Source organism: Metabacillus litoralis (assembly GCF_003667825.1).
Taxonomy (GTDB): Bacteria; Bacillota; Bacilli; order Bacillales; family Bacillaceae; genus Metabacillus; species Metabacillus litoralis_B.
Genome location: NZ_CP033043.1, coordinates 2259047 through 2316717, shown reverse-complemented (window position 1 = coordinate 2316717; position 57671 = coordinate 2259047). Strand labels below are relative to the sequence as shown.

Genomic DNA, 57671 nt, shown 5'->3' with positions numbered 1-57671 from the left:
GTACCTGGCTTTCACGTGGAGATTGAGAACAAACAATTTATTGAATTGGTAAATAAAAACAAAATAGCAGTTATTGGACAGAGTGGGAACCTAACTCCTGCAGACAAAAGCTTATATGCATTACGAGATGTAACGGCAACAGTAAATAGTATTCCACTTATCGCAAGCTCCATCATGAGTAAAAAAATTGCAGCAGGTGCAGATGCAATTGTGTTGGACGTAAAAACAGGTGCGGGTGCTTTTATGAAGGATTTAGACGAATCTAAAGAGCTAGCCAAAGCTATGGTTGATATCGGTAACCTTGTTGGCCGTAAAACAATGGCTGTTATTTCAGATATGAGTCAACCACTAGGATATGCAATTGGAAATGCACTAGAAGTCAAAGAAGCGATTGATACATTAAGTGGCAAAGGACCGAAAGATTTAGAAGAACTTTGCTTAACATTAGGAAGTTATATGGTTTATTTAGCTGAAAAGGCCAACTCTCTTGAAGAAGCTCGAAAGATGTTAGTTGAAGTCATGGAAAACGGTAAAGCTTTAACAACATTAAAAACATTTTTAGAGGCCCAAGGTGGAGATAGCTCAGTTGTAGATCAACCTGAAAAGTTGCCACAAGCAGCATATCAATTTGAACTAGAAGCAAAAGCTGATGGCTATGTTTCTGAAATTATTGCTGACTCAGTTGGTACAGCTGCAATGCTATTAGGTGCAGGAAGAGCAACAAAAGAATCAGAAATTGATCTTGCAGTTGGTCTTGTCCTAAATAAAAAAATTGGTGACAGTGTGAAACAAGGAGAGTCACTAGTTACGATTCATAGTAATGCAGAAAACGTAGAAGATGTAAGAAAGACCCTTTATGAAAGCATCTCTGTTAGTAATGAAGAGGTAAAAGCACCAGAATTGATCTATGCTACAGTTGAATAGATGTTGATTTAAAAACCACAGCTATGATTGCTGTGGTTTTTATGTATTGATTTAGTTATTACTTGTTGGGGGAGCGTGAAATGAGATTACTAAGAGGAAACGACGCGACAGCAGGCGAAAGTGACTTGACTCAAAGGGAAAACGACGTGAAAAATCGGAAGAATGACGTGACCAAGCCGGAAAATGACCTGACTAAGAGGAAACGACGTGACAGCAGGCGAAAGTGACTTGATCCAAAGGAAAAACGACGTGAAAAATCGGAAGAATGACGTGACCAAGTAGGAAAATGACCTGACTAAGAGGAAACGACGTGACAGCAGGTGAAAATGACTTGATCCAAAGGAAAAACGACGTGAAAAATCGGAAGAATGACGTGACCAAGCCGGAAAATGACCTGACTAAGAGGAAACGACGTGACAGCAGGCGAAAATGACTTGACCCAAAGGAAAAACGACGTGAAAAATCGGAAGAATGACGTGACCAAGCCGGAAAATGACCTGACTAAGAGGGAACGACGTGAGAGCAGGCGAAAATGACTTGACCCAAAGGAAAAACGACGTGAAAAATCGGAAGAATGACGTGACCAAGTAGGAAAATGACCTGACTAAGAGGAAACGGCGTGACAGCAGGCGAAAGTGACTTGACTCAAAGGGAAATCGACGTGATAAATCGGAAGAATGACGTGACCGAGTAGGAAAATGACCTGACTAAGAGGAAACGACGTGACAGCAGGTGAAAATGACTTGATCCAAAGGAAAAACGACGTGATAAATCGGAAGAATGACGTGACCAAGCATAAAAATGACCAAACCATGTAAAAAGAACTTGAGTTAGAATAAGAAAACCACACCAACTATAAAAGTCAAAGCCCCTTCAATCTTCATTTAAAAAATTTTTCCATAAACCGAAAATATCATTACCAATGGTGATACATTTTCAAAAAATTAATGTACTTGCTAAAAATTCGATTTTAACAATTTTAGAGGTATTACGACTATTGTCATTGAATTACTTTATAAAAGATAAGGGAGTGATTAAAAGTGGTCATGGTTAAAGAAAAACAAATAACGATTAGAATTCAAACGCTAGAAGCATTATTAAGGAGAATCCCGAGTGACCATCCAAAAAGAGTTTTAATTGAAAATGAGTATTCTAAAAGGATGGCTGGATACAAAGGAGAAAAATCATTAGATTACTACTTAAGCTTTCTAGGGGAGGATTACTATATTTTCCATGATATTAGATTAAAAGGTGAAACTTACTACTTTCAAATAGATGTGCTAATCATAACTCCTCGTTTCATTCTTATTATCGAATCTAAAAACATTTTAGGTACACTTACTTTTGATCAAAAGCATAACCAGCTAATAAGAGAGGTGAATGGGAAAGTAGATGGGTTTCAAGATCCTATCAGTCAGGTGAAACATCAAGAATATCAGCTAAAGAATTGGTTGAACTTGAAGAAACTCCCTGATTTTGCAATAGAGACATGTGTTGTAATAACTAATGCGAATACGATTATAAAAGTAACAGGTGAAGAAAAAAGGAACACACCGTCAATTATTAAAAGTTCAAATATAGTATTTGAAATCGAGAGGTTAAATGAGATACACAATCATAGAAAAAAACAAAATAAGAGACAACTGAGTCAGCTATCAAATATCATCTTAAACCTACATACACAACCAGTTTTAAATATTCTTAACGAATTTAATATTAACGTAAATGATATTTTATCAGGGGTGTTTTGTGAAGGCTGTAACACTTTATCTATGATAAGAGCAGGCGGGAAGTGGAAATGTACAATGTGTACAAAGACTTCTAAAACTGCCCACCTTCAAACAATAAATGATTATTACCTACTTATATGTACTTACATGACAAACAAGCAATTTAGAAACTTCGCCAATCTTTCATCAAGTACTACCTCCTACAAACTTCTATCATCATTAACCTTCGAAACATCTGGTACTACATGTGACAGAAAGTATCATATCACTCTATACCAACCTAAATAAAAAAACCTACCAATCCTAGTATAATTTCCCTCCTACTGGAAAAAATGGAATGTATAAAGAATGGAGGGCTTATGAAATGAAACGGATAATTTCGTGTTTAACACTTATAACAATGCTTCTTTCTGTAACACCAATGGCACTTGCCAATGAATCTACGACTGCTGAACTAGCAGATAAAGCAAAATCAGCTGTTTTAATCGAACGAGATACAGGAACGATCCTTTACGATAAAAACAGTGATGAAAAACTGCCCCCTGCAAGTATGACAAAGATTATGACCATGCTTCTTATTATGGAGTCACTGGATAAGGAGCAAATTACCTGGGATGAAAAAGTTCGCACAAGTGAATATGCTGCTTCAATGGGGGGCTCTCAAATTTTCCTAGAGCCAGGAGAGGAAATGACTGTTGAACAAATGTTAAAAGGAATTGCTATTGGATCTGGTAATGATGCATCGGTCGCGATGGCGGAAAAAATTGCGGGTTCAGTAGATGAATTTGTCAATATGATGAACAAAAAAGTTGAAGAGTTGGGACTAAAAAATACACACTTCAAAAATCCAACAGGCTTACCAGAAGCTGATCATTATAGTTCTGCTCATGATATGGCCTTAATGGCAAAGGAACTATTAAAATACGAAGAGATTACAAATTTCACAGGTAAGTATGAGGATTATTTACGTGAAGGTACTGATAAAAAGTTTTGGCTTGTTAATACCAATCGACTTGTTAAGTTTTATCCGGGAGTCGATGGAGTAAAAACTGGGTTTACGAATGAAGCGAAATATTGCTTAACAGCAACAGCTAAAAAAGATAATATGCGTGTCATTGCGGTGGTATTTGGTGCAGATACACCTAAAGATCGAAATGCACAAGTGACGAAGATGTTAGATTATGCATTTAGTCAGTATCAAACACATCCTTTGTTTGAAAAAGATCATGTACTGACAAAAACGAAAGTTAGTAAAGGTAGCGAAAAAGAAGTGAATGTGATGACATCAGAACCAATTTCAGTTCTAACGAAAAAGGGTGAAAAGGTAGATGATGTAGAGCAGGAAATAGTGATGAAAAAAGACATTAAAGCTCCGGTAAAAAAAGGCGATGAGCTTGGGGCTCTTCAACTAGTGAAAGATGGTAAAGTTATTGCTGAAAGTGAACTAGTAGCGGAGAAAGATATTGATGAGGCCGGCTGGTGGACGTTATTTAAGCGAGTAATGGGTAATTTTACAAAGTCTAGCTAATGTTGACGAAATATAACTAGTTTTGTCATCAGGCAGGAAATTAAAAGTTCAATCAAGAATTGACTCTTATCCAGAAATTAAGGAGGGGTAAAACCTTGAGTCTAGCGATTGAACTTGATGTAAAAGAAGCAGTACTTTGTATACGACTCTCAGGTGAGCTTGATCATCATGCAGCAGAAGAATTACGTACGAAGGTGACGGAAACTCTTGCAGCAAATCCGATCCAGCATATTGTATTAAATTTAGAGAATTTATCATTTATGGATAGCTCAGGTTTGGGCGTAATTCTTGGTAGATACAAACAAATTAAGGCTTCAGGTGGAGAGATGGTTGTTTGTGCAATTTCACCTGCAGTCAAACGATTATTTGATATGTCTGGTTTATTTAAGATTATTCGATTAGAAGAAGACGAGCATAAAGCGTTACAAACGTTGGGGGTGGCATCATGAGAAATGAAATGAACCTTCAATTTTCAGCGCTTAGTCAGAATGAATCATTTGCAAGGGTAACGGTTGCGTCTTTTATTGCTCAACTGGATCCAACAATGGATGAGTTAACTGAGATTAAGACAGTTGTCTCAGAGGCTGTTACTAACGCCATCATTCATGGATATGATAATGATCCAAGTGGGATTGTTTACATTTCTGTTACGTTAGAAGATGGAATTGTTCAATTAACAATCCGTGATGAAGGAATAGGTATTGCTGATATTGAAGAGGCAAGACAACCTCTTTATACAACGAAGCCTGAACTTGAAAGATCAGGAATGGGCTTTACCATTATGGAAAACTTTATGGATGAAATTACAGTCGAGTCATCAGAAACAAGAGGAACTACTGTTAGATTGACAAAACACTTATCGAAAAGTAAAGCTTTATGCAATTAAAGGGAGACTTGCTATGGATGTGGAGGTCAAGAACGATCAATCAAATACACAGTTAAAAGACCATGAAGTGAAGGAATTAATTCGTCGTAGTCAAGAAGGAGATCAAGAGGCACGTGATTTAATTATTCAAAAAAACATGCGTCTAGTTTGGTCTGTAGTTCAACGATTTTTGAATCGTGGGTATGAACCTGATGACTTGTTCCAAATTGGAAGTATTGGGTTATTAAAATCTGTTGATAAATTTGATTTATCATATGATGTAAGATTTTCTACCTATGCTGTGCCAATGATTATTGGGGAAATTCAACGATTTATCCGCGATGATGGAACGGTTAAAGTAAGCCGTTCATTGAAGGAATTAGGAAATAAAATACGACGAGCACGAGATGAATTGTCAAAAACGTTGGGGAAGGTACCGACAGTTGCAGAAATTGCAAACCACTTGGATATATCACCTGAGGACGTTGTGCTAGCTCAGGAAGCGGTAAGGGCACCTTCTTCGATACATGAAACAGTTTACGAAAATGATGGAGATCCTATTACCTTGTTAGATCAGATTGCAGATAATACAGAAACAAAATGGTTTGATAAATTGGTTTTAAAGGATGCAATACGAGACTTAGATGAACGTGAGAGGCTTATCGTCTTTTTACGTTATTATAAGGATCAAACCCAATCTGAGGTGGCTGATCGACTAGGAATTTCTCAAGTTCAAGTATCAAGGTTAGAAAAGAAAATATTGCAGCAAATGAAAGATAAAATGAATCAAGTTTAAAAAAGAGGAAGACATTGATTAAACAATGTTTTCCTCTTTTTTATTTGGAATTTTCTGAAACCAACAATGGTAATTGTTGGACTTATAGACAGATCTGCATGATTAAAATAAGGCAATGCATACTACATATAACAATCAATAAATTTAAGTGGATGAACTAAAAACAATCATTAGGAAGTGACTCTTGATGGAAAAGACGGTATACATTAGACTTCGTCACCGCATTCAAGTACATCCTAACGATGTCATTACAATTGATAAAATTGCACTAGTTGTCGGCGATAAGGAGTTGACCGAAAAACTAAATAAAATTGTTATTCACAAAATTCAACTAAGTGATAAAAATATGGTGGTCATTGATGTTATGCATGTTTTAAGAGAAATACATAAATATGACCGCCAAATAGACGTACAGGCAATTGGAGCTACTCAAACGATAGTGGAAATTATGTACCAAAAAAAGAAGCTTTCTCCACTTTTATTTTGTCTAGTCTGGCTCCTGCTTTTTATCGGAGCAGGTCTTGCAATTATGAACTTTCATGAAGATGTAAGCATGCGAGCTGTTCATCAACGGATTTATAAAATTGTCACAGGAAAAGAAAATGCACATCCATTAATTTTACAAATTCCTTATTCGCTTGGTTTAGGTTTAGGAATGGTCTTGTTTTTTAATCATTTGTTTAAGAAAAGAATTAATGAAGAACCAAGCCCCTTAGAAGTAGAGATCTTTAATTATCAACTGGACCTGGATCAATATGTTGCCATGAATGAAAATAAAGAGAATATAAACGGAAATAATGATGATTCTAAATAGTATTATTCTTATCATTATTGGTTTATCTGGCGGGCTTGTTGTTGGTTCGGGGTATGTTGCATTCTTAGCAGTACTTGGAATCATCCCAAGATTAACACAGCTTACAAAGACATACCAGTACATTCATGTCTATGAAGGGGCAATTATTTTAGGAACTGTTATAACGGGATGGATTAGTTTAAGGGATACTACCCTATTTCAATCTGAGCTATGGTTAATTCCAATTGGACTTTTATGCGGGGTATTTATTGGAATGTTAGCAGCAGCTTTAACAGAGGTTTTGAATGTTTTTCCTATATTAGCAAAAAGAATTGGCTTAGGAGAAAAGATTGTCATTTTATTAATGGCAATTGTATTTGGAAAAATTGCTGGATCACTTTTTCATTGGGTCTATTTTGTAAATCATTAAGGAGGGTAATAACATGGCGAAGATGAAAGAAGATTATAAAAATCAAATAAAAAATTATCAGCCTAAACCACCATATCTTCTAAATTGCTTGAAAGCATTCCTAGTTGGTGGGTTTATTTGCCTATGTGGACAAGCCATTCAAAACTTCTATATGAATGTATTTGACTTTTCTCAAAAGGATGCTGGAAACCCAACAGCGGGTACACTAATTTTAATATCTGCTTTGTTGACGGGATTCGGTATATATGACAAGCTGGGACAATTTGCTGGAGCGGGCTCGGCCGTTCCTATAACAGGTTTCGCAAATTCCATGACAAGTGCTGCAATTGAGCATAGAAGTGAAGGAATTGTTCTAGGGGTAGCAACTAACATGTTTAAACTTGCAGGAAGCGTGATCGTTTTCGGTGTTGTAGCAGCTTACATTGTTGGAATCATTCGCTATTTTTACGGTTTATCTTTCTAAGGTGAGGTGGATATTTTGAAACTAACTGGAAAACAAACATGGCAATTTGAAAATCCATTATTTGTTCACTCAAGTGGAACTGCTGTTGGTCCAAAGGAAGCGGACGGACCTCTAGGAAAAGGTTTCGATATCAAACATAAAGAGCTTCATTGTGGTGAAGATAATTGGGAATTAGCAGAAAGAAGATTAATGGAGCAAGCAATTGAACAATGTCTTAAAAAAGGAAATAAAACGACAGATGATGTTGATTTATTTTTAGCTGGGGATTTACTCAATCAAAATGTAACTTCAAATTATGTTGCAAGACATTTAAGTCTTCCATTTTTATGTATGTTCGGAGCATGTTCAACGTCAATGGAGACCGTTGCGTTAGGTTCTGCTTTAGTTGATGGAGGTTTTGCAAGTAATGTTATTGCTGCAACGAGTAGTCATAATGCAACCGCTGAAAGACAGTTTCGTTATCCAACTGAGTATGGGGGACAAAAACCAGATACAGCTACCTTTACAGTAACAGGATCCGGGGCTGTTTTAATAAGTAAAGAAGTTAGTAATATAAAAATTACTGCTGCAACGATAGGTAAGGTTGCTGACCTTGGCATTAAAGATCCTTTTGATATGGGCTCGGCAATGGCACCGGCAGCTGCAGAAACAATTGCTCAGCATTTAAAGGATTTAAACCGTACTCCTGATGATTATGATTTATTTCTTACAGGCGATTTATCTGGTGTAGGTAGTCCTATTGTTAAAGAGCTTCTAAAAGAAGAAGGATATGATGTTCATAATAAACATAATGATTGCGGATTAATGGTATACCGACCTGATCAGAAAGTATTTGCTGGTGGAAGTGGGTGTGGTTGCTCAGCTGTAGTCACATACAGTCACATTTTTGAAGAGCTTAAAAAAGGAAATTTAAATCGTGTATTTGTTGTAGCAACTGGTGCATTATTAAGCCCAACGATGATTCAACAAAAAGAATCAATTCCAACAATAGCACACGGAGTCGTATTTGAAAGAGCCGATAAAGGAGTGAGCAACTAATGGAGTATCTATGGGCATTTGTTGTAGGTGGTGCCATTTGTGTAGTTGGACAACTTCTATTAGATTTTGTAAAGCTTACTCCAGCTCATGTAATGAGTACATTTGTTGTAACGGGTGCAATTCTAGATGGCTTTGGGGTTTATGACAAGTTCATAGAATTTGCCGGGGCAGGGGCAACTGTACCGATTACCAGCTTTGGGCATTCACTCCTTCATGGAGCTATGGAACAAGCAAAAGAACATGGTTTTATTGGAATCGGAATCGGAATTTTTGAGTTAACATCTGCAGGTATATCAGCGGCAATTCTATTCGCATTTATTATGGCACTTATCTTTAAACCGAAAGGATAGGTAAACATTGACAAATAAACGAAGGGTCATTCTTGTTACAGATGGAGATGAGTATGCTGCACGAACAATTGAATATGTAGCATCTGAAATAGGTGGTAGAACAATTTCACAAACACAGGGAAATCCATCGACCTTAAGTGGGGCACAAATTGTTCAGCTTATTCTCCAGGCCAAAAATGACCCTGTATTTGTCATGTTTGACGACTGTGGTTTATTAGGAGAAGGAGCTGGAGAGGTAGCTTTAAAATATGTTGCGGAGCATCCTAACATAGAAGTGCTTGGTATTATTGCTGTTGCATCTAAAACACACCAGACGGAATGGACACGGGTTGACGTAAGTATTGATCGATTCGGTGAATTAACAGAGTACGGTGTTGACAAAAGTGGACTAAAAGATCTTGAACTTGGAAGAATAAGCGGGGACACCGTGTACTGTTTAGATCAGTTAAATGTTCCTATTATTGTTGGGATTGGCGACATAGGAAAAATGGCGCGGAAGGATAGTGTGAAAAACGGGTGCCCAATCACTTTAAAGGCAGTGGAATTAATATTAGAAAGGAGCGGATATCGTGGCAACGGACACTAAGGAAAAAAAATATCCGATATCTGGAAACCTTGCTGAGAATGAAAAGTTCTTTATTGAACATGCCGGTTTAAATACGACATTTGATATTGGAATTCGTAAGCTCCAAATACTAGATTTTCAAGTAAATATGTATTTTTTAAATGGTCTATGTGATACAAAATACATTACAGAGATTTTAAAAAAGATAACATCAATAAGTGATGATGAAGTAGATCATATAAAGTTTAAGGAAATCTTAGAAAATCGAATTGTAAACCAATCCGTTTCTAAAGTTAAATCATTAGATGATGCAGTTGACCAACTTTTAGCCGGCCTTATTTTATTTTTTATCGAAGGCATTGACTATGCACTTGCTGCAGATGTAAGAAGCTATCCTGGTAGACAACCACAGGAGCCTGATACTGAAAAAATTGTCCGTGGTGCAAGAGATGGATTTGTAGAAAACATCATTGTAAACACAGGGTTAATTAGAAGAAGGATAAGAGATGAACGCCTTCGCTATGAAATTATGCAGATTGGAGAACGTTCAAAGACAGATGTTTGTGTTGCATATGTAAAGGACGTTGCCAATCCTGAATTAGTCAAGACAATTAAACAGGAACTAGAAGCAATTGAAATTGACGGTATTACGATGGCGGACAAAACAGTGGAAGAATTTTTGGTACACCAAGGATTTAATCCTTATCCCCTAGTAAGATATACGGAAAGAGCGGATGTTGCCGCAAATCATTTGCTGGAAGGACATGTATTGATTCTTGTTGATACCTCACCAAGTGTCATTATTACTCCTACCACAATGTTTCACCATGTACAGCATGCGGAGGAGTATCGTCAAGCACCAGCTGTTGGTACTTTTCTGAGATGGGTTCGATTTTTAGGGATTGTCGCGTCCATTTTCTTACTGCCACTATGGTTTTTATTTGTTCAGGAACCTTCTTTATTACCAAAGGAAATTGCCTTTATAGGTCCTAATGAACAAAAAAATATACCAATTGTTGTACAAATTTTCCTTGCTGATTTTGGTATAGAATTTCTAAGAATGGCAGCTATACACACACCAACATCTCTCTCTACTGCTATGGGTTTAATTGCAGCTGCGTTAATTGGACAAATTGCGATAGATGTAGGTTTATTCGTTCCTGAGGTTATTCTGTATGTTGCTATAGCAGCAATTGGCGCCTTTGCAACACCAAGTTATGAGCTTAGTTTAGCAAATAAGATAGCGAGGTTAATACTATTAATTGCTGTTGCAGCCTTTAAGTTAGAGGGGTTTGTAATTGGAAGTACATTATTTGTACTTCTTCTAGCAAGTATCCGTTCATTAAACACACCTTACTTATGGCCATTTCTACCATTTAATGCAAAAGCACTGTGGCAAATCATTATTAGGACATCTGTACCAGGTGCGAAGCTACGACCAAGCATTGTACACCCTCAAAATGTAAAAAAACAGCCAAAATAGGGTAAAGTGACATTGAAAGAACCCCTCTTTTATGATATTGTATGTTTAATTTCATGCAGGAAATTTTATAACAGACAGTTAATGACCAGCTGGTGTTAACTGTCTTTTTTCCTTGTAATTACCTAACAAAGGCCTATTATATATTTACTAATTAATAGTCTATAAGATAAAAAAGAGCCTAGCTGTAGAAAGAGGGGATACAATTTGTTCTTACATGGAACTAGTAAGATAAATGATAAAGGACATTTAGAAATAGGCGGAGTAGATACGATTCAGTTAGCAAATGAATACGGTACACCTTTGTATGTGTATGATGTTGCATTAATTAGAGAACGTGCTAGAAGTTTTAAAGAATCTTTTGAAAAAATGGGTGTAAAGGCTCAAGTTGCATATGCGAGTAAAGCTTTTTCATCAGTTGCTATGTTTCAGTTAATTGAAGAAGAAGGTTTGTCACTAGATGTTGTGTCGGGTGGAGAGTTATATACTGCAGTTGCATCAGGTTTTCCTGCCTCTAGAATTCATCTTCATGGAAACAATAAAAGTCGTGCAGAACTCAAAATGGCACTGGATCATGAAGTTGGCTGTATTGTAGTTGATAATTTCTATGAAATTGAGTTAATTGAAGAAATATCGAAGGATAAAGCAGGTAGTAAAGTGCCTGTATTATTACGTGTTACACCAGGTGTAGAGGCGCATACACACGACTATATTACAACTGGTCAAGAAGATTCGAAGTTTGGTTTTGGTTTATTAAATGGTCAAGTAGAGCAAGCGATTGATTCTGTACTAAAATCTAATTCTATTCATTTATTAGGAATTCATTGTCATATCGGATCCCAAATCTTTGATACAGCTGGCTTTGTTTTGGCAGCAGAACGTGTTTTTGAAAAAATCAAAGAATGGAAAGAAAGATTTTCGTTTATCCCTGAAGTAGTAAATCTAGGTGGTGGATTTGGTATTCGTTATACAGAAGAAGATGAGCCATTACCAGCAACATACTATGTAGAAAAGATTGTAGACGCTGTGAAAACCCAAGTAAGTGAGATGGGCATTAGTATGCCAGAAATTTGGATTGAGCCAGGCCGTTCACTTGTAGGAGATGCAGGTACAACACTATATACAATCGGATCTCAAAAAACAGTTCCTAACATTAGACAATATGTGGCTATTGATGGTGGTATGAGTGATAACATCCGACCAGCATTATATCAAGCAAAATATGAGGCCGTATTAGCAAATCGTGTGACAGAAAAACATGATAAGCCTGTGTCGATTGCAGGAAAATGCTGTGAAAGTGGAGATATGTTAATTTGGGATTTACCTTTACCTGAGGTGAAAGCAGATGATATTTTAGCTGTATTCTGTACGGGCGCTTATGGATACTCAATGGCAAACAATTACAATAGAATTCCTCGTCCTGCCGTTGTTTTTGTAGAAAATGGTGAATCTCAACTAGTTGTTAAAAGAGAAAGCTTTGCGGATATTATTGTAAATGACTTACCATTAAAGTCTAAAGTAACAAAATAAGGATCAAAAAAGAGCAGCCAATGTGCTGCTCTTTTTTGTGTGACGATATTAAGTTGTTTGTTCGTTGTTCGTGAAAATGGAAATAATCGCATTCCATAGAGCAACGAAAAAGTCCTCTAGTTGTTTTAAAAAGGTTTGACCTTCCTCAGAGTTTAGAAAATTGGAGATTTTATCTTTTGCTTGATCCAGTTGCTGACCTACTTGATTCCAATCAATATTTAAGTCCTTCATTTTATTGAATAGCTCAATTAAACTATTAATATCTGCTTCAGATAGAGTAATTCCAAGTTCGTTGGCAGCATTTTCAATGAGAGCACGTAGCTCTGCATCTGTTTCTGGAACACCATTTTTAGCAATTTCATCTTTAATTTTTGCCATTAAAGCTGACGCATTTTCTGCTCCAACCTCATCTCCAAGCTTAGCAGTTGTGACTAGCTCTTCATTGGCAACTTGTTTTACATCTTCTGGAATAGCTTCTTCTGATGAGATTTCGTAAGCCTTAATTAAACCAGTTAAAGCTGCAGTACCAGATACTTCAAAGGGAGCCGTTACATAGATAGAAGCATCTTTTACTCCTGCTGTCATTAATGCATTTAAATACATTTCGTCAGTAACCCAGTTAATGTTTTTCGTCTTTACCTCAAGACCTGAGCCTGCTTCTTCAATCACGATACTGGTAGAAGAGATCGCCTTTGTTCCAATAGTTGCTTTTGGAATATAATCACCTAAATATTTGTGTTCTTCCTCATTTGAAACAGTAATAACTTGATCCTCTTCAGTTGCATTCATTTCATTCAAAATCGTTTGTTTTTGCTGTTCAGTTAAATTCTCTCCAAGAGTAATAATCATATCACCAACTACAGCATCTGCGTAACTTAGTGATGGAAAAGCAATCATTAGAAAAGCAACGAAACTTAAAACATATTTTTTCAAAGTTAATGCCTCCTTACAAATTTAGAACAAATCAACTCTACTTCATCTATTATAGATCTTTTTTATATTTGTCAATACGTTAAAGGTGAAGTTTTTATAAGAATTTAAGTGATCTATTTGGCGTTCCTCCTTTGATTATAGTAGAATAGGTAGGTGTTCATGTCTATTAGACGGATTATACTTAATGGAGGTTTCATCATATGAAAAAAGGACAAATTACAATGGAAAATGGCGATGTACTAGGATTAGAATTATATCCAAATGAAGCGCCAGGAACAGTTGCTAATTTTGAAAAATTAGCGAACGAAGGATTTTATAACGGATTAACATTTCACCGTGTTATTCCAGGTTTCGTAGCACAAGGTGGATGTCCAAATGGAACGGGTACTGGTGGACCTGGTTACACAATTAAATGTGAAACACAAGGGAATCCTCATAAGCATGAAGCAGGATCATTATCAATGGCACATGCAGGAAAAGATACTGGCGGCAGCCAATTCTTCATCGTTCATGAGCCACAACCACATTTAAATGGTGTTCATACAGTGTTTGGTAAAGTTACTGACAATTTAGAAGCAGTATACAAAATTAAACCAAATGATGTTATGAAAGAAGTAAAAGTGTACGAAGAATAAGGCCTTAAAAGACTGTGTTTAAGTGAGCACAGTCTTTTTTTATCGACATAATCAACTTAAATCAAACATAAAGATTGCAACATTCACATTATACGGATAAAATAAATTTATAACTTCATATTTCGTTTTACATTCTTCGGGGCAGGGTGGAATTCCCTACCGGCGGTGATGAAGGTATAATATCTTCTAAGTCCGTGACCCGTTAACAATTGTTAACGGTGGATCTAGTGAAACTCTAGGGCCGACAGTTAAAGTCTGGATGGGAGAAGAATTGCGCGAATTTTTTGCGGTGTATTAAATTCTGTTTTAAAAAAGGAACTTAATACTCTTATTTGACATATTCAAATATCAATTTTTCAAATAATAAAGCCCGAAGTCTATAGACTTTGGGTTTTTTTGTGCCTTACTCATTGAGTAAGGCAATGTAACCGAATATATGATGATCCACTTTCATGAAAGGAGGAATAGACACTTTATGTTTACTGGAATCATTGAGGAAATTGGAACAATTAATAGCGTGAAGAGTTCAAAAGATGCGATTGTCTTTTCAATAGGAGCAAAGACCATTTTACACGATGTAGCATTAGGAGATAGTATTGCTGTTAATGGTGTGTGTTTAACAGTAACAGAGTATACAGATCAAGCTTTTTCTGTTGACGTTATGCCTGAAACCGTTAGAAGTACTTCTTTAGCACAATTAAAACAAGGTTCAGCAGTTAACTTAGAAAGAGCGATGGCTGCAAATGGACGTTTTGGAGGTCATTTTGTTTCCGGACATGTTGATGGAATAGCGAAAATTGTGAAAAAACAACAAGTATCCAATGCTGTTTATTATGAACTTCAATTACCGGAGGAACTTACAGATACATTGATACATAAGGGATCAATTACAATTGATGGAATTAGCTTAACAATCTTTGGATTAGAAAAAGACAAGGTCGTTATTTCAATTATTCCGCACACTTTACAAGAAACGATTCTCGGCTCTAAAGGTGTAGGAGATATTGTGAACATTGAATGTGATATGATTGGGAAATATATAAAGAAATTCGTTACTCAGCAAACAACGCAAACAAATTCTTCAATAAGCCAATCATTTTTAAAAGAAAATGGATTTGCATAGTGGGATAATTAGATAGAGGGGGTATGATCATGTTTCATACTATCGAAGAAGCGATAACAGACCTTAGGGAAGGGAAAGTCGTTATTGTTGTAGATGATGAGGATCGAGAAAATGAAGGGGACTTTGTTTCTTTAGCTGATCGGGTAACTCCTGAAGCAATTAATTTTATGATTAAACATGGTCGGGGCCTTGTATGTGTACCAATTACTGAAAAGCAAGCAACAAAACTAGGCCTTACTCCTATGGTTACTCATAACACAGACCCTCATGGAACAGCCTTTACAGTAAGTGTTGATCATAAAACAAATACAACAGGAATTAGTGCATTTGAGCGTGCAGATACAGTTATAGCGTTATTAGAGGATGATTCAAAGCCGTCTGATTTTAAACGACCAGGCCATACCTTTCCATTAGTAGCTAAAGAGGGTGGTGTATTACGTCGTGCGGGACATACAGAGGCTGCCGTAGACTTGTCTCGACTTTGTGGTGCAAAGCCAGGCGGAGTTATATGTGAAATTATTAAAGAAGATGGTACAATGGCTCGAGTGCCTGATTTACTAACAATTGCTAAAGAGTTTGATTTGAAAATTATCACAATCAAGGATTTAATTCAATATCGAAACCGAAGAGAAAAACTTGTTAATCGAGAGGTTGAAATTGAATTACCTACTGAGTTTGGAACATTTCGTGCGATTGGGTATTCAAATTCTTTAGATGAGAAGGAACATGTGGCCTTTGTAAAAGGTGATATTAACCCTGAGGAAGCTACTCTAGTAAGAGTTCACTCTGAATGCTTAACAGGAGACGTATTCGGTTCTTACCGATGTGATTGTGGGCCACAATTACATGCAGCTCTTTCCCAAATTGAAAAAGAGGGAAAAGGGGTTCTTTTGTATATGCGTCAGGAAGGTAGAGGAATCGGATTAATTAATAAAATGAGAGCCTACAAGCTTCAAGAACAAGGCTATGATACAGTTGCGGCTAATGAAAAATTAGGTTTTGCACCAGATTTAAGAGATTACGGGATTGGAGCACAAATTTTAAAAGATCTTGGTATCGAAAAAATGAAGCTTTTAACAAATAATCCTCGTAAAATTGCTGGATTAGAAGGCTATGGACTTACTATCGAAGATAGAGTTCCTATTCAAATGCCATCAAGAGAAGAAAATGAACAGTATTTGCGAACAAAATTTGAAAAACTAGGACATTTCCTACATTTTTAAAGAAGGTTATATAACATTACATTGGAGGAATTAAATATGAATACTTTTGAAGGTCATTTAATTGGTAGCGGATTAAAGGTAGCAATCGTTGTAGCAAGATTTAATGAATTTATTACATCGAAGCTTTTAGGTGGAGCTGAAGATGGTTTAAAAAGACATGGTGTAGAGGAAAGTGATATAACTGTTGCATGGGTACCTGGTGCGTTTGAACTTCCTCTAGTAGCAAAAAAATTAGCTGAATCCGGTAAGTACGATGCTGTTATTACATTAGGAACAGTCATTAGAGGAGCTACAACACATTATGATTATGTTTGTAATGAGGCTGCAAAAGGTGTTTCACAAGCATCCTTATCTACAGGTGTTCCGGTTGTCTTTGGAGTATTAACAACAGAGACGATTGAACAAGCTATTGAGAGAGCAGGAACAAAAGCTGGAAATAAAGGTTATGAAGCAGCAGTTACAGCGATTGAAATGGGTAATTTGTTAAAGTCCCTTGATTAATTTTGGTAAAAGTGTTTAAAATCGATAAAAAACTGTATATAATGTTTTGAGAAGTAATTTTAAAATATTGGAAAAATATGTATTGTTTTTATCGATTTAATACTTTTGCTTTCTTGAAGGAAGCTAATTCGTTAATGAGGGGTATCTATGTTAATTCGCTTTAAAAAAAGTTTTGAAAAGATTGCAATGGGCTTACTGTCTTTTATGCCTGCAGAAAAAGACTTAAAGCAATTACAGCAAACAATAAAACAGTATGAAACAGTAGATGAATGGCAGTTGTTTCTCTGGAAGCAAGATGAAGACATTATAGGTGCTATTGGTGTTATATTTAAAGATGAAGATACGGTGGAAGTACAACACATAACAGTTAATCCTTCTCACCGACAACAAGGTATCGGCAAAAAGATGGTAAGTGCACTTATCGACCTCTATAAAAACAAATCAGTTGTTCCAAATGACGAAACTGAAGCTTTTTTTGAAAAGTGTAAGGATTGTTAAAAAGAAGCCGGAAATCATGGAGATTTCCGGCTTCTTCATTTTGATCTATTATTTTTACGAATCTTTAGTTGATGTAATCTTTCATTAATAACATCAGTGCGATTACGTTTTGTATGTTTATGTAACAAAAACTCATCATGTAAGTCGCTTTCCACACCCCAACTAAGGTTTTTCTCGGCACAACGCTTTAGGCAAAGACTCATTAATTTATCGTCTCTTATAGGTAGGTTAAAACTATAATAGGGTTTATGATCAAGAATTTCATGTTTACGTTTCTTTAGGATCTTAATTAACTCTTCACTATGTAAGCCTAATTTCTTGATATTTAATGAATCATTTTCAAGGATATGTATTGCATTTGAAATCATTTTTAAAGCCCCTGCAAAATTTCCCCTTCTATGATGATAGGCACAAACAGCAATTTGAATGAAGCCCACCCAATATTTTTTTCTTTCTTTCGGTGGATCCTGTTTCCAATGCTCCTCTAACACCTCATGACATTCAAAATAGTCTCTTTCACAGTGAAAATAAATGAGATAATCAATGTATGCAGCATCATACATAGTTGTTTCACCTCCGCCATATTTAATTTGTGTAAGTAGTTTACCATAAATTTTTACGAAAACAGATGAAAAGCTGCTGATTGTCAGCAGCTTTCTTGTTGCTATTATAACCAAGCAGCACCAACGATAATTAATAAAATAAACAATACAACGATTAACGCGAATCCTCCGCCGTAGTTAAAACCTGCTTCACCCATGTTTGATTCCTCCTTAATGATTAGCTATTACACTTGTAATATATGAGCAAACCGCTGATGTGTATGGGCTAATGACTAGAAACAGGGTATTTTTATCAAAATAACTGAAAAAAATGGTCCATTTTAAGTTTTCATTACCAACTTATGGTGAAACGAATGAAATAACTATTGGACATGTCGAAAAATTGCTCTATACTATATGGTGGCTAGTTGTAAGAATGGTGGGATAGAATTTGCAATATCATGTTAAAATTGATGCTTTTGAAGGTCCTTTAGATCTGTTACTTCACTTAATAAATCGCTTAGAAATTGATATATATGATATACCTGTTTCAGAAATTACGGAACAATATATGCTTTATATTCACACGATGCAGGAGCTCCACCTTGATATTGCGTCAGAATATCTAGTTATGGCTGCAACGCTTCTTTCCATTAAGAGTAGAATGCTTCTTCCCAAACAAGAAGAAGAACTGTTTGAGGATGAATTTGGGGAAGAGCCAGAAGAAGACCCACGTGATGAATTAATGAGAAGGTTAATTGAATACAGGAAATATAAAGAGGCTGCAGATGATTTAAGAACTCTTGAAGAAGGTCGCTCCCAAGTCTTTACCAAGGCTCCTAGTGACTTGAGTGAATATGTTTCAGATTCACAGCAGCAAATCGACTCATTAAATGTAACCATTTATGATATGTTAGGGGCTTTTCAAAAGATGCTACGGAGAAAGAAAATTCAAAAGCCTGTACAAACAAAAATAACCCGTCAAGAAATTCCGATTGAGAAACGGATGGAGGAAATTCTCACTGATTTGCGTACACATTCAGGTAGACGCCGTTTTAGTGATTTGTTTCCTTCAAACAGTAAAGATCATTTAGTTGTTACCTTTTTGGCTATATTAGAATTAATGAAATCGCATTTAATTTTAATCGAACAAGAAAATAATTTTGCAGATATTTATATAATGGGGAGTGAATAATACATGGCCTTAGGTGTGATTGAGTGGAATTCAATCGTTGAAGCATTATTATTTGCTTCAGGAGACGAGGGTCTTTCCCTAAAACAGTTGGCAATGGTGTTGGAGCTCGAAGAACAAGAAGTTATGGATATCTTAAGTGAGCTCTCTGACAGTTATAAACAAAAAAAACGAGGGATAGAGCTTGTCGAGGTAGCAGGACATTATCAATTAACAACAAAAAAAGAACATGCAACATATTTAAAAAAATTAGTTGAATCTCCAGGAAATGCTTCACTTTCACAAGCAGCTTTGGAAACATTAGCTATTGTGGCGTATCGACAGCCAATCACAAGAGCAGAAATAGAGGAAGTTCGCGGTGTGAAAACAGAAAGACCTATTCAAACCCTGGTTTCCAAGATTTTAATTAAAGAGGTAGGAAGAGCTGAAGGAACTGGACGAGCAATTCTTTATGGAACGACAAAAGAATTTTTAGAGTATTTTGGTCTCAAATCAATTAAAGAACTTCCGCCACTTCCAGAGAAATCAGATGATGCATTTGAACAAGAAGAAGCAGATTTATTTTTTGAAAAATTTAATGAAACATTAGAAGAATTAAAATAATATTGACTGCCGGTTTGAGATATCTTTCCTAGATAAGGGGAAAATATTTTAAACTGAGCAGTCTTTTTTTATATGAAAGTAATAATATTCTAATGATGACATAAGAGGTAAATAAACAGTTTCATAATATTGCTCGGGAGGGAAGAGGATGTGTCCTATGGACAACACATTAGTTAGAGCTGAGACAGAAAAGGTGGCATTCTTTTTAGAAAATGTAGTTGGAAAAATGACAACTTACATGAATTCAATCACGATACGGTCTTTAGAAGATGAAGCTGAGGGGGAAAGACCATATTTACTTGAATTATTAAGAGCTGCAAGAGGTTTGTTAGTTTTTTGTGAGGAGGCACTTGATGCATGTCGTCAAATGATAAGAAACTCTATCATAACACCCTCTCATGCAAGGCAGCTATTTGAGAAAATTTATTATCAGTGCATTGAAAGGTTTTTCCATCCCAAAAATGACACCTGGTATGAAAATAGTCGTTGTTCTTATACTGACTCAGACATGATCGTTTTTAGAAAAACAACCCCTCCCTCATTTGTTCGATTTATTCATTCCTTGGAAGAGGATTTTATAACAATTCGTGAAGAAATAGATTTTGGGGTTCAGTCTCATTTTTAAAATGGAGCTTTTATTGATATAAGAAAAACAAAGGCTTTCACTATTGTAAATTAGTGAAAGCCTTCATTTTTCCGAAATTTCATTCATAAGCTTTGTCCACGTGCATAAACTTGTACAAAACGAACGAGTAAGGGGACGTGGATGTATTATGCCGCATATTAAGAAAGTGACAGCAGGTTTTATCATCATTTTTTTGTTAATGGGAATCGTTCCTAAGCAAACATCTGCTGTTGGTGTTAGTGCTCAAACTGCCATATTAATAGAGCAGGAATCTGGAAGAATTCTTTATGAAAAGCAAGCACATAAAAAAATGCGTATTGCTAGTATTACAAAAATCATGACAGCCATTCTTGCCATAGAGTCTGGAAAACTAAATGAAATGGCTACAGTTAGTGAACAAGCCATTCGAGCTGAGGGGTCATCAGTATATTTACAAAAGGGTGAAAAAATTAAACTAGAAGATTTAGTTTATGGACTGATGCTACGTTCAGGAAATGATGCAGCAGTTGCTATTGCTGAACATGTAGGAGGTAGTCTAGAGGGGTTTGTTGTCATGATGAACCAAAAAGCAGAGGAAATTGGGATGACAAATACTGAATTTGCTAATCCCCATGGACTTGATGATCATGAAAATCATTATTCAACAGCATACGATATGGCCATTCTAACTCAATATGCAATGAAAAATGAGACGTATCAAGAAATTTCTGGAACAGAAACTCATAAAGCTCCTAACCCTAATGAAAAATGGGACAGAGTATGGCATAACAAAAATAAATTGTTAACTAGCCTTTATAAATATAGTACAGGTGGTAAAACAGGTTATACAGTTAGAGCAAAAAGAACGTTGGTATCAACTGCATCAAAGGGCGGAATGGATACTATTGTGGTAACACTAAATGATCCGGATGATTGGAAGGATCATATGAATCTTCATAACTATGCATTTAATAACTATGAGTTAGTCAATCTAAAGCATCAAGGTACACTTAGAGATATAGAAAATGAATTTTATGATGATAAAGTCTTTATAAACCGAGATGTACTTTATCCGCTTACAAAAGAAGAGCAAGAAAACGTTCGAATTAATATTTCATTGCAAAAACCACAAGAAGAATGGGAAGACCTTGAAAAAGTGCCGAATGTAGTAGGAAAACTATCTGTCAAAGTTGAAGAGCGAGAGATAGCTGACATCCCGATTTATTTTGATAATGGAAAGGTCGAAAAACCTAAAGGCTCATTTTGGGATCTTTTTAAAAACCTATTTTTTGCGATAACAGGTGTTAGCTAATGGTTAATTTAATATGGGTGTTATTAACAGTTATTGGGATCGTTTTTGCCATGTTTAATGGAACGATGGATGAAGTAAACGAAGCAATTTTTAAAGGTGGAAAAGAGGCAGTCACTATTTCAATTGGATTCATTAGTGTGTTGGTATTTTGGCTTGGTTTAATGAAGGTTGCTGAAGAAGCTGGATTATTAGAAAAACTAGGTAATTTGTTTAAGCCGATTGTGACAAGGTTGTTTCCAGAAGTACCACCTGACCATCCTGCTATGGGCTATATGCTCTCAAATATGATGGCGAACCTTTTTGGACTGGGTAATGCGGCCACACCGCTTGGTATTAAAGCGATGGAACAGCTAAAAGTATTAAATGGAGGATCTGACAAAGCTAGTCGTTCCATGATAACCTTTTTAGCAATTAATACTTCAAGCTTAACCTTAATTCCAACTACAGTCATTGCCATTATGATGACCTATGGCTCATCGTCACCAACCAGTATAGTAGGGCCAACTTTAATTGCAACATTTCTATCAACTGCCGGGGCAATCATGATAGATCGATTCTTTTATTACAGGAGAAAAAGAAAAGGGTGATCGAGCATGGGGATTATAGGAGTCATTTCATTATGGATTATACCCGTTATTATTGGTTTTATCCTTATTTACGGTACTTTAAAGAAAGTGCCTACGTACGAATCATTTGTTGAAGGCGGTAAAGAGGGAATTACTATTTCCTTTTCGATCATACCTTACCTTGTAGGGATGTTAGTTGCCATTTCCGTATTTAGAGCTTCAGGTGCATTAGAGTTTCTTATGAATTTTATGAAGCCTGCATTGGAACTATTAAATATACCTGCTGAAATCGTGCCTTTAGCATTTATTCGACCGATATCAGGTACAGCTGCACTAGGATTAACTTCCGATATTATTGCAACATACGGGCCAGATTCCTTTATCGGAATGTTAGCTGCAACCATGCAAGGAAGTACCGACACGACATTATATGTTTTAACGGTTTATTTTGGAGCAGTAGGAATTAGGAAAATGGGAGATGCATTAAAAGTAGGGTTGCTTGCAGATCTTGTTGGTATTATTGCTGCAATTGTGATTGTCACATTATTATTTGCATAACATTTACTTGGAACTTGACTTAGGTCAAGTTCTTTTCTTTTATACTATTAAAAAGGATAAGTTTTTTATGGATGATGCATAAGAAATTCAATGAGTCATTACTACATACTATAGAAATTATGGTATGATGATAAAGCAAAATTTTGTCGAACAGGTTTGAAACTGATGTATCTATTATTTTAGCTTGTTATTGTTAACGAAGGTTTTTTATTTAGGAATAAAGAATAACTTAAAACGAGCATCCTAATTGTCGTAACTTGTGAAAATACATAGAAAGCAGTAATATGTTATCGAGGTGAAAGAGATGGAACGCTTACAAAAAGTAATTGCTCACGCTGGTATAGCTTCTAGACGTAAGGCTGAGGAATTAATTTTAGAAGGAAAAGTAAAAGTAAACGGGAAAGTTGTGAAGGAGCTTGGCATTAAAGTTACGGATCAAGACCGAGTAGAAGTGGAAGGTATACCACTTGAGCGGGAGGAACCTGTTTATTTACTTCTTTACAAACCAACAGGTGTTATTTCAGCTGTTAAAGATGATAAAGGTAGAAAGGTTGTTACAGACTTTTTCCCATACATTAAACAGAGAATTTATCCGATTGGGAGACTGGATTATGATACATCTGGAGTCCTTTTATTAACAAATGATGGCGAATTTGCCAATATATTGATGCACCCAAAATATGAAGTAGAGAAATCTTATGTTGCAAAAGTTAAAGGGATCCCAACAAGAGAAAAGATTCGTCAACTTGAGCGAGGTATTCATCTTGAAGATGGGAAAACGGCACCTGCACATGTGAAAGTATTGTCTGTTGATAAAAAGAAGGGAACAAGTATTGTTGAATTAAAAATCCATGAAGGACGTAATCGTCAAGTAAGACGTATGCTTGAAGCGATTGGTCATCAAGTAATGAAACTAAAAAGAGAAAAATTTGCCTTTTTAAATTTAAGTGGACTTGCAACAGGTGATTCTAGGGAGCTAACTCCACACGAAGTAAAACAGCTTCGAGCTCTCGCACAACACGGAAAAAACGCTTAGTAATTTTCACATAAACTTCAAAAAATTGATCATATCGTGTAATTGGATAGTGATATAATGACCTAGAATGTTGGAATAGTAGGGGAGTATGTAAATGAAGAAAAACCGTTTACTTATGCGCTCTATCATATTAATTTTATTAATTGGTGCATTAGGATATACGTTATATTCAAACTTTTTTGTTAGTAAAGAAAAGGTAAAGGTTGGTTCAAAAGCTCCTGATTTCGTCTTAGTAGATTTAGAAGGAAACGAGCATCAGCTTTCTGAATACAAAGGAAAAGGAGTGTTCTTAAACTTCTGGGGAACATGGTGCAAGCCTTGTGAGCGGGAAATGCCATATATGGACAACCAATATGATTATTATAAGGATCAGGGAGTAGAGGTGCTAGCAGTAAACATTGCTGAGTCAAACGTTGCTGTTCAGAGCTTCGTAAATAAACATGACCTATCTTTCCCAATCCCACTTGACAAAGATCGCCAAGTATTAAACGCATACGGTGTAGGACCATTACCAACAACCTTTTTGATTAATCCTGATGGGATCGTGGTCGGTATTACCTCAGGAACGTTAACAGAAAGAATGATTAGAGATTATATGGAACAGATAAAACCTTAAAACGGGGAGTTTTCAGCATGAATAAGGTAACATGTGAGTGTGGTCATGCAAATCCGGAAGGAACTCTATTATGTGAATCTTGTGGTAATCCAATAGGAGAAAAAGAGAAAAAAGAAGATAAAAAGCTATTGGATATGAAATACGAAGGGTCTGCAAGACGCTCTCAAACATATAAGAAAACATTTGTCGATAAAATTTGGAACTTCTTTTCCTCTGTAAAGGTAGGCGTGTGGTTAATCTTCTTAACCTTACTAGCTTCTGCGTTAGGAACTGTGTTTCCACAGGAGATGTACATCCCGCCGTCTGTAACAGCGAGTGAGTTTTACAAAGATGAATATGGCTTTCTTGGTCAGCTCTATTATGAGTTAGGTTTTCACAATTTATATGGATCATGGTGGTATATGATCTTAGTAGCTTCAATTGGGATTTCCCTAGTAATAGCTAGCTTAGACCGTTTTGTTCCTTTATACAAAGCGTTAAAAAAGCAAGGGGTTACAAGACATGCTTCATTTATGAAACGCCAAAGGCTCTATTCTTCCACAGTGACAAATGAATATGATGTAGAATTACTAAAGAAACGTCTAACTTCAAAGCGCTATCGTGTTCGAGTGGAAAACGGAAACATCTTAGCCGAAAAAGGTCGATTTTCAAGATGGGGTCCCTATGTGAATCATTGTGGGCTGATACTCTTTTTATTTGGTGCCATGCTTCGCTTTGTTCCAGGAATGTATGTTGATGAGGTTCTTTGGGTTAGAGAAGGTGAAACAGCGGTTATACCAGGTACAGAAGGTCGTTACTATCTTGAAAACAAAGATTTTATAATGGAAGTTTACGAGAAAGACAAAGAAAGTGAAGTGTTTGAAGAAGCAATAACACGTGTTGGTGACGGCAGTGTAGTGAAAAATTTCCAATCAAATGTCGTATTATATGAAAGAAAAGGGGAAATTGTACACGGAGCAACACCTGAGTTAACAGAAGTTAAGGAAGAAGAAATTAGAGTAAATGAGCCGCTGAAATTTGAATCATTTTCTCTTTATCAAGTGGACTATAAACTAAATGAACTAAATAAAATGACATTTAGTTTAATAGATAAAGAAACAGAAAAGAGTTATGGGCAAATCACAGTAGATCTTTTAGATCCTCAAACAGAATATGATTTAGGTAATGGATATAAAGTTGAAATCTCAACTTATTTACCAGACTTCTATTTTGATGAAGAAGGTGTTCCTGCAACGAAAACGAGAATACCTGACAATCCGGCCTTTGTTTTCAAAATGTTTACTCCTGAGACTCCTGAGGGAGAGTCTAGCTTTGTAGCAATTCAGCAGACAATTGAACCTTCAGGAGAGAATAAATTTAAAATGAAATTTGAAGGTATAGAAACGAAAGACTTGACTGCGCTGACTGTTCGAAAAGATTTAACACTTTGGATACTAGGTATTGGCGGAGCGATCTTTATGATCGGTGTCATTCAAGGGATGTATTGGAATCACCGACGAATCTGGATTAAGCGTGAAGATGACAAAGTTTTAGTTGCCGGTCATACAAATAAAAATTGGTATGGTCTATCTAAAGAGCTTAAAAGTCTAGTAGAAGATACAGCTTTGAATATGCCTAAAGATCAGAAGGAAAAAGAATAGTGTTAAAGGAGGGGAAATTGTGGCAGCATTAAGTAGTACATTATTAGAGGTTGCTTTTATTATCTATTTAGTCGCTATCTTTTTGTTCGGTGGCTCGATTCGTGATAAAAGAAATAAGTCCGATAAAATAAGTAAGTGGACGATAGCAGCTGTTGCAGCAACCATCTTAGGATTTTTATCACAACTAGGCTACTTCATCACAAGGTGGATTGCATCAGGACATGCACCTGTTAGTAACTTATTTGAATTTACAACAGCTTTTGGGATGATGCTTGTTCTTGCTTTTATTATCTTATTCTTTATTTATAGGGTGGCAATTTTAGGTTTATTTACTTTGCCTATTGTCGTATTAATTATTGCATACGGTAGTATGTTTCCAACTGATATTAATCCATTAATCCCATCACTACAAAGTCATTGGTTATATATTCATGTGACAACAGCTGCTTTAGGGCAAGCAATTTTAGCGATTAGTGCTGTGGCAGGAATTATTCACCTTGTGACAGTTGTTGATCAAACAAAAGCATCAAAGAAAACCTTTTGGTTGGAATCTATTATGTACGTCCTTGTTGTAACACTAGGATTCATTATTATAACAAGTACATTTAGAGGTCTTGATTATCAAGCAGATTTTAACTGGATAGATAAAAATGAGCAAGAAGCTGTTATGACTTATACGATACCGGCATTAGTAGGACCTCATAAGGGTGAACTAGTCACAGATGGAAAGTTTGAACCATTAGTTGAAATGCCTGCGATCATTTCTGCAGTTAAGCTTAACACAGTTATTTGGTCAGTTATTGTTGGTACAATCCTATATGGATTCATTCGACTTATATTCCGAAAACGCATCGGACAAATGATTAAACCATTTACTAAAAATGTGAATCTTGAGCTTGTTGATGAAATTGGATATCGATCTGTAGCAATTGGGTTTCCAGTGTTTACCCTTGGGGCACTTATCTTTGCGATGATTTGGGCTCAGATTGCCTGGACTAGGTTCTGGGGGTGGGACCCAAAAGAGGTATGGGCTCTTATTACATGGTTATTTTACGCAGCTTATTTGCATCTTCGTTTATCAAAAGGATGGCATGGAGAAAAATCAGCTTGGCTTGCAGTTGTAGGTTTTGCGATCATAATGTTTAACTTGATCTTTGTTAACTTAGTTATTGCAGGCTTACACTCATATGCATAATTGCTTTAAGTTGGCCTAATAATAGCAAAATAATCAGTTATAAACATACAATCAGTATAAACACTGCTAATAAAGCCTTCACTCTTTGCAGTGAAGGCTTTTTGTTATACTCTTAATATATACATAATGATTAAATACCAAATATGAAACACTTACCTATAAGGAGGGTTCTTATTATGGAAGAGAACCAATTTGCCAGAATTTTAGTCGTTGATGATGAAGATCGAATTCGTCGACTTTTACGGATGTATTTAGAAAGAGAAAATTATGAAATTGAAGAAGCTGAGAACGGTGATGAAGCGCTTGAATTAGCATTGAATAATGAATACGACTTAATTATGTTAGATGTAATGATGCCTGGTATTGATGGTGTTGAGGTATGCAAGCAATTGCGTGAAAAAAAGGCAACACCGATTATTATGTTAACAGCAAAAGGTGAAGAGGCAAACAGAGTACAAGGCTTTGAAGCGGGTGTGGACGATTATATTGTAAAACCTTTCAGTCCGAGAGAAGTGGTTTTAAGGGTAAAAGCATTACTTAGAAGGTCTTCTCAAACGTCATATTTGAAAACAGAAACAAAAGCAAAAAATGTAATCGTTTTTCCTCATCTATCAATTGATCATGATGCACATAGAGTAACTGCAGATGGAAATGAAGTTAGTTTAACTCCTAAAGAATATGAATTATTGTATTTTCTGGCTAAAACTCCAGATAAAGTGTATGATCGGGAAAAGTTATTGAAGGAAGTATGGCAATATGAATTTTTTGGTGACTTACGAACAGTGGATACACATGTTAAACGACTAAGAGAGAAGTTGAGTAAAGTTTCTCCAGAAGCTGCAAAGATGATTGTTACGGTGTGGGGAGTAGGGTATAAATTCGAGGTAAATCATACATGATTCTCTGGAGAAGTGTAGTAGGGAAACTATGGGGAACGATACTTTTACTCGTTTCCTTTGTTTTATTTGTATTAACGATTTTAATGCTAGAGTTCATTGAGAATTATCACGTGGATGAAGCCGAAAATGAATTACAACAATTAAGTACAAAGGTTTCTGCCATAATGGAAAGTCATGAGGATCAATCTTTAGCAAGATCAATTGCGTGGGAATTAACAGATGAGTTAACACATATTTTAATTATTGAAGATAAAGATTCTTACTGGAACTCGCCTATCATAGACGAGGATCTGCCTCACTTAGAATTTGAAGATATAGAAGATGATCAAGAATTATCATTACCTCTTACAGAAGGAGAAAAAATTAGTAAACGCACAAATTTAGATTCTCCAAATGATGTTTTTGCTAATGGTGAAGACGAGGTACTAATTGTTGGTATTCCATATAAGGTGTCAGATACAGAAAAAGGAGCAGTATATATTTCACAATCTCTTCAAGCTGTTCATGAAACAACAAAAGAGACAACCAAATATATCATCCTAGCCGCTGGAGTTGCAATCATTTTAACGACAATTTTTGCCTTCTTCTTATCAACAAGAATCACCTATCCATTAAGAAAAATGCGTGAGGTAGCTCAGGAGCTGGCAAGAGGGAAATTTGAATCAAAGGTTCCTATTATGTCAAACGATGAAATTGGGGAGTTAGGTATAGCCTTTAATCAAATGGGAAAACAGCTTAAGTTTCATATTAACGCTCTTAATCAGGAAAAAGAGCATTTAACAAATATTTTAAGCAGTATGGCTGATGGTGTCATCACTTTAAATATTGATGGAACGATTTTAGTAACAAACCCACCTGCTGAAAGATTTTTACAAGCCTGGTATTACGAGCAGGGAATGCAAGTCAAAAATGATGAAGAGCTCCCACCTGAAGCAAAAGGTTTATTTCAACGAGTTGTTAACACTGAAAAAGAACAAATGACTGAAATTATGATACAAGGTAGAAGCTGGGTTATTTTAATGACTCCTTTATATAATCAATCGTATGTAAGAGGAGCTGTTGCAGTTCTACGAGACATGACAGAAGAACGTCGACTTGATAAGCTGCGAAAGGATTTCATTGCTAACGTTAGTCACGAGCTTAGAACACCTATATCCATGTTGCAAGGATATAGTGAAGCCATCGTTGATGACATTGCAAGTACGGAAGATGAGAAAAAGGAAATTGCTCAAGTTATATATGATGAATCGTTACGAATGGGAAGACTTGTTAACGAATTATTAGATTTAGCTAGAATGGAAGCAGGACATATATCCTTGAATTTGGATGAAGTATCTATCCCGCAGTTTATTGACAAGATAAGCCGTAAATTCCAAGGTCCTGCTAAGGATAAGATGATTAATCTTCAAACAGACATTCATCTTAATGAAACCAATTATGTAATAGATCCAGATCGAATTGAGCAGGTGCTTACAAACTTAATAGATAATGCCATTCGTCATACGAATGAAAATGGAATGGTATCTATAACTGTAACATCGGAAAAAGATGGCTTAGCAATGGATGTACAAGATTCTGGAAGTGGAATTCCTGAAGAGGATCTGCCGTTTGTATTTGAACGTTTTTATAAGGCAGACAAGGCAAGAACAAGAGGAAGAGCTGGTACAGGTCTTGGGTTAGCGATTGTTAAAAACATTGTTGAAGCACACCAAGGAAAAATAACTGTTCATAGCAAAATAGGTGAAGGTACGACATTTAGTTTCTTTTTGCCTCGAAAAAAGCTAGAATCTGAATAATACTGACGAACAATCTTGTTTCATAAGAAACAAGATTGTCTAATTTTTAGCAGATATTCATTAGACCTTAAAACATACACATGGTTAAATAATAGTAAGTTGAAAATGTGGAGAGTGATACAAATGAATTTATATACAAAAACAGGTGATAGTGGAAAAACGAGTATAATAGGCGGACGTGTTGATAAGGATCATTTACGTGTAGAAGCATATGGGACAATTGATGAAGCTAATTGTTTTGTTGGTCAAGCGATGACACATCTGACGGAACCTCTTTTTCAGGATATATATCAAGAACTTGAAAAAATACAGCATGAGCTGTTTGATTGTGGGGGAGATTTAGCCGTTGTGAAAGAAAAATATCCTTATAAAGCAAGCAATGAAATGGTCGAGTTCTTAGAAAATCGCATTGATGCTTATGTAAAGGAAGCCCCTGAATTAGAACGATTCATCCTTCCAGGTGGAAGCCCTGCAGCAGCAGCTGTTCACATTGCAAGAACTGTAACAAGACGGGCAGAAAGGTGCACTGTTTCATTACAAAAAGAGATGGAAATAAACGAAGTGGTATTAAAGTATCTAAATCGATTGTCGGACTATTTTTTTGCCATTGCGAGGGTAATTAATCACCGTTTAGGTGTTAAGGATGTTGAATATGAGCGGAGTGCTCTAGTGTTTAAAACAAAGTCTTCTAATAAAGAGAAAAAAGATTCTTAAAGATTTAATATAGAGGAGTAGAAAAAATCGTATGCTAGTTATTAGCTATACGATTTTTTTGGTTTTAGAATGGCATAATCTTATATTGAGTCACAAATGTTAAAGGGGGATATAAAGAGCATCCAGGGCACTACATAAATGTTAAGATATGATAGCAATTGTGAGTTTAAGAGAATCATATTATAAAATATATAATAGTTCTATAAAACATGGTAAAGTAGAGATAGCTATGGCAAATATTACATAAATATTTCATTTAAATTACGCGGTATTTATTTGAAACTTTACTGTGTTCTTTACGACTATATTAATGAACGGAGGGTAATCATGGAGGATACCTTTCAACAATTATATGAAAAATATCATTCAGATCTTTTTCAATTTTTGTTTTATATGGTAAAAAGTCGTGAACAAGCAGAGGATCTTGTTCAGGAAGTTTATATTCGTGTATTAAAATCGTATGATAAATTTGAAGGTAGAAGTAGTGAAAAAACATGGCTTATTTCTATCGCCAGACATGTGGCCATTGACTGGTTTCGGAAACAAAAAACGATTCGTCAAAGAATATTAGAGCGATTTGATTGGGAAAAACAACAGATTGAAGATGAGCAGCAACCATTACCTGATGAGGTCGCTATACAAAATGAACAAGTTCAATGGATATACAGAGCATTAAATTCTTGTTCAATTGATCAACGTAGTGTTGTTATTTTACGATATATTCAAGAGTTATCGATTACAGAAACAGCTGAAGTGTTAGGATGGACTGTAAGTAAAGTAAAAACAACACAACACCGTGCGATTAAGCAATTGCAAAAGCATATGAACAATTTTTCCGAAAAGGAGGGGCTTTCGATTGAAAAAACGGGAGTGGAATGAAAACCAACTTGAGCAGCTTTTACAGCAGTTACCCTCTGTCAAGGATAAACGAACTGCTGATCAAATTTATCAACAGATACAATTTAAACAACAGGTTAAAAAGAGAACGAGAACTTGGGTTGCTCCTACAATTGCTTCTGTTGCGGCTCTAATGATTTTTGCGATTATGACTCCATATGTATTTAATAGCTTTACCTCTTCTAGTGAGGAAAGCAATATGGATATGACCACTACATCTTCAGAGGAAGCTTCAAAGCATGAGACTGCAGAATCACCACAATCATCGGAAGTAGAGGAAAATAATATAAATGAATCAGCAATAACTGAGGATAAAAATGAGAACATCGCTCTTGATACAGAAAACATGAAAGAGATGGCAATGCTAGATCAAGAATCCATAACTTATGTAACCAATGCTAATGATTCGGAAAAAGTTGTAACAATTGGGTTAACTGATAAAATAGCCCAAAATGTTGTTCCAGTTACTTTACAAGGAAATAACAACAAAGAAAAACTTGAGAGAATACATGAGTTTATACCCGAGGATTTCTTTGACGAGTTAGGACCTGTATCCTTTGAGCTTAAGAATTCGGAACTATCTTCAAAAGAAGACCCTGAAGAAGTCTATATTGATTATAAAGGTGAAGGAGGCATCACTTCTTCTTCAGCAGAAGTGATGTTTAAAGAAACAATTCAAGAAACATTTCGATGGATTGGTGTAAAAAGGGCCAATCTTTCTACAAATGGGAAGGAAGGTATTGAGTTCGGTAATACAGGATTGGTAACGGAAATAGATATCTCACAAATAAGAAAAAAAGCTTATCTTATTTATCAACATGACAAAAATACGAAGAAATTACTTGTTCCATCTCCCGAGCCATTGAAGACTATGATCGAGGCAATTGATTTAATGAAGAACGGAATACCAGCATACAATTTATCGCCTTCTATTGGAAATAATATCATTATTAATGTTAGTGAAAATGAAAATCAATTGAATATTGAATTTAATGAAAACAAAGATATTAAAAACAACGAACAAAGTATTATGATGTTAGAATCACTCTTGTTAACCGCAAAAGACTTTGGATATAAAACAGTTAAGTTTAATGGAATAAGTGAAGAAAGAATTGGTGTTATGAATGTTACCAAGCCGATTGAAGTACCATACTCACCAAATCCGATTAAATAAGGAAAAGAGGCTCAAAATTTTGAGTCTCTTTTTATGTATAGTTAGGAAAATAATGTTACATACTACACATGTTCTTTTTTAAGACAGACCTTCATACATTGACCGTTGAGTACATTTTTATAAGCATGGTAAATGTAAAAGGCAAATCTCCGGAACATTATAAAGATATGGCTATTCAATAAAAACTAAATAGCTAAAAAATGAAACAGGAGGAGAAAAATGCTAGTTAGAAGAATGAGTTTCGTTTTATTAACATTAAGTATTGCAATTGGGATGTTAGTAATAGAAAAAAATCATGTGCAAGCAGAATCATACATAAAAGAGCTAGAAGATCAATGGGTACAACCTGTTAATGGGACAATAACAGATACATTCGGAACACGACATGGAAAACATAAAGGAATAGATATTGCTGCTCCAGAGGGGGAGGAGATTGTATCTGTTTCAGACGGAAAGGTAACAAAATCTTATTATTCCGACTCATATGGAAACGTTGTATTTATTGAACATCCAGAAGGCTATGAAACAGTTTACGCGCATTTAAGTAAACGTAATGTTAATGAAGGTGAAAACGTTAAAAAGGGACAAGTAGTAGGAATTATTGGGAACACAGGAATTTCTACAGGTACACATTTGCATTTCGAATTACATCAAGGTGAATGGACGTATGAAAAAGAACACGCATTAGATCCATTATTTGTATTTGAATCTCATACTGCACATGCTAATCAAGAAAAGCAGGAAAACAAAAATAAAGATAAAAATCAAATACAAGACGAATCTAAGAAAAACAAAATGAATGAACAAGAAGCACAGAAGAAGGTAATTACGGTAACAAAAGGTGATACTCTTTGGGGACTATCAAGTGAGTATGATGTATCAATAAAGTCCCTTAAGGAATGGAATGATCTTAACGGTGAAACAATTTATCAAAATCAACAGTTAACATTATATTTGAATAATGAAGATATGTATGTTGTACAACCTGGTGATACCATCCAATCCATCGCAAAGGAATTTAACATCAGTCCTGAAAAAATAAAAAGGGCTAATGATATGAGTAATACACTTATATATCCGGAACAAGTCCTAATTTTAAGCAAAAAATGATAAGCAAATATATATTGTAAATTTTACAAAAGTGGATTTACTCTGATAAATAGTAATGAGCTATTTTAGAAAAGCTTTTTAATGTTTTTTAAAATGATTATCTTCCATTGAAACATCTTTCTATACAAGAAGATCTCATCATATTATAATAAAATTGTAAAAAATAATATGATCAATCTTCGGGGCAGGGTGCGATTCCCGACCGGCGGTGATGAAATTTTTATTTCTAAGTCCGCGAGCCGTAATAATGGCAGGATCTGGTGCAACTCCAGAACCGACAGTATAGTCTGGATGTGAGAAGATGGAGGTTCAAACGTTTAAAATTTGTTTTATAAACGTTTATTTAGACTTGCAATAAACGCCCTGATTAATCATGATTCAAATCGATCATGATTAATCAGGGTTTTTTGATAAGTTATTAAAAATGACTTATTAAAGAGTCTAAGAGCTTCTTCTTTTTCGAGTGCGATCAGCAAAGGGAGAGAAGAAAAATGAATCAAAGTAAGGTAAGAAAGCATGTAACAGTTGGGATGTTGAGCAGTATAGCGTATGTGCTAATGATGCTTGATTTTCCGTTTCCCGGTTTTCCTGTCTTTTTGCAAATCGATTTTAGTGATGCTCCCGCATTAATTGCAGCGATTGTATTTGGACCAGCAGCAGGCTTAATGGTGGAAGCAATAAAAAACGTCTTACATTACCTAATCCAAGGGAGTGCAACTGGTGTGCCAGTAGGTCAGGTAGCTAATTTTATAGCTGGGGCTATATTTATTTTACCCTCATCGTACATGTTTAGACGTTATAAATCATTAAAAGGTCTTTTGATAGGTCTAGTGATTGGAACGTTACTTATGACAACTGTTATGAGCGTCTTAAATTATTATATTATTATGCCTGCATACACACTGTTTTTGAATTCACCGGCTATGACTGCTGAGGCAACTAAGCAATTGGTTGTTGCTTCAATTATGCCGTTTAATTTTATAAAAGGAATACTAATGACCTTAATATTCCTACTTATTATTTCGAGGCTGAAATTTTGGTTAACTAATCAATTGCAATTCCATACAAGATCTTTATAAGAAAAAACCCCTCTATAATCTAAGAGGGGTTTTTCGTTTTATTCAAACTTTAGAGCATCGCCATCAAATTTTTCATCAGCAATCTTGATTGAATCTGTTGGACAACCTTCGAAAGCATCCATCATATCTTCTTCAAGGGCTTCAGGTACTTCAACAACCCCTTGGTTATCATCTAATGTAACAAATGCGATACCTTCATCATCATAATCATAAATGTCTGGTGCAGCCGCTCCACAAGCACCACATGCAATGCATGTATCCTTGTCAACTATTGTATATTTTGCCATTAAACAAACCTCCTGATAAAAATCATACCACATTATATGGTAGAACTGATAAAATGAGTGATTCTTAATCGAAAAACTTCATTTTCTCTGTTACGCCTATCTTGTATTGTAAAACGGTTTTTTTGACATTTCAATAGAAAACTCTTTTGATAATCGTTCTCATAGCTAAGTTTCCTACTTATTAATCAATAAATTGATTAATTTCTAAACGAAAGTCCATAAATTTGTTAAAATAGAAAAGGTAATCGAATATTGTCAAACATTGTAGGGTGGTATAATGAAGCTAGATTATTTCCATACTGTCATGCTCTTTTGCTTAAAGCAATTTAATGGAGAAAGAACTGTCTCCGCTATTTATCATTTACTTAATGGGAAAAAATCTTCACAAACAATTCAAGATGGCAAACTTTTTAATGTCACGTTCCTTTTTAGCTTATTTCCGAAATTATCAAGAATACAAACCGATGAAACATGGAATGCTCTTTTAAAACAAGGATTGATTGAGCAACTACCCGATAATAAATCTCGACTAACAAATAAAGGAAATGAATTTTTAAAAGAAAGCCTAGGGAATAATCCGATTCCTGCGCAATTAAATGGTTGGAATTATGGAGACATTGGAAGAGTTTTGTGGAGGAGGCTTTCTCTTCTCGTTCAAGTATTATCGAACTATGCTTATGAAAAAAAAGACTACTTGCCTGTAACGAAAAATCAAGAAGATTTACAGTGGGTGAAAACTTTTCTAAAACAGCGGGACCGTTCTAATAATGAGTTAACCGATCGCTTATACAGTGAACTTAAGGATATATTGAATACCCAAACAAGTAAGGATGCCACTATTTTTGTTCAAAGATTAACATCGAGTCAAAAAATTGGATTAACTTTTGAGCAAATAGCATATAAGCATGAAGAGGATTCAACTTATATGTATTTATTGTTTTGGAATGTTGTTCATTCCATCATTCAGTCTCTTCAAACTAACAAAAATCAATATTTGTTATTAAACGAAATGTTAGAAGATAAATGGCATATTGAAGGGTTTACCTCTTCAACGAAAATTACCAGGTCATATTTACTGCAAGGATTGGACCCTGCTGAAATTGCTACAGTTAGAAGACTCAAGCAAAGTACAATTGAAGACCATATTGTCGAAATTACATTACATGATCAACAATATATCCCAACACCATTTTTGAATGAGGAAGATTACAATAAAATTATGGGAGCAATCACAAGGCTGAACACACATCAGTTAAAAAAAGTGAGAGAATTTTTAAATAACGAATACAGTTATTTTCAAATTAGACTTACTTATGCGCTCATCGGGAGGGGAGAAACATCCAAAAGCTAGAACAAGTGTTACAGTCCCACTTTCAATTACAACACTTTCGTGAAGGTCAGCGAGAAATTATTGAAGCAGTTCTTAAAGAAAATGATGTTGTCGCTATGCTCCCGACGGGTGGCGGGAAGTCGTTGTGTTATCAACTTCCAGGTTATTTCTTAAAAGGGCCGATATTGATTGTCTCTCCACTACTTTCTTTAATGGAAGACCAGGTGGAACAAATTAAGAAAAGAGGGGAGAAAAGAGTTGTTGCCCTTAATAGTACAATTTCCCTTCTAAGAAGAAGACAAATTCTACAAGAATTAGGAAAGTATCGCTATATCTATGTTTCTCCAGAGATTCTTCAATATGATTATGTATTGAATGCCTTAAAAAATGCTGGAATATCTCTATTTGTTGTTGATGAAGCTCATTGTATTTCTCAATGGGGACATGACTTTAGACCAGATTATTCTAAGCTCGGTGAAATAAAAGAAGCACTTTTAAATCCTCCTTGTTTAGCATTAACGGCTACTGCGACAAAAGAGGTCCTAGAAGATATCCATCATATTCTTCGATTTGATGCGAATTTCAAAAAATTTATTTTTTCGATAAATCGACCAAACATTGGAATATCAGTGGAAAGATGTTATTCATTAGAAGAAAAAATTGATCGAGTACATCAATTGGTCAGCACTTTAAAGGGCCCGGGAATTATTTATTGCTCTAGTAGATTATGGACAGAAAGGGTAGCACAACTACTAATTGATTCAGGGTTAACGGATGTTGCCTATTATCATGGTGGAATGGAACAAGAACAGAGAATTCTAATTCAACAGCAGTTTCTATATGATCAACTGCAGATTGTATGCTGTACGAATGCGTTCGGTATGGGGATTAATAAACAGAATATTAGATTTGTCCTTCATTTTCATTTTCCATCACAATTAGAATCTTATATGCAGGAAATAGGTAGGGCAGGCCGGGATGGTAAGGAAAGTGTTGCCATTACATTAGTAACAGATGCAGACTATGAAATACCGAAATCGCTCGTTGAGTCAGAATTCCCTAATTATGATGCTTTAAACCAAACAATTTATTATATGTTCCAACATGAAAAAGTAACTTTAGAACAAATACAGCAGCTTTTTGGGTTAACTGAAACTCAATGGCGTTATGTTGAGAATGCTTTTTATAAACATCGAGCACATAATGTTTCACCGGAAAACTTAACAGCTACAATCTGGCACGAAATAGAAAAAAGGGTAGCTCTAAAGCATGAAAAACTAACAGATATGTCCAAATGGCTAGCAGGCGAAACATGTAGAAGAAAAAAATTACTCTCCTATTTCAATGAAGCATATGATAATAAGCAAAAAAACTGCTGTGATGTGTGTGGAATAGATTATGAATTATATATTCCAGAAGCTAGACCAGAAATAAAGGAGAAAGATAGAAGCTGGCAAGAAGAATTAAGACTGATCTTTTGCAAGGTGAGTGAATAAAATTTGTTTAAGAAACAAAATGAATTAATTAATCAATTAACAGATAAGCAAATCGTACAAAATTTATATTTTACACAATTTCTTCTTATTTGTGTGTCCATTATTTTTGGTTTTTTTCTCTTTGATCATATACAAGAATTTCTTGGGCTATTTCATTTTAGAGACTTTGATTTTATTTTATATGGGGTCGGAACAGCTTTATTGGTGATTATTGTGGATTTTAGTATATTTAAGTTGGCACCACAAGATCTTGTTGATGATGGTGGCATTAATGAGAAGATTTTTGAAAAGCGATCTATCCCACATATCTTTTTTCTTACTGCAGTTATTGCGGTGTCAGAAGAAATATTATTTAGAGGGGTTATTCAAACACATTTTGGTCTATGGGTGGCTAGTATTATTTTTGCAATCCTACATTTTCGATATCTTTCTAAATGGCTATTATTTTTAATGGTGATTTCTATAAGTATTTTATTAGGGTATGTTTATGAACTAACAGCAAACCTTTTTACAACCATATTGGCTCATTACTTAATTGATCTAGTCTTTGCCATTCAAATTAGATGGCAATATGTAAGAGGGGGAAAGAATAAATGAACCACCAAAAAGGACAATCAGATCAAGCAGAGGGCTTACGTACGAAAATGATTGATGAATATAAACAGGAACATGGAGATTATCCACCCCGGAGTGAAATTCACAAAGGGCAGAAGTCGAAAAAAGCTAAGGTTAAAATGAAATATCCTGTTATTAGACTTTTAGCTTTGTTTTTTATTCTACTTCCCATATTCATTTTATCTATGAACCTATATTTTAATGGAAAGAATGCTCAAAAAACTCAAGGTGATCAAATTGTTGGGGAAGATACTGTATTTATTTCAAATGGTCAGGAGTCTACTAGTGAGTCAGAAGAAGTAACTAGTAGTAATTCAATCGAAGATGAACAAGATACATCAGATCTAGAAAGTGAAGAAATGGTGTCACCTAATACTTCTAACAGTGGGAATGAAGTGCAAGTTGAGCAAGGCGACCAGATAACTGAGGAGTCTTTACAAACGAACAGCGAGGAAACTAGTGATCAAGAAGAGTATAAGGAAATCAAAACACATAAGGTAGCAGGTGGAGAAACCCTTTTTACTATTGCTATTAAGTATTACAACAGTAAAGCTGGGATGGAAACGATCCGTAGCTATAATGGAATAACGGGAAATGAAATTTATGAAGGACAGGTATTAAAAATCCCTATTAAGTAGCATATTTGCTTCATAACGTTGTGGACGACCTCATACAATATATTAACCGAAATGTATTGTTGGATGAGAGGGCGTGACCACGATTGAAATAAAAATACAGCAATTAAAGAATCATACTGACGAACCAACAAAACAAATGCTCGACAATTTGGTCGAGAAAAAAAGGAAATTTGAAAAGTATAAACTCAAGTGTTTTCGAGCGCAGTTTGTTACTTTCATTTTGCTAATGGGTTTTATAGCGTACCTTTATGTGTTTATTATTAAGCCAACTGGAGGCCAGGCTGATGCTTTCTTTCACTTATTATTTGACGGTGAAATGAATATCTTTTTTGTCTTACTCATTGTAGGTGGTTATGCAACAGCACAATATTTTAAGAAAAAGGAAGATAAAGCAGAAACTGAATATCAAAATTTAAGATGTGAAGTTATAAGGAAAAGTGCTGAACTCTGGCCACAGCCAACTCAATGGCAAAACAGACATGAAGTTTTTAAAATGATGAAATCTGAATTTGACATAAACTTGTTTCATGAAAGCAAGTAAATGGCCCCTTCTTTCTTATTTTGGAAAGAAAGGGTTTTTTGTTATAATGAAAGAGTTTCTTTAGTGTTTTAAGCGTATATAGAGGTGATTGTGATTGAACTGTTAATAATTGTAGTCAGTTTATTCCTAGGAATACTTGTGTTGTTACTTTTTATGTTTATAGAAGCTAGAAAGAATCATTTAACAAAACATTATATAGAATTTAGCACTTTTCCAAAAAGTACTGGATCACTTTCAATTTTTTTTATTTCAGATATTCATAGAAGAACAATTTCAACACGTTTATTGGAAAAAATACCTGGAAAAGTTGATCTTGTCGTTATAGGTGGAGATTTAACGGAGTCAGGAGTTCCGTTTTCAAGAGTTGAGGAAAATATTAAATTGTTAAGGAAATTGGGTCCTACTTTTTTTGTGTTTGGCAATAATGATTATGAAGTAGGGAAAAATGAACTTGAAGCACTGCTTATTAAAAATAATATTACAATCCTTAATAATTCTTCAACATCTTTTACTTCAGCAAATAAAGAGAAAATTGCTTTAGTGGGAGTAGAGGATACTAGTAAAAGAAGAGACAAACTACATCATGCTTTAGAACGTACGTCATCCTCTGAATTCAAGATCCTAATAAGCCACAACCCTGACATATACAAAAAGCTTAATTCAAAAGATGGTATTTCTATCATTTTAAGTGGGCATACTCATGGTGGACAAATAAGGTTTTTGGGTCTTGGTTTATATGAAAAAGGAAAGCTGCATTACCTTGAAAATGCTGTTCTATTAGTGAGCAATGGATATGGCACAACTTCTTTACCTTTAAGATTAGGAGCACCCGCTGAGGCACATTATCTTGTACTAACGTCGAAATAGAATGATTCAGATGTGATAATCCACAAATTTTTAGAGAATATGGGATACGAATCATCTTTATAAAACCATGCTGATATTAAGCATGGTTTATTCATTTGTTATACAAAGTTTACACAAGTTGATCTATCTTATATAATTTCTATATAAGTACATATTGGGGGATTTACCATGTCGAATCATGAAGGCAAATATAATATAAAGGCAGTTTCAAAAATGCTTGGAATTCAAGCTGGAACATTACGGGCCTGGGAACGAAGATATAATATGATTGCACCAATTAGGAATGAATCAGGTCACCGTTTATATACAGAGGAGCATATAAAAATTTTAAAGTGGCTTATTACAAAAGTGGATAAGGGCTTTACGATCAGTCAAGCGGTTAACTTACTTGAAACGAACCAGGCATCTATAAACGAACAAGTTGAGTTGAAAACAGATGGAGAACAGATTGATTACTCAGAAGATTTAATGGAAGAATTACTTTATGCTCTCTTAAAATTTGATGAAAGCACAGCACATGATCTTTTAAATAAGGCATTCAGCCTATATTCAGTGGACAAAGTAGTAATCGAGATATTAGGTACTTTGTTAGTTAAAATTGGGGACAAATGGGAAAATGGAAAGATAACTTCAGCACATGAACACTTTGCTTCATCTTTTTTACGTTCGCGAATAGGGATGATTTTGCATACATTACCTGTAGATGGTTTGTTACCTAAAGTTATTGGGGTATGTGGACCGGAAGAATCACATGAATTAGGGCTATTAATTTTTACATTATATTTAAGAAGAAAAGGTTTCGAAGTTATTTATTTAGGAACAAGTATTGCTGAGGGAGATATTGATATTGTTCTTAATGAAGTTAAGCCGGAATTTTTGTTTTTATCTTGTACTTTAGTAAGTAATGTAAAAAAAACGTTGGAACTTGTAGATGAGCTTTCTTTAAAATATGATAGCCTTCAAATTGGACTAGGAGGAAAAGCTTTTTCAAAGGTAACTCCGCAAATACTTGAACCTTATGCAAGCTTTTTACTTGGGGAGGATAAACAACACTGGGAATCTTGGCTAAGGGATAGATTAGGTATGAAAAATCAATAGTTATTTCTTGTCTAAATCTGCTGAAGAGTGTAAACTGTAAAAAAATATTAGAACCATCTCGTATGTAAATCATACAATGATTGTATATTGAGCGGTCTCACGGCAGGAGGGTATGGGATGCGGCTAGAGCGACTAAACTATGATAAAATTAAAATTTTTTTAACTACAGATGACTTGCATGATAGAGGTTTAACTAAGGAAGATCTCTGGAAAGACTCATTAAAAGTCCATCAATTATTTAGAGATATGATGACTGAAGCTAGTGTTGAGCTGGGCTTTGAGGCGCATGGACCAATCGCTGTTGAGGTGTATTCACTTCATGCTCAAGGGATGGTTATTATCGTTACAAATTCCAATGATTCTGATGATTTAGAGGATGACTTTTCAGACGATTATATTGAGATGCAAGTGAAGGTGGATGAAAGCTTCGATGTTATTTATGAGTTTGAGTCATTTGAAGCGATCATTCAGTTATCACATTATTTATATCACCAAGACATCTTGGATGGAATGGTCGTTTATTTCCAAGAAAGATATTACTTGTTATTAAGTGACGACCAGCCTATGAACATTGATGATTTAGTAGCCATCTTAGCAGAGTATGGAAGTCCATCAACTTTGACGGTCCATAGATTAACGGAGTATGGAAAAACAATCATGCAACATGATGCTGTTGAGCAAATTTACAACCACTTTTGGTTAAAAAATAGAGAAAGATAACTTTTTATTATAAGTTATGAAGATATTGGTGAGTTTATGCAAACGGTCATTGTAAAGGCTGTTAGCTAAAGTCACCTCTTTTTCTTATTCGGTGTATGAAATAATTCAAATAACAAACGATAAGAAAGTCTTTAATGTAATTAGGATTAATTAAAAATGACAAGTAAAGATAACGTTAGATTAGTTGTTGTGAATTTATAAAGAATATCTTTTTTCTTCTTTGCATAAGCGGCTTGAGAGTGTATACTATGTCATGAAAGGTGGACATTCTTTCATTTACTGATTAGATCTAGGAGGTTAACTTTAATGGTAGCCGAGAAAAACACCGATGCACAAAATGATAAATTGGACGTGTTGAAATCAACACAAACGGTGATACATAATGCCCTTGATAAGCTTGGGTACCCAGAGGAAGTATATGAATTATTAAAAGAACCAATAAGATTAATGACGGTGAAAATTCCAGTTCGAATGGATGATGGTTCCGTTAAAATATTTACTGGATACCGTGCTCAACATAACGATGCCGTTGGCCCTACAAAGGGAGGTATTCGCTTCCATCCAAATGTAACCGAAAAAGAGGTTAAGGCATTATCCATTTGGATGAGTTTAAAATGTGGAATAGTTGACCTTCCATATGGTGGCGGAAAAGGCGGAATTGTTTGTGATCCTAGGGATATGTCATTTAGAGAGTTAGAGCGACTAAGCCGAGGATATGTCCGAGCAATAAGTCAAATTGTTGGACCAACAAAGGATATTCCAGCGCCTGATGTATTTACTAATTCACAAATCATGGCATGGATGATGGATGAATACAGCCGAATTGATGAATTTAATAATCCTGGTTTTATTACAGGTAAGCCCTTGGTATTAGGTGGTTCACATGGACGTGAATCGGCTACAGCAAAAGGTGTAACTATATGTATTCGTGAAGCCGCTAAGAAAAAGGGAATTGAACTAGAAGGCGCTCGAGTTGTTGTACAGGGATTTGGTAATGCTGGAAGTTACTTATCAAAATTTATGCATGATGCAGGAGCTAAAATTGTAGGTATTTCTGATGCTTATGGTGGTCTTCACGATCCGAATGGTCTAGACATTGATTATTTACTTGATCGTCGTGATAGTTTTGGTACTGTTACGAAATTATTTAATGATACAATTTCAAACAAAGAACTACTTGAATTAGATTGTGATATTCTTGTACCTGCTGCCATTGAAAATCAAATTACTGAGGAAAATGCTGGGAACATTCGTGCTAGCATTGTAGTAGAAGCTGCGAATGGCCCAACTACACTTGAAGCAACAAAAATTCTTTCAGATCGAGGTATTTTACTAGTACCAGATGTTTTGGCGAGTGCTGGTGGAGTGACGGTTTCTTATTTTGAATGGGTCCAAAATAATCAGGGCTATTACTGGACAGAAGAAGAAGTCGAAGAGAAGCTTGAACAAGTAATGGTTAAGTCATTTAATAACATATACGAGACGAGTCAGAATAGACGAGTCGACATGCGTTTGGCAGCATATATGGTTGGTGTACGAAAGATGGCCGAAGCATCTAGGTTTAGAGGCTGGATTTAAGAAAAATCTTACATGATATAAGAGGGTGACTTTATGTCTAGCCGCTCATACTCTTTACTCTTCACAATAGAGTGATTGACCTGAGTAGGAGGGCTGACTTAGTCATTCTCTTTTTTTATTTTTCTTGGTAAGGTATCGATTTTTTTTTAAAAACATTAATCTTTAAAGTTGGGAGAGAAATTCATTGATAAAGGAAGAAATAATTATTGTAGGTGGAGGTCCCTGTGGATTATCTGCAGCCATTGAATTAGAAGAGCTTGGTACTAAACCACTTGTTATTGAAAAAGGAAATATTGTGAATGCAATCTATCATTATCCCACACATCAAACGTTTTTCAGCTCAAGTGAAAAACTAGAAATTGGAAATATACCTTTTATTACTGAAAATCGTAAGCCTGTTCGTAACCAAGCTTTGGCTTATTATCGTGAAGTTGTAAAAAGAAAACAACTAAGAATCAATGCTTTTGAAAAAGTTGAAAAAATTGAAAAAAAAGAAAATCAAAAATTTATAGTTATGACAAATAAACAAACGTATGAAGCAAAACAGGTTGTGATCGCAACAGGATATTATGATCATCCAAATTTAATGAATTTACCTGGTGAAGATTTACCCAAAGTATTTCACTATTTTAAGGAAGCACATCCATACTTTGACAAAGATGTCGTCGTTATTGGTGGTAAAAACTCAAGTGTTGATGCCGCGTTAGAATTAGTTAAAGCAGGAGCAAGGGTAACTGTTTTATACAGGGGAGCTGAGTACTCTAAAAGTGTAAAACCATGGATTTTGCCAGAATTTGAATCACTTGTAAAAAATGAAATAATAAAAATGGAGTTTCAAGCACATGTTCTTGAGATTGGGGAAACATCCGTTAAATATGTTGTGGGTGATGAAGAGAAGCGGATAAAGAATGATTTTGTTTTTGCTATGACGGGCTATCATCCAGATCACAAATTTCTTAGAAATATGGGTGTAACAATCAATGCTGAAACTGGTCGACCGACTCACAACCCAGATACAATGGAGACAAATATTGAAGGGATTTTTATTGCGGGTGTAATTGCAGCTGGAAATAATGCAAACGAAATATTCATTGAGAATGGACGATTTCACGGTCAGTTAATATGTGAGGCACTCCGCAATAAAAGATAACAGGGAGACAAATTAATGCTCCCTGTTTTTCTGTAGTGTTTACGTTGCAAAAATTGTTTCTAGAGCTTGTTGATCTTTTGTTGTTTCTAGCGCAATCATTAGCTTGATTCTTGCTTTTTGTCCATTTAGTCCGTTGCTAAAAATAACACCTAATTCTTTTAACTGTCGTCCTCCACCTTCATATCCATACACATCCTGAGCAATGCCATTAAAGCAGCGAGATACAAGAACAATAGGTATTTTTTTATTTAGTAGGTTCTTGATTCCAGGCACCATCATAGGTGGCACGTTACCTTGTCCTAAAGCTTCTATCACTAGTCCATCAGGTTGTAACTGTTCTATCCCATTTAGTAGACTGCCGTCCATTCCGGCAAACGCCTTGATTAAGAAAACATTTTTATCAAGTGTTTCAGCATGAAGTGGATTTGTAACAATAGGGGTGTGATGGAAGAAAACGCCTCCTTTGTTTACCATTCCGATTGGTCCATATTGTGGGCTTTGAAAAGTTGCTACATTACTTGTATGTGTTTTTGTTACGTTTTTTGCTGTATGAATTTCATCATTCATTACAACCAAAACTCCCATGTTTTTGGCACAATCTGATGCAGCTACTTTTAAGGCTGATAAAAGATTATAAAGCCCATCTGATCCTAGCTCATTACTTGATCTCATCGCACCAGTAAGAACAATCGGAATTGATAAAGATAACGTGACATCAAGGAAATACGCAGTTTCCTCTAACGTATCTGTACCGTGTGTAATAACAACACCGTCTATATTTTTTATTTTTTTCATTTCTTCTATATAATTTTTAATTTGTAACATATTTAAAGGTGTGATATGTGGTGAAGGTAAGTGAAACAGTTCTGTTGAGATGAGGTTAATATCAGGTACCTCTTTTATATGTTCAACTAGAGGGTTTTTTTCTCCGGGTTTAACCTCTCCTGTTTCTTCGTCTTCCTTCATTGAAATGGTTCCACCAGTGTGAATAAGTAAAATGTTTTTTCTCGACATGACGAAAACTCCTTCAATCTATAAAATTCTGCTTTATTCTGTCATTTTCAATTCTACGATAACATGATACGATTAATAAAGTTAATCTTACATGAATAAAAAAATCTTTTAAATAGATAAAAAGATATTTTGGAGAAGAGGCCTGTAAATGATTGAAATTATATCTGCGGGCATTGCCCCGGGTCTGGCACTATTGAGTTATTTTTACTTGAGAGATCAGTATGAATCAGAGCCGGTCTATTTAGTGTTTCGTTCATTTATCTTTGGGGCTCTGCTTGTTTTTCCGATAATGTTTATTCAATATGTTTTAGAAGTTGAAAAAGTGTTTACTTCTGAATTTTTATATACTTTTATTGCTGTAGGATTTTTAGAAGAATTTTTCAAATGGTTCGTCTTATTTTTTACGATCTATCAACATGTTCAATTTAATGAGCATTACGATGGGATTGTCTATGGTGTAGCTGTTTCTCTTGGATTTGCGACTTTAGAGAATATTATTTATTTATTTGCAAATGGAGTCGAATACGCGTTAGGTCGCGCTCTTTTACCGGTTTCAAGTCATGCTTTATTTGGAGTGATTATGGGATATTATTTAGGGAAAGGTAAATTTTCAGTTATCAAAAATCGAACAAAATGGATTTTATTATCCTGTTCAATCCCTATCTTATTACACACTGTTTATGATTCAATTTTATTAAATTATTTTAATTGGAAATATATTATGGTTCCATTTATGCTGTTTCTTTGGTGGTTCGCTTTACACAAAGCCAAAAAAGCACGAATTAAGATATTTGATTCTAAACTGCCTTAGTGGCAGTTTTTTTTAATTTCGATAACATTGTTGATTTTAAGGAGTTTTTAAGAAATTATCTTTGAAAGGAATTGCTGCCATCAATTGTTTCTTTTGGATAAGTCTTTATTTAGTATGAATAAAATACCAAAGACTACAAAAAATACGTTTAAGCAACTACATCTACTTGAGGAGGCAGCAACATGAAAAACATGCGCATAATGCTGATAGTTGTGGTAATGGCTTTTACTTCTATCACATTTCAATTTCTTTCACAAGGCGTTTCTGTAGCACATGCTTTTTCAGATCAAACCATTCAAAGAGGTGCAACGGGAAGTGATGTAATTGAATTGCAGGCAAGGCTTCAATATAACGGATATTATCATGGCCCGATTGATGGAGTCTACGGATGGAGCACGTATTGGGCAGTTAAGAATTTCCAAAATATGTTTGGTCTAGAGGAAGTTGATGGATTAGTTGGACAAAAAACCAAGGATATGTTACAAAAATCAACTAAATTTTATAGTGATTGGGTTTACAAACAAATTAACCAAGGAAGAAGATTTACACATTATGGCGGAGTCCCGTTAGATATTCAATCTGCACCTTCAGAGCAGCAAATTCAAAAAGCAAGGAAGATTGCGGAGCAAAGACGAATTCAGCAAGAAAAGCAATATAAAGCTCAAGCAAATAGCCAGCAACAACAAGAGAAACAACAACAGAATCAAGAGCAACAGAATCAGCAGCAAAAGGAACAAAAGCAGCAGAATCAGCAGCAACAGAAACAACAGAAACAACAACAGCAGCAGAATCAACAGCAACAAGAGCAACAACAGCAGACTCAACAGCAACAGAAACAACAACAGCAGAATCAACAGCAACAAGAGCAACAACGACATCAGAATCAACAGCAACAGAAACAACAACAGCAGCAGACTCAACAGCAACAAGGGCAACAACAGCAGCAGAATCAGCAGCAACAAGAGCAACAACAGCAGCAGACTCAACAGCAACAAGGGCAACAACAGCAGCAGACTCAACAGCAACAAAAGCAACAACAACAGCAGAATCAACAGCAACAAAAGCCACAACAGCAAAAGAATCAAGACCAAAAAGATTCAACTGCAGTAAACATGCCGAATGGATTTTCGCAAAATGATATTAAATTAATGGCAAACGCTGTTTATGGAGAAGCTCGTGGTGAGCCGTATATCGGACAAGTAGCTGTTGCGGCTGTCATTTTAAACCGAGTTAATAGTGCAACTTTCCCAAATACCGTTTCAGGAGTTATTTTTGAACCACGTGCCTTTACAGCAGTAGCAGATGGGCAAATTTGGTTAACTCCAAATGAATCAGCGAAAAAAGCTGTTTTGGATGCAATTAATGGATTTGACCCAACCGGGAATGCAGTGTATTACTTTAACCCAGATACAGCCACCAGTTCTTGGATTTGGGGAAGACCACAAATTAAACGTATCGGGAAGCATATTTTCTGTGAATAGAAGGGGTGATGATCAATGATACGTGGTATTTTGATTGGAATTTTATCAATCGCTGTGATTGGTACTTCTTACTGGGGGTACAAAGAACATCAAGAAAAAAGTGCAGTGCTGATTCAAGCAGAAAATAGTTATCAACGCGCATTTCATGATTTAACCTATCGTGTTGATCAGCTACATGATAGAATCGGTGCAACACTAGCTATGAACTCAAGGGAGTCGTTATCTCCAGCTTTAGCAGACGTTTGGAGAATTACCTCTGAAGCACAATCAGACGTAGGTCAGTTACCATTAGCTTTATTACCTTTCAATAAGACAGAGGAGTTTTTAGCTGGAATTAGCGATTTTAGCTACAAAGCTGCTGTTCGTGATTTAGAAAAAGATCCACTTACCGAAAAAGAATATAAAACACTAAAATCAATGTATTCAGAAGCTGCTGATGTTCAAAAGGAGTTACGTAAAGTTCAAAGTCTTGTTTTAGAGAATAACTTAAGGTGGATGGATGTTGAGCTTGCTTTAGCCTCCGGACAAAAGCAAATGGATAATACAATTGTCGATGGATTAAAGACTGTCGAAGAAAACGTTAAAAGTTACTCTGAATCTCAATTCGGTGCATCACTTACTTCTATGAAGAAAAACTTAGGTTTTGATAACTTAGAAGGAAAAGAAATAAATGCAGAAGAAGCTGAGAAAATAGCAAAGAAGTTCGTAGAGAATAAAGTTACTGACATAAAAGTAACTGAAAACGGTGACGGTGCAGATTATGAATTTTTCAGTGTTTCCATGGATGATAAAGAACAAAAAGTAGACATAAATATGGACATTACGAAAAAAGGCGGATACCCAATATTCTTAGTGCAGAATAGAGAGGTTGCGGAGAAGAAAATTAGCTTGAACCAAGCTACAGAAAATGCTAGGAAGTTTTTAAATGAACACGGGTTTGAAGATTTAGATCTTTTCGAAAGTGCTCAATATGATAATGTTGGTGTATTTTCATTTGTTTCTATTGAGAATGGGGTCAGAATATATCCAGATGCTCTTCGCATGAAGGTAGCGTTGGACGATGGTCAAGTGATTGGCTTCTCGGCAAGAGATTATTTAGCAGCTCATAAAAAACGAGATATACCTAAGCCGAAGATTTCTAAAGAAGAAGCAGCTAAAATGTTGAATCCAAGTCTGGAAGTACAAGAAGACCGTTTGGCTCTTATAATAAACGAGTTTAAAGAGGAAGTACTTTGCTACGAATTTTTAGGAACGATCGAAAACGATACTTACAGGATTTTTATTAATGCAGAAGATGGAACGGAAGAAAAGGTAGAGATATTAAAAAATCCAGAACCAATTTTCCAGGATGTTTAATTTTTAATAAGAGCAAGGATACCCTTTGTTACTTTGACTTGGGTATCCTTTTCTGTGTTAAAAACGATTATTTTTTGTTTAAAACAAATATCAAAACCCTTGTAGGAATTTTATAAGTTAGTTTGATCACTACTATAAGATGTTGAATAAATATTTGCACTCTTGCACAACGGATATGTCCATGCTTTAATAAGAAAGAGAGCAATAAGAAAGAGTGATATTGTGATAAAAATTGGGGATGTCATTTCGCTAGAAACGAAGGGCGCAAAATTAGAGAGACTAAAGTGTAAACTAGTAGAAAAAAAGGGCAATAAACTATATATTGATTACCCTATAAACCAAGAGACAGGCCGTTCAGCCTTCTTAATGTTAGGAACACAACTTGTTGCTTCGTTTGTTTCGAATGAAAGTGTTTTTCGTTTTCAAACAGAGGTTACAGGGCGAATAAAAGAAAATATTCCGATGATTTCACTTACGTATCCTGGTGATGACCAATTAATTAGAATTCAAAGAAGACAATTTGTACGTATTGATGCAAATCTAGATGTAGCCATTCATTCTCTGCATAATGAGTTTCAACCGTTTACTGCGGTTACAGCTGACATTAGTGCAGGAGGAACAGCATTACTTCTTCCGAAATCTATCAAATTAAAAGAAAAACAGGAAATTGTTATTTGGTTCTCCCTACCATTTCAAAATGAAGGAATTGAATACATTAAAGTAAAAGGTAAGATCATTCGGTTTATTCCTGCAGATCATGATCTATTTGTTAAGGCACCTATAGAGTTTCAAAATATCGATGAAGATACTAGGCAGGTTTTAATTCGTTTTTGCTTTAATCAACAAATACTCATTCGTAGAAAAGGGTTAACAATCGAATAATTTTTGGTATTTTTAAGCATACTAGTAAAAAAATACCGGAGTTGAGCGGGAATGAAACGATTTGAGCGAATTTTGATTAAACTAATTGTTATTCAATTCATTGCCCTAGTATGTGCACAGGTACTCATACAAAATACCACTGTTCAACCATACTTATCACGTGTTGTCCAATATGAAGGTGTTAACAAAATAACAATTACTGAATGGCTAGAAACGTTTAGTCAATAACATGATGCAGGTGTCTTTTTAAGCCTGCTTCATTTATTTGTTTTTTAATTTTGTCTTAGCAAAAAACTTGTGTAAAACTACTTACCCTAGTTTACAGATTCAATTCTCTAAGTTCTCATACCAAATAAGTTCTTTCACACCAGCCAAGGCGTAAAAGACTACTAGACTAAAAACCTATTTGGAGGAAATAATGAAGCAAAAAAAATTATCCGTTGCAATTGATGGGCCAGCGGCTGCTGGAAAAAGTACAGTTGCTAAAATAATTGCAGAAGATTACTCATATATATACATAGATACTGGTGCCATGTACAGGGCTTTAACATATAAAGCGCTACAAGATGGGATTGATTTAAAAGATGAAAAATCAGTAGCAGATATCTTATCTAAAATTAAAATAGAATTACATCCATCAAAAGACGGACAACTTGTCATGATTAATGGAGAGAATGTATCAGATGTGATTCGAACAAATGAAGTAACGAATAATGTTTCCTTTGTAGCTATGCATCCATTAGTAAGAGAGGAAATGTTAAAGCGTCAACGTCAATTAGCAATTGAAGGCGGAGTTGTTATGGACGGTCGAGATATAGGTACACATGTATTACCTAATGCAGAATTAAAAATATTTTTAAGAGCATCTGTTGAAGAGAGAGCTAAAAGGCGTCATGAGGAAAATATGAAAAAAGGATTTTCTTCTAACTATGAACAACTGAAGCAAGAAATTGCAAATCGTGATAAGCTTGATTCAGAAAGAGAGGTTGCTCCCCTGAAGAAGGCAGAAGATGCGATTGAAATTGACACAACAGCTTTATCTATCCAAGATGTTGTTAGAAAAATAGAAGATTATTTAGAAGAAAGGCTTTGATAACGTGTCATTATATCCATTTGCCCGGTCAGTTGTTGCTGGTTTTTTAAAACCAACATTTCGTATTAAAGTAGAAGGACTAGAGCATTTCCCTAAAGAGGGTGGTGTTTTATTATGTACCAATCATATTAGTAATATAGATCCGCCGGTTGTTGGAGTTACAGCTCCTAGAAAAGTATTGTTTATGGCTAAAGCTGAACTTTTTCAAGTGCCGGTATTGAAACAATTACTGAACAATTTTGGTACATTCCCTGTTAAGCGTGGTGGAGGCGACCGCGAAGCGTTAAGAGCTGGATTAAAGGTTCTTAAAGAAGGGAATGTCTTAGGATTATTTCCAGAGGGAACAAGAAGTAAAGATGGAAAACTTGGTAAGGGAATGTCAGGTGCTGGTTTCTTTGCACTTCGTTCTACTGCCGCAGTTGTACCTTGTGCTATAATAGGACCATATAAAGCTTTTTCAACGCTAAGAGTTGTATACGGAAAGCCAATAAATATGGAAGAATATCGTGAGAAAAAAATTAGTACAGAAGAAATGACATCTATTATTATGGAAGAAATAGGGAAACTTATTCAAAAATAATGTAAATCTTAATACTTCTTACTTGACAAAAAGTAGCATTTATTAGAAGTTTAAGAAGGACGTATTTTTCATTTTATTTTTTGGGGTATTTATGATTCTTTAATAAAATGAAAGCATACATATATTTTATCAAAAGTCGCACAGGTTTTGACAAGGAGGTAATTGAGATGGTAGAAGAATTAAACAGTGTTCAAGTGGAAACACCTGAAGTTGGTGATGTTGTAAAAGGAATCGTAACAAAGGTTGAAGAAAAACAGGTGATTGTCGAAATAGAAAATTGTAAGCATTCCGGTATCATTCCAATCAGCGAACTTTCTAGTCTTCATGTGGAAAAGGCTTCTGATGTTATAAATGAAAATGATGAACTAGAATTAAAAGTTTTAAAGGTGGAAGAAGAAGCTTTAGTGCTTTCTAAAAGAGCCGTTGATGCTGAAAAAGCATGGGATGCATTAGAACAAAAATTTGAATCTAAAGAAGTTTTTGATGCAGAAGTTAAAGATGTTGTAAAAGGCGGACTTGTTGTTGATTTAGGTGTAAGAGGATTTATTCCTGCTTCTTTAGTTGAAGCTCATTTTGTTGAGGATTTCTCTGATTATATGGGGAAAACTCTTTCTCTAATTGTTGTTGAATTAGACCGCGAAAAAAATCGTGTTATTCTCTCGCATCGTGCAGTAATTGAAAAAGAGCAAAATGAAAAGAAATCAGAAATACTTGATTCTATAAATGTAGGTTCCACAATTGAAGGAACTGTTCAACGCTTAACAGATTTTGGTGCATTTGTTGATATTGGAGGAATTGATGGATTAGTTCATATCTCACAATTATCACATAGTCATATTGATAAACCATCAGATGTAGTGGAAGAAGGACAAAAAGTAACCGTTAAAGTACTTGGAATAGATCGTGATAATGAAAGAATTTCATTATCAATTAAAGAAACTCTACCTGGACCTTGGGCTGACGTTACTAATAATGTAAAACCTGGTGATGTTCTAGATGGTGTAGTTAAACGTTTAGTATCGTTTGGTGCATTTGTTGAAATTCATCCTGGCGTAGAGGGACTTGTTCATATTTCACAAATTTCAAACAAACATATTGGTACTCCACAAGAAGTTCTTGAAGAAAATCAAGAAGTGAAAGTAAAAGTACTAGACATAAATGAATCAGAAAAACGTATTTCTCTAAGTATTCGTGAGTTAGAAGAAACGTCAAAAGCATCAAATGAAGATTTAACAAATTATCAAGCAGCACAGGAAGAATCTTCTACAGGTTTTCAATTAGGTGAGATGATTGGAGATCAATTAAAAAAATTAAAATAAAACGGTGATATGGTGAGTAAAAGAGCGCAAAGGAAAATAGAACATATTCAGCATGCTTTATCTACTGGACAGCAATGTTCCAACGGATTTGATGATGTTACCTTTGTTCATCAAAGCTTACCAAACCTGTCTGTTGATGATATAAATTTATCATCTAATGTTGGCGAACTTTCCTTGAGTTCGCCTCTTTTTATAAATGCGATGACAGGTGGTGGCGGTGAGGACACGGTTATCATTAACGAAGCGCTAGCACAAGCTGCTGCAGAAACAAAAATCGCTGTAGCAGTAGGTTCACAAATGTCTGCGATAAAGGACAGTAGTGAAAGGCCCTCCTATGAGATCATGAGGAAAGTTAATCCAAAAGGTATTATATTAGCTAACTTAGGTAGTGAGGCCACAATTGATCAAGCTAAAACTGCTATTGATATGGTTGAAGCAAACGCATTACAAATCCATATAAATGTTGTTCAGGAACTGGTTATGCCAGAAGGTGATCGAGATTTTACAAATGCTATCAAAAGAATAGAGAACATTGTTACGAACGTCAAAGTACCTGTTATTGTTAAAGAAGTTGGTTTTGGTATGAATCGAGAGGCTGCTTCGCAATTAGAAGAGATTGGTGTTTCTGCAATAGATGTAGGCGGCTTTGGTGGGACAAACTTTTCTAAGATTGAAAATATGCGTCGTGAACAGGTTTTAAGTTATTTTAATTCTTGGGGAATCCCTACTGCAGCCTCAATTGCTGAGGTCAAACTTGGACAAGGCAATATGTCTATCATCGGCTCTGGAGGTATTCAACACTCTCTTGATGTAGCTAAAGCTATAGGTTTGGGTGCATCTGCAGTTGGAATAGCTGGTTACTTCCTGAAAATATTTATTGAAAAAGGATATGATGATTTAGTCCAAGAAATAAAACAAATACATACAGATTTAACCTATATCATGACAGCTCTCGGAGTGAAAACAATTAAAGAGCTTCAAGAGGCTCCCCTTGTCATAAGTGGAAATACCCATCATTGGTTAAATGAAAGGGGTATCGAAACATCATCCTATAGTAGAAGGTAAAAAGCTGGTCAAGTATTGACCAGCTTTTTATTTTACTATCCAAAAGTATAAAATTATCTGTTTCTTTCTCTTGCAGCTTCTGGCCCCTCTACTCTTGTTGCACCAGGATAAGTTAAAGATTGATCACGATCTGACTCAACACGTTGACTTTTTCTTAATTTCTTTTCTTGTCGATCTTTTCCCATTTTACATAACCTCCCTATATTAAGGTATACCTTAACTTTTGTCTTTTCCATGTTAATCATGACTACTATTTTTTACTAATTTTCGATTAAAGCTAATTGGAAATAGCCATAATGGGAATAGTAGGAGGAGTGAGATGGAAGGAATCATTTTTTACTGGTTTATGTGGTTAGGGTGGGTCGTGGTCACTTTCATAATGAAAAAAAACAAAAGTCGATTGAAATTAGCGTTTTTCCTATTAGTTACAATATTAATAAGCAAGGTTTTTCTAGTTGTTTCTACTTTTTATATAAATTGTTCATTAATCATGTTTTTGTTATTAGGATATTATTTAGCCGTGAAAAATAAACGAAAACTAGTTACTTTTTATTTGACCAATTTAACATTAACATTTGCTTACGCAGGTATCATGTTATTTCACATTTATGATCCTGTTTGGTTTGTATTTGATTACCGCCTAATTGTAAGTTTGATTGTCAGCTTTCTTGCTATTTACTTGGGCAAGAATTCTTCCCAACGATTTACATTTTATTTGATTTCAGTTTCTCAAGGGGAGTTTTTATATTGGTTGATTATGAGTAAATTCCATGATCAGGTAACATTTGGTACTGCTGCCTTTTTAGATATGATTGTAATTGGTTGTGCAATGATTTACTTATGGACAATTTTGCAACAGTTTACATTATTAGTAGAACAATCACTACACAGATTTCAAAAACAAACAAAGGAGAAGCAAGGATAATATGAGTGAATATACGTTACCAGTGCTTTTTGGAGTTGTTGTTGGGGTATTAACAAGGCTTCATATGCTTAGAACAGATTATAGACAATACCCCACTTACTTGCATGGGAAAATCATCCATGTTGCCCTTGGATTTATTGCAGCTGGCCTAGGGACCGTTGCGGTACCTTCTATTATGGAAGAGGATTTTACAGCGATTACGTTTTTAACTTTAGCTGCTTCTCAATTTAGAGATGTAAGGAATATGGAAAGAAATACACTAACTGTTCTAGATGACAATGAGCTTGTGCCTAGAGGGAATACATATATAGAAGGAATTGCCATTGCGTTTGAAAGTAGAAATTATCTAGTCATATTCACTTCACTTTTAACTACTTTTGCTTACTTAGTACTTAATATTTACGTCGCTATTATCGTTGGGATTATTTGCTTTATTGTTTGTCGTAAACTCATGTCTGGAAGTAGAATAAAAGATCTTGTAGACATAAAATTTGTAGAACCTCATTTTGAAGGTGCTGGACTATATGTTGACAATATCTATATCATGAACATAGGTATCCCTGAAAAGCAACAGGCTATCCTTAAATATGGAATGGGGTTTGTTTTAACACCTAAAAATGCCAACTCAAAAACAACCATTGCGAACCTGGGGCAACGACAAGCAATTCTTCATGATGTGTCTACTGCATTAGGAGTTGTTCGTGATTCTGGAGAGCCTGCACTTGTGCCCTTAGCCAAAAGAGATTTAGATGACGGACGCCTTGGAGTGTTTGTTTTACCGCAAGATCGTGATGTTGAAAAAGCCATACAAGTGATTGGAGATACACCGACCCTTGAAAATGCAATAAGAATGCCATCTGAAGCGAAGGCGAACCGTCAAGGAGGGGAATAAATTGAGTGCACTCGAAAAGTACATATTGGCTATTATTACAACTGATAAAACAAAAGCAGCTGGTGGAACCGCAATTTTTATTTGTAAAACACAGGAAGAAATGCACTTTTACGCGAAAAATTTAGAAGCAATATTAGATGGAATTGCACATGGTATTGGAGATGACATGTATGTAGTTGTTAAACACTAAGTTGTGAAATGAAGTAATGTCTGATAATATATAAAAGTTAAGCCCTTCTTTTCAAGCAGAAGGGTTTCTTTTATAAGAGATTTTATTTTTGTATTTTGTGGTAGTTTATATTTAGCCATATAGGCTAATGAATACATATATGAGTTTAACTTTAAGTCCAATTTTTTTCTCTTACTATCAGGAAAATGAATGGTGGTATTAGAAAATGGACCGAAACGTTTGTAGGAATTTTTCGTATACGTTTGTAACAAGATGTCTACTAGCCTTTTATAATCGTTACTTCCTTTTACTTTTTTAGGGATCTCTCAGGAAAAGTGATGTATTATGAAACGGGTTTGATATGAACATTACCATAATTGTAACTCTTATGATAAAAAAATGAGTTTATATAAGTCAGGATGGTGTAACTTATGGCAAAACCAGTTATAGCAATAGTTGGAAGACCAAATGTAGGTAAGTCAACAATATTTAATCGTATTGTAGGAGAGCGTGTTTCTATTGTTGAAGATATCCCAGGTGTTACTAGGGACAGAATATATAGTTCTGGGGAATGGTTAACTTATCAATTTAATATTATTGATACGGGCGGAATAGATATTGGGGACGAGCCATTCTTAGCGCAAATCCGTCATCAAGCAGAAATAGCTATTGATGAAGCTGATGTAATTGTGTTTTTAACAAATGTTCGTGAAGGGGTTACGGCTGCTGATGAAGAAGTAGCTAAAATTTTATATCGATCCAATAAACCGGTTGTATTGGCAGTTAACAAGGTAGATAATCCTGAAATGCGTGCAAATATTTATGA

The 57671-nt window shown here is 35.2% G+C and carries 65 protein-coding genes, 1 pseudogene and 2 riboswitches (2 of these 68 running past the window's edge); of the genes and pseudogenes, 60 read left to right on the top strand and 6 right to left on the bottom strand.

Features of this window, described 5'->3' with window-relative positions:
* From D9842_RS11500 to lysA, 14 genes are all read left to right on the top strand, one after another.
* Window positions 1–924 carry the 3' portion of a pyrimidine-nucleoside phosphorylase gene (locus tag D9842_RS11500; protein WP_121662661.1) on the top strand. 378 nt of this gene lie to the left of the window's left edge, so the window shows 924 of its 1302 coding nt (coding positions 379–1302); its start codon lies beyond the left edge, outside the window; its stop codon occupies window positions 922–924.
* A gap of 1046 nt (window positions 925–1970) precedes the next feature.
* The gene (locus D9842_RS11495; protein WP_257536063.1) at window positions 1971–2942 is read left to right on the top strand and encodes a nuclease-related domain-containing protein; all 972 of its coding nucleotides are present in this window, start codon (window positions 1971–1973) and stop codon (window positions 2940–2942) included.
* Window positions 2943–3018: 76 nt separating this feature from the next.
* Window positions 3019–4182, top strand: a complete 1164-nt coding sequence (locus D9842_RS11490; RefSeq protein ID WP_121662659.1) for a D-alanyl-D-alanine carboxypeptidase family protein — start codon at window positions 3019–3021, stop codon at window positions 4180–4182.
* A 95-nt stretch (window positions 4183–4277) separates the two neighbouring features.
* Window positions 4278–4631 carry an anti-sigma F factor antagonist gene (spoIIAA, locus tag D9842_RS11485; protein ID WP_121662658.1) on the top strand — a complete coding sequence of 118 codons (354 nt, stop codon included), beginning with the start codon at window positions 4278–4280 and terminating at the stop codon, window positions 4629–4631.
* The gene (gene spoIIAB, locus D9842_RS11480) at window positions 4628–5068 is read left to right on the top strand and encodes an anti-sigma F factor (protein WP_121662657.1); all 441 of its coding nucleotides are present in this window, start codon (window positions 4628–4630) and stop codon (window positions 5066–5068) included. The genes spoIIAA and spoIIAB overlap by 4 nt, the downstream gene beginning before the upstream one ends.
* A 13-nt stretch (window positions 5069–5081) precedes the next feature.
* On the top strand, window positions 5082–5843 hold the full coding sequence (gene sigF, locus D9842_RS11475; protein WP_098797198.1) for an RNA polymerase sporulation sigma factor SigF: 762 nt from the start codon (window positions 5082–5084) through the stop codon (window positions 5841–5843).
* 187 nt (window positions 5844–6030) lie between these two features.
* Window positions 6031–6657 carry a stage V sporulation protein AA gene (locus D9842_RS11470; RefSeq protein WP_121662656.1) on the top strand — a complete coding sequence of 209 codons (627 nt, stop codon included), beginning with the start codon at window positions 6031–6033 and terminating at the stop codon, window positions 6655–6657.
* Window positions 6644–7066 carry a stage V sporulation protein AB gene (locus D9842_RS11465; protein WP_121665037.1) on the top strand — a complete coding sequence of 141 codons (423 nt, stop codon included), beginning with the start codon at window positions 6644–6646 and terminating at the stop codon, window positions 7064–7066. The genes D9842_RS11470 and D9842_RS11465 overlap by 14 nt, the downstream gene beginning before the upstream one ends.
* 13 nt (window positions 7067–7079) lie before the next feature.
* Window positions 7080–7529: a stage V sporulation protein AC gene (gene spoVAC / locus D9842_RS11460; RefSeq protein WP_121662655.1), complete on the top strand. Its 450-nt coding sequence runs from the start codon at window positions 7080–7082 to the stop codon at window positions 7527–7529.
* Between the two features lie 15 nt (window positions 7530–7544).
* Window positions 7545–8567: a stage V sporulation protein AD gene (gene spoVAD / locus D9842_RS11455; protein ID WP_121662654.1), complete on the top strand. Its 1023-nt coding sequence runs from the start codon at window positions 7545–7547 to the stop codon at window positions 8565–8567.
* Window positions 8567–8917: a stage V sporulation protein AE gene (gene spoVAE / locus D9842_RS11450; protein WP_121662653.1), complete on the top strand. Its 351-nt coding sequence runs from the start codon at window positions 8567–8569 to the stop codon at window positions 8915–8917. The genes spoVAD and spoVAE overlap by 1 nt, the downstream gene beginning before the upstream one ends.
* A 7-nt stretch (window positions 8918–8924) precedes the next feature.
* A complete protein-coding gene (locus tag D9842_RS11445; RefSeq protein WP_121662652.1) occupies window positions 8925–9503 on the top strand; it encodes a stage V sporulation protein SpoVABEA in 579 nt (192 codons plus the stop codon).
* Window positions 9487–10965 carry a spore germination protein gene (locus D9842_RS11440; RefSeq protein WP_373995104.1) on the top strand — a complete coding sequence of 493 codons (1479 nt, stop codon included), beginning with the start codon at window positions 9487–9489 and terminating at the stop codon, window positions 10963–10965. Before D9842_RS11445 ends, D9842_RS11440 begins: the two co-directional genes overlap by 17 nt.
* Window positions 10966–11169: 204 nt before the next feature.
* Window positions 11170–12492, top strand: a complete 1323-nt coding sequence (gene lysA, locus D9842_RS11435; RefSeq protein WP_121662650.1) for a diaminopimelate decarboxylase — start codon at window positions 11170–11172, stop codon at window positions 12490–12492.
* A gap of 48 nt (window positions 12493–12540) precedes the next feature.
* Here the strand turns inward: lysA and D9842_RS11430 are convergent, their stop codons facing one another.
* A complete protein-coding gene (locus D9842_RS11430) occupies window positions 12541–13425 on the bottom strand; it encodes a DUF1002 domain-containing protein (protein ID WP_251399638.1) in 885 nt (294 codons plus the stop codon).
* Window positions 13426–13625: 200 nt separating this feature from the next.
* Between D9842_RS11430 and D9842_RS11425 the strand changes: the two genes are divergently transcribed.
* From D9842_RS11425 to D9842_RS11405, 5 genes are all read left to right on the top strand, one after another.
* Entirely contained in the window at window positions 13626–14060 is a 435-nt protein-coding gene (locus D9842_RS11425; RefSeq protein WP_121662649.1) for a peptidylprolyl isomerase, read from the top strand.
* Window positions 14061–14188: 128 nt separating this feature from the next.
* A riboswitch (FMN riboswitch) is annotated at window positions 14189–14335 on the top strand.
* A 200-nt stretch (window positions 14336–14535) separates the two neighbouring features.
* On the top strand, window positions 14536–15183 hold the full coding sequence (ribE, locus tag D9842_RS11420) for a riboflavin synthase (RefSeq protein WP_121662648.1): 648 nt from the start codon (window positions 14536–14538) through the stop codon (window positions 15181–15183).
* Window positions 15184–15212: 29 nt separating this feature from the next.
* Entirely contained in the window at window positions 15213–16406 is a 1194-nt protein-coding gene (locus D9842_RS11415) for a bifunctional 3,4-dihydroxy-2-butanone-4-phosphate synthase/GTP cyclohydrolase II (protein ID WP_121662647.1), read from the top strand.
* Window positions 16407–16442: 36 nt separating this feature from the next.
* Window positions 16443–16907: a 6,7-dimethyl-8-ribityllumazine synthase gene (gene ribH / locus D9842_RS11410; protein WP_121662646.1), complete on the top strand. Its 465-nt coding sequence runs from the start codon at window positions 16443–16445 to the stop codon at window positions 16905–16907.
* A gap of 147 nt (window positions 16908–17054) precedes the next feature.
* The gene (locus D9842_RS11405; RefSeq protein WP_121662645.1) at window positions 17055–17405 is read left to right on the top strand and encodes a GNAT family N-acetyltransferase; all 351 of its coding nucleotides are present in this window, start codon (window positions 17055–17057) and stop codon (window positions 17403–17405) included.
* Window positions 17406–17440: 35 nt separating this feature from the next.
* On the opposite strand, the gene D9842_RS11400 is transcribed toward D9842_RS11405, so the two are convergent.
* Together D9842_RS11400 and D9842_RS11395 are read right to left on the bottom strand one after the other, a co-directional pair.
* The gene (locus tag D9842_RS11400) at window positions 17441–18082 is read right to left on the bottom strand and encodes a DUF309 domain-containing protein (RefSeq protein ID WP_257536032.1); all 642 of its coding nucleotides are present in this window, start codon (window positions 18080–18082) and stop codon (window positions 17441–17443) included.
* Entirely contained in the window at window positions 18073–18165 is a 93-nt protein-coding gene (locus D9842_RS11395; RefSeq protein WP_121662644.1) for a YjcZ family sporulation protein, read from the bottom strand. Before D9842_RS11395 ends, D9842_RS11400 begins: the two co-directional genes overlap by 10 nt.
* Window positions 18166–18398: 233 nt before the next feature.
* On the opposite strand from D9842_RS11395, the gene D9842_RS11390 reads away from it, so the two are divergent.
* The 18 genes and pseudogenes from D9842_RS11390 (at window position 18399) to D9842_RS11310 (ending at window position 34938) form a co-directional block, all read left to right on the top strand.
* Complete coding sequence (locus tag D9842_RS11390) at window positions 18399–19142, top strand: segregation/condensation protein A (RefSeq protein WP_121662643.1); 744 nt, start codon at window positions 18399–18401, stop codon at window positions 19140–19142.
* Between the two features lie 3 nt (window positions 19143–19145).
* A complete protein-coding gene (scpB, locus tag D9842_RS11385) occupies window positions 19146–19742 on the top strand; it encodes an SMC-Scp complex subunit ScpB (protein ID WP_121662642.1) in 597 nt (198 codons plus the stop codon).
* 157 nt (window positions 19743–19899) lie between these two features.
* Window positions 19900–20367: a DUF3907 family protein gene (locus D9842_RS11380; RefSeq protein ID WP_162987406.1), complete on the top strand. Its 468-nt coding sequence runs from the start codon at window positions 19900–19902 to the stop codon at window positions 20365–20367.
* Window positions 20368–20515: 148 nt separating this feature from the next.
* A complete protein-coding gene (locus D9842_RS11375; protein ID WP_121662640.1) occupies window positions 20516–21658 on the top strand; it encodes a D-alanyl-D-alanine carboxypeptidase family protein in 1143 nt (380 codons plus the stop codon).
* On the top strand, window positions 21658–22245 hold the full coding sequence (locus tag D9842_RS11370) for a nucleoside recognition domain-containing protein (protein ID WP_121662639.1): 588 nt from the start codon (window positions 21658–21660) through the stop codon (window positions 22243–22245). Before D9842_RS11375 ends, D9842_RS11370 begins: the two co-directional genes overlap by 1 nt.
* Before the next feature lie 6 nt (window positions 22246–22251).
* The gene (locus D9842_RS11365; RefSeq protein WP_098797218.1) at window positions 22252–22782 is read left to right on the top strand and encodes a spore maturation protein; all 531 of its coding nucleotides are present in this window, start codon (window positions 22252–22254) and stop codon (window positions 22780–22782) included.
* Between the two features lie 304 nt (window positions 22783–23086).
* Complete coding sequence (gene rluB / locus D9842_RS11360; protein WP_121662638.1) at window positions 23087–23818, top strand: 23S rRNA pseudouridine(2605) synthase RluB; 732 nt, start codon at window positions 23087–23089, stop codon at window positions 23816–23818.
* Window positions 23819–23912: 94 nt separating this feature from the next.
* On the top strand, window positions 23913–24434 hold the full coding sequence (gene resA, locus D9842_RS11355) for a thiol-disulfide oxidoreductase ResA (protein ID WP_121662637.1): 522 nt from the start codon (window positions 23913–23915) through the stop codon (window positions 24432–24434).
* Between the two features lie 17 nt (window positions 24435–24451).
* Window positions 24452–26074, top strand: coding sequence for a cytochrome c biogenesis protein ResB (gene resB, locus D9842_RS11350; RefSeq protein ID WP_121662636.1), 1623 nt, complete (start codon window positions 24452–24454; stop codon window positions 26072–26074).
* A 19-nt stretch (window positions 26075–26093) separates the two neighbouring features.
* Entirely contained in the window at window positions 26094–27269 is a 1176-nt protein-coding gene (gene ccsB, locus D9842_RS11345; RefSeq protein ID WP_121662635.1) for a c-type cytochrome biogenesis protein CcsB, read from the top strand.
* A gap of 176 nt (window positions 27270–27445) precedes the next feature.
* Window positions 27446–28168 carry a response regulator transcription factor gene (locus D9842_RS11340; protein WP_098797222.1) on the top strand — a complete coding sequence of 241 codons (723 nt, stop codon included), beginning with the start codon at window positions 27446–27448 and terminating at the stop codon, window positions 28166–28168.
* Window positions 28165–29964 carry an ATP-binding protein gene (locus D9842_RS11335; protein ID WP_121662634.1) on the top strand — a complete coding sequence of 600 codons (1800 nt, stop codon included), beginning with the start codon at window positions 28165–28167 and terminating at the stop codon, window positions 29962–29964. Before D9842_RS11340 ends, D9842_RS11335 begins: the two co-directional genes overlap by 4 nt.
* 123 nt (window positions 29965–30087) lie before the next feature.
* A complete protein-coding gene (locus D9842_RS11330) occupies window positions 30088–30678 on the top strand; it encodes a cob(I)yrinic acid a,c-diamide adenosyltransferase (protein WP_121662633.1) in 591 nt (196 codons plus the stop codon).
* A gap of 327 nt (window positions 30679–31005) precedes the next feature.
* Entirely contained in the window at window positions 31006–31557 is a 552-nt protein-coding gene (gene sigX / locus D9842_RS11325) for an RNA polymerase sigma factor SigX (protein WP_121662632.1), read from the top strand.
* Complete coding sequence (locus tag D9842_RS11320; protein WP_121662631.1) at window positions 31535–32749, top strand: hypothetical protein; 1215 nt, start codon at window positions 31535–31537, stop codon at window positions 32747–32749. Before sigX ends, D9842_RS11320 begins: the two co-directional genes overlap by 23 nt.
* 219 nt (window positions 32750–32968) lie before the next feature.
* Window positions 32969–33694 (top strand): annotated as a pseudogene (locus D9842_RS11315) (peptidoglycan DD-metalloendopeptidase family protein); the annotation flags it as partial.
* 24 nt (window positions 33695–33718) lie between these two features.
* Window positions 33719–33859 (top strand): LysM peptidoglycan-binding domain-containing protein, encoded by a 141-nt coding sequence (locus tag D9842_RS26675; protein WP_373995126.1) that lies wholly within the window; start codon window positions 33719–33721, stop codon window positions 33857–33859.
* A gap of 171 nt (window positions 33860–34030) precedes the next feature.
* Window positions 34031–34166: riboswitch (FMN riboswitch) on the top strand.
* A 184-nt stretch (window positions 34167–34350) separates the two neighbouring features.
* Window positions 34351–34938 carry an ECF transporter S component gene (locus D9842_RS11310; RefSeq protein WP_121662629.1) on the top strand — a complete coding sequence of 196 codons (588 nt, stop codon included), beginning with the start codon at window positions 34351–34353 and terminating at the stop codon, window positions 34936–34938.
* 38 nt (window positions 34939–34976) lie between these two features.
* On the opposite strand, the gene D9842_RS11305 is transcribed toward D9842_RS11310, so the two are convergent.
* Entirely contained in the window at window positions 34977–35225 is a 249-nt protein-coding gene (locus tag D9842_RS11305) for a ferredoxin (RefSeq protein ID WP_098796186.1), read from the bottom strand.
* Between the two features lie 277 nt (window positions 35226–35502).
* Between D9842_RS11305 and D9842_RS11300 the strand changes: the two genes are divergently transcribed.
* The 10 genes from D9842_RS11300 (at window position 35503) to D9842_RS11255 (ending at window position 45258) form a co-directional block, all read left to right on the top strand.
* Window positions 35503–36576: a YpbB family protein gene (locus D9842_RS11300; RefSeq protein WP_121662628.1), complete on the top strand. Its 1074-nt coding sequence runs from the start codon at window positions 35503–35505 to the stop codon at window positions 36574–36576.
* A 5-nt stretch (window positions 36577–36581) separates the two neighbouring features.
* Window positions 36582–38051 carry a RecQ family ATP-dependent DNA helicase gene (locus tag D9842_RS11295; protein WP_257536031.1) on the top strand — a complete coding sequence of 490 codons (1470 nt, stop codon included), beginning with the start codon at window positions 36582–36584 and terminating at the stop codon, window positions 38049–38051.
* A 3-nt stretch (window positions 38052–38054) separates the two neighbouring features.
* Window positions 38055–38648 (top strand): CPBP family intramembrane glutamic endopeptidase, encoded by a 594-nt coding sequence (locus D9842_RS11290; RefSeq protein WP_121662626.1) that lies wholly within the window; start codon window positions 38055–38057, stop codon window positions 38646–38648.
* On the top strand, window positions 38645–39304 hold the full coding sequence (locus tag D9842_RS11285; RefSeq protein WP_121662625.1) for a LysM peptidoglycan-binding domain-containing protein: 660 nt from the start codon (window positions 38645–38647) through the stop codon (window positions 39302–39304). The genes D9842_RS11290 and D9842_RS11285 overlap by 4 nt, the downstream gene beginning before the upstream one ends.
* Before the next feature lie 73 nt (window positions 39305–39377).
* Window positions 39378–39845, top strand: a complete 468-nt coding sequence (locus D9842_RS11280; protein ID WP_121662624.1) for a YpbF family protein — start codon at window positions 39378–39380, stop codon at window positions 39843–39845.
* Window positions 39846–39935: 90 nt separating this feature from the next.
* On the top strand, window positions 39936–40712 hold the full coding sequence (locus D9842_RS11275) for a metallophosphoesterase (protein WP_251404914.1): 777 nt from the start codon (window positions 39936–39938) through the stop codon (window positions 40710–40712).
* 168 nt (window positions 40713–40880) lie between these two features.
* Window positions 40881–41810, top strand: coding sequence for a MerR family transcriptional regulator (locus tag D9842_RS11270; protein ID WP_121662623.1), 930 nt, complete (start codon window positions 40881–40883; stop codon window positions 41808–41810).
* 117 nt (window positions 41811–41927) lie between these two features.
* Complete coding sequence (locus D9842_RS11265) at window positions 41928–42530, top strand: genetic competence negative regulator (protein WP_121662622.1); 603 nt, start codon at window positions 41928–41930, stop codon at window positions 42528–42530.
* A gap of 306 nt (window positions 42531–42836) precedes the next feature.
* Window positions 42837–44108, top strand: a complete 1272-nt coding sequence (locus tag D9842_RS11260; RefSeq protein WP_121662621.1) for a Glu/Leu/Phe/Val family dehydrogenase — start codon at window positions 42837–42839, stop codon at window positions 44106–44108.
* A 184-nt stretch (window positions 44109–44292) separates the two neighbouring features.
* A complete protein-coding gene (locus D9842_RS11255) occupies window positions 44293–45258 on the top strand; it encodes a YpdA family putative bacillithiol disulfide reductase (protein WP_121662620.1) in 966 nt (321 codons plus the stop codon).
* A gap of 39 nt (window positions 45259–45297) precedes the next feature.
* Here the strand turns inward: D9842_RS11255 and D9842_RS11250 are convergent, their stop codons facing one another.
* Entirely contained in the window at window positions 45298–46272 is a 975-nt protein-coding gene (locus tag D9842_RS11250; RefSeq protein WP_121662619.1) for an asparaginase, read from the bottom strand.
* 148 nt (window positions 46273–46420) lie between these two features.
* Here D9842_RS11250 and prsW point away from each other — a divergent pair, with 148 nt between their 5' ends.
* The 9 genes from prsW (at window position 46421) to fni (ending at window position 54859) form a co-directional block, all read left to right on the top strand.
* Window positions 46421–47083, top strand: coding sequence for a glutamic-type intramembrane protease PrsW (gene prsW, locus D9842_RS11245; protein ID WP_121662618.1), 663 nt, complete (start codon window positions 46421–46423; stop codon window positions 47081–47083).
* A 182-nt stretch (window positions 47084–47265) separates the two neighbouring features.
* Window positions 47266–48564, top strand: a complete 1299-nt coding sequence (sleB, locus tag D9842_RS11240) for a spore cortex-lytic enzyme (RefSeq protein WP_121662617.1) — start codon at window positions 47266–47268, stop codon at window positions 48562–48564.
* Window positions 48565–48579: 15 nt separating this feature from the next.
* Window positions 48580–49920: a germination protein YpeB gene (gene ypeB / locus D9842_RS11235; protein WP_121662616.1), complete on the top strand. Its 1341-nt coding sequence runs from the start codon at window positions 48580–48582 to the stop codon at window positions 49918–49920.
* Between the two features lie 222 nt (window positions 49921–50142).
* Window positions 50143–50802, top strand: coding sequence for a flagellar brake protein (locus D9842_RS11230; protein ID WP_121662615.1), 660 nt, complete (start codon window positions 50143–50145; stop codon window positions 50800–50802).
* A gap of 51 nt (window positions 50803–50853) precedes the next feature.
* Entirely contained in the window at window positions 50854–51030 is a 177-nt protein-coding gene (locus D9842_RS25890) for a YpfB family protein (protein WP_098796200.1), read from the top strand.
* A 190-nt stretch (window positions 51031–51220) separates the two neighbouring features.
* Complete coding sequence (cmk, locus tag D9842_RS11225; protein WP_121662614.1) at window positions 51221–51895, top strand: (d)CMP kinase; 675 nt, start codon at window positions 51221–51223, stop codon at window positions 51893–51895.
* Window positions 51896–51899: 4 nt separating this feature from the next.
* Window positions 51900–52475 carry a lysophospholipid acyltransferase family protein gene (locus tag D9842_RS11220; RefSeq protein WP_121662613.1) on the top strand — a complete coding sequence of 192 codons (576 nt, stop codon included), beginning with the start codon at window positions 51900–51902 and terminating at the stop codon, window positions 52473–52475.
* A gap of 167 nt (window positions 52476–52642) precedes the next feature.
* On the top strand, window positions 52643–53794 hold the full coding sequence (gene rpsA / locus D9842_RS11215; RefSeq protein ID WP_121662612.1) for a 30S ribosomal protein S1: 1152 nt from the start codon (window positions 52643–52645) through the stop codon (window positions 53792–53794).
* Window positions 53795–53803: 9 nt separating this feature from the next.
* Window positions 53804–54859, top strand: a complete 1056-nt coding sequence (gene fni, locus D9842_RS11210; RefSeq protein WP_121662611.1) for a type 2 isopentenyl-diphosphate Delta-isomerase — start codon at window positions 53804–53806, stop codon at window positions 54857–54859.
* 53 nt (window positions 54860–54912) lie between these two features.
* On the opposite strand, the gene D9842_RS11205 is transcribed toward fni, so the two are convergent.
* Complete coding sequence (locus D9842_RS11205) at window positions 54913–55044, bottom strand: YpzI family protein (protein ID WP_121662610.1); 132 nt, start codon at window positions 55042–55044, stop codon at window positions 54913–54915.
* Window positions 55045–55178: 134 nt separating this feature from the next.
* On the opposite strand from D9842_RS11205, the gene D9842_RS11200 reads away from it, so the two are divergent.
* From D9842_RS11200 to der, 4 genes are all read left to right on the top strand, one after another.
* Entirely contained in the window at window positions 55179–55784 is a 606-nt protein-coding gene (locus D9842_RS11200; RefSeq protein ID WP_121662609.1) for a YphA family membrane protein, read from the top strand.
* Window position 55785: 1 nt separating this feature from the next.
* Window positions 55786–56676, top strand: coding sequence for a YIEGIA family protein (locus D9842_RS11195; RefSeq protein ID WP_121662608.1), 891 nt, complete (start codon window positions 55786–55788; stop codon window positions 56674–56676).
* Window position 56677: 1 nt separating this feature from the next.
* Window positions 56678–56866 carry a capping complex subunit for YIEGIA gene (locus D9842_RS11190; RefSeq protein ID WP_121662607.1) on the top strand — a complete coding sequence of 63 codons (189 nt, stop codon included), beginning with the start codon at window positions 56678–56680 and terminating at the stop codon, window positions 56864–56866.
* Window positions 56867–57276: 410 nt separating this feature from the next.
* Window positions 57277–57671, top strand: partial view of a ribosome biogenesis GTPase Der gene (gene der / locus D9842_RS11185; protein WP_121662606.1) — the start only. Its footprint extends 916 nt past the window's final position; the window shows 395 of its 1311 coding nt (coding positions 1–395); the start codon lies at window positions 57277–57279; its stop codon lies off the right edge, out of view.

What these genes read in the sequence shown, in the direction of transcription:
- spoVAE (WP_121662653.1), top strand. Translation starts at nt 8,567, where the DNA reads ATGGAGTATCTATGGGCATTTGTTGTAGGTGGTGCCATTTGTGTAGTT.
- ribH (WP_121662646.1), top strand. Translation starts at nt 16,443, where the DNA reads ATGAATACTTTTGAAGGTCATTTAATTGGTAGCGGATTAAAGGTAGCA.
- D9842_RS11205 (WP_121662610.1), bottom strand. Translation starts at nt 55,044, where the DNA reads ATGGGAAAAGATCGACAAGAAAAGAAATTAAGAAAAAGTCAACGTGTT.
- sigF (WP_098797198.1), top strand. Translation starts at nt 5,082, where the DNA reads ATGGATGTGGAGGTCAAGAACGATCAATCAAATACACAGTTAAAAGAC.
- D9842_RS11285 (WP_121662625.1), top strand. Translation starts at nt 38,645, where the DNA reads ATGAACCACCAAAAAGGACAATCAGATCAAGCAGAGGGCTTACGTACG.
- D9842_RS11380 (WP_162987406.1), top strand. Translation starts at nt 19,900, where the DNA reads ATGGACAACACATTAGTTAGAGCTGAGACAGAAAAGGTGGCATTCTTT.
- D9842_RS11305 (WP_098796186.1), bottom strand. Translation starts at nt 35,225, where the DNA reads ATGGCAAAATATACAATAGTTGACAAGGATACATGCATTGCATGTGGT.
- resB (WP_121662636.1), top strand. Translation starts at nt 24,452, where the DNA reads ATGAATAAGGTAACATGTGAGTGTGGTCATGCAAATCCGGAAGGAACT.
- rluB (WP_121662638.1), top strand. Translation starts at nt 23,087, where the DNA reads ATGGAACGCTTACAAAAAGTAATTGCTCACGCTGGTATAGCTTCTAGA.
- D9842_RS11260 (WP_121662621.1), top strand. Translation starts at nt 42,837, where the DNA reads ATGGTAGCCGAGAAAAACACCGATGCACAAAATGATAAATTGGACGTG.
- D9842_RS11195 (WP_121662608.1), top strand. Translation starts at nt 55,786, where the DNA reads ATGAGTGAATATACGTTACCAGTGCTTTTTGGAGTTGTTGTTGGGGTA.
- D9842_RS11300 (WP_121662628.1), top strand. Translation starts at nt 35,503, where the DNA reads ATGAAGCTAGATTATTTCCATACTGTCATGCTCTTTTGCTTAAAGCAA.
- cmk (WP_121662614.1), top strand. Translation starts at nt 51,221, where the DNA reads ATGAAGCAAAAAAAATTATCCGTTGCAATTGATGGGCCAGCGGCTGCT.
- ribE (WP_121662648.1), top strand. Translation starts at nt 14,536, where the DNA reads ATGTTTACTGGAATCATTGAGGAAATTGGAACAATTAATAGCGTGAAG.
- D9842_RS11465 (WP_121665037.1), top strand. Translation starts at nt 6,644, where the DNA reads ATGATTCTAAATAGTATTATTCTTATCATTATTGGTTTATCTGGCGGG.
- D9842_RS11375 (WP_121662640.1), top strand. Translation starts at nt 20,516, where the DNA reads ATGCCGCATATTAAGAAAGTGACAGCAGGTTTTATCATCATTTTTTTG.
- prsW (WP_121662618.1), top strand. Translation starts at nt 46,421, where the DNA reads ATGATTGAAATTATATCTGCGGGCATTGCCCCGGGTCTGGCACTATTG.
- D9842_RS11265 (WP_121662622.1), top strand. Translation starts at nt 41,928, where the DNA reads ATGCGGCTAGAGCGACTAAACTATGATAAAATTAAAATTTTTTTAACT.
- D9842_RS25890 (WP_098796200.1), top strand. Translation starts at nt 50,854, where the DNA reads ATGAAACGATTTGAGCGAATTTTGATTAAACTAATTGTTATTCAATTC.
- D9842_RS11415 (WP_121662647.1), top strand. Translation starts at nt 15,213, where the DNA reads ATGTTTCATACTATCGAAGAAGCGATAACAGACCTTAGGGAAGGGAAA.
- D9842_RS11365 (WP_098797218.1), top strand. Translation starts at nt 22,252, where the DNA reads ATGGGGATTATAGGAGTCATTTCATTATGGATTATACCCGTTATTATT.
- D9842_RS26675 (WP_373995126.1), top strand. Translation starts at nt 33,719, where the DNA reads ATGTATGTTGTACAACCTGGTGATACCATCCAATCCATCGCAAAGGAA.
- sigX (WP_121662632.1), top strand. Translation starts at nt 31,006, where the DNA reads ATGGAGGATACCTTTCAACAATTATATGAAAAATATCATTCAGATCTT.
- D9842_RS11425 (WP_121662649.1), top strand. Translation starts at nt 13,626, where the DNA reads ATGAAAAAAGGACAAATTACAATGGAAAATGGCGATGTACTAGGATTA.
- ypeB (WP_121662616.1), top strand. Translation starts at nt 48,580, where the DNA reads ATGATACGTGGTATTTTGATTGGAATTTTATCAATCGCTGTGATTGGT.
- D9842_RS11340 (WP_098797222.1), top strand. Translation starts at nt 27,446, where the DNA reads ATGGAAGAGAACCAATTTGCCAGAATTTTAGTCGTTGATGATGAAGAT.
- spoIIAB (WP_121662657.1), top strand. Translation starts at nt 4,628, where the DNA reads ATGAGAAATGAAATGAACCTTCAATTTTCAGCGCTTAGTCAGAATGAA.
- rpsA (WP_121662612.1), top strand. Translation starts at nt 52,643, where the DNA reads ATGGTAGAAGAATTAAACAGTGTTCAAGTGGAAACACCTGAAGTTGGT.
- D9842_RS11495 (WP_257536063.1), top strand. Translation starts at nt 1,971, where the DNA reads ATGGTTAAAGAAAAACAAATAACGATTAGAATTCAAACGCTAGAAGCA.
- spoVAC (WP_121662655.1), top strand. Translation starts at nt 7,080, where the DNA reads ATGGCGAAGATGAAAGAAGATTATAAAAATCAAATAAAAAATTATCAG.
- D9842_RS11395 (WP_121662644.1), bottom strand. Translation starts at nt 18,165, where the DNA reads ATGGGTGAAGCAGGTTTTAACTACGGCGGAGGATTCGCGTTAATCGTT.
- D9842_RS11270 (WP_121662623.1), top strand. Translation starts at nt 40,881, where the DNA reads ATGTCGAATCATGAAGGCAAATATAATATAAAGGCAGTTTCAAAAATG.
- resA (WP_121662637.1), top strand. Translation starts at nt 23,913, where the DNA reads ATGAAGAAAAACCGTTTACTTATGCGCTCTATCATATTAATTTTATTA.
- D9842_RS11490 (WP_121662659.1), top strand. Translation starts at nt 3,019, where the DNA reads ATGAAACGGATAATTTCGTGTTTAACACTTATAACAATGCTTCTTTCT.
- D9842_RS11470 (WP_121662656.1), top strand. Translation starts at nt 6,031, where the DNA reads ATGGAAAAGACGGTATACATTAGACTTCGTCACCGCATTCAAGTACAT.
- D9842_RS11370 (WP_121662639.1), top strand. Translation starts at nt 21,658, where the DNA reads ATGGTTAATTTAATATGGGTGTTATTAACAGTTATTGGGATCGTTTTT.
- fni (WP_121662611.1), top strand. Translation starts at nt 53,804, where the DNA reads ATGGTGAGTAAAAGAGCGCAAAGGAAAATAGAACATATTCAGCATGCT.
- D9842_RS11330 (WP_121662633.1), top strand. Translation starts at nt 30,088, where the DNA reads ATGAATTTATATACAAAAACAGGTGATAGTGGAAAAACGAGTATAATA.
- sleB (WP_121662617.1), top strand. Translation starts at nt 47,266, where the DNA reads ATGAAAAACATGCGCATAATGCTGATAGTTGTGGTAATGGCTTTTACT.
- D9842_RS11405 (WP_121662645.1), top strand. Translation starts at nt 17,055, where the DNA reads ATGTTAATTCGCTTTAAAAAAAGTTTTGAAAAGATTGCAATGGGCTTA.
- D9842_RS11250 (WP_121662619.1), bottom strand. Translation starts at nt 46,272, where the DNA reads ATGTCGAGAAAAAACATTTTACTTATTCACACTGGTGGAACCATTTCA.
- scpB (WP_121662642.1), top strand. Translation starts at nt 19,146, where the DNA reads ATGGCCTTAGGTGTGATTGAGTGGAATTCAATCGTTGAAGCATTATTA.
- D9842_RS11335 (WP_121662634.1), top strand. Translation starts at nt 28,165, where the DNA reads ATGATTCTCTGGAGAAGTGTAGTAGGGAAACTATGGGGAACGATACTT.
- D9842_RS11310 (WP_121662629.1), top strand. Translation starts at nt 34,351, where the DNA reads ATGAATCAAAGTAAGGTAAGAAAGCATGTAACAGTTGGGATGTTGAGC.
- D9842_RS11200 (WP_121662609.1), top strand. Translation starts at nt 55,179, where the DNA reads ATGGAAGGAATCATTTTTTACTGGTTTATGTGGTTAGGGTGGGTCGTG.